This window comes from Paraflavitalea sp. CAU 1676, assembly GCF_029223285.1.
Lineage (GTDB): Bacteria > Bacteroidota > Bacteroidia > Chitinophagales > Chitinophagaceae > Paraflavitalea.
Genome location: NZ_JARHUJ010000010.1, coordinates 1 through 57,671, shown reverse-complemented (window position 1 = coordinate 57,671; position 57,671 = coordinate 1). Strand labels below are relative to the sequence as shown.

The 57,671-nt window shown below is 48.3% G+C and carries 37 protein-coding genes and 1 tRNA gene (1 of these 38 running past the window's edge); 15 read left to right on the top strand and 23 right to left on the bottom strand.

What is annotated here, in order from left to right:
- The 3 genes from P2H89_RS29380 to P2H89_RS29370 all read right to left on the bottom strand — a co-directional run.
- Positions 1-3,208 carry the 5' portion of a SusC/RagA family TonB-linked outer membrane protein gene (locus P2H89_RS29380; protein ID WP_275833930.1) on the bottom strand. The gene continues 161 nt to the left of window position 1, outside the view, so the window shows 3,208 of its 3,369 coding nt (coding positions 1-3,208); the start codon lies at positions 3,206-3,208; its stop codon lies off the left edge, out of view.
- A 647-nt stretch (positions 3,209-3,855) separates the two neighbouring features.
- Positions 3,856-5,103: a FecR family protein gene (locus P2H89_RS29375; RefSeq protein WP_275833928.1), complete on the bottom strand. Its 1,248-nt coding sequence runs from the start codon at positions 5,101-5,103 to the stop codon at positions 3,856-3,858.
- Between the two features lie 95 nt (positions 5,104-5,198).
- Entirely contained in the window at positions 5,199-5,828 is a 630-nt protein-coding gene (locus tag P2H89_RS29370) for an RNA polymerase sigma-70 factor (protein ID WP_275833926.1), read from the bottom strand.
- 276 nt (positions 5,829-6,104) lie between these two features.
- Between P2H89_RS29370 and P2H89_RS29365 the strand changes: the two genes are divergently transcribed.
- From P2H89_RS29365 to P2H89_RS29355, 3 genes are all read left to right on the top strand, one after another.
- The gene (locus P2H89_RS29365) at positions 6,105-6,596 is read left to right on the top strand and encodes a hypothetical protein (protein WP_275833924.1); all 492 of its coding nucleotides are present in this window, start codon (positions 6,105-6,107) and stop codon (positions 6,594-6,596) included.
- Positions 6,597-6,787: 191 nt separating this feature from the next.
- On the top strand, positions 6,788-9,154 hold the full coding sequence (locus tag P2H89_RS29360; protein WP_275833922.1) for a hypothetical protein: 2,367 nt from the start codon (positions 6,788-6,790) through the stop codon (positions 9,152-9,154).
- 215 nt (positions 9,155-9,369) lie between these two features.
- Positions 9,370-9,687 (top strand): hypothetical protein, encoded by a 318-nt coding sequence (locus P2H89_RS29355; RefSeq protein WP_275833920.1) that lies wholly within the window; start codon positions 9,370-9,372, stop codon positions 9,685-9,687.
- 129 nt (positions 9,688-9,816) lie between these two features.
- On the opposite strand, the gene P2H89_RS29350 is transcribed toward P2H89_RS29355, so the two are convergent.
- The 3 genes from P2H89_RS29350 to P2H89_RS29340 form a co-directional block, all read right to left on the bottom strand.
- Positions 9,817-13,161, bottom strand: coding sequence for a SusC/RagA family TonB-linked outer membrane protein (locus P2H89_RS29350; protein ID WP_275833919.1), 3,345 nt, complete (start codon positions 13,159-13,161; stop codon positions 9,817-9,819).
- Positions 13,162-13,346: 185 nt separating this feature from the next.
- Positions 13,347-14,564, bottom strand: coding sequence for a FecR domain-containing protein (locus P2H89_RS29345; RefSeq protein ID WP_275833917.1), 1,218 nt, complete (start codon positions 14,562-14,564; stop codon positions 13,347-13,349).
- Between the two features lie 82 nt (positions 14,565-14,646).
- A complete protein-coding gene (locus P2H89_RS29340) occupies positions 14,647-15,249 on the bottom strand; it encodes a sigma-70 family RNA polymerase sigma factor (RefSeq protein ID WP_275833915.1) in 603 nt (200 codons plus the stop codon).
- Positions 15,250-15,473: 224 nt separating this feature from the next.
- Between P2H89_RS29340 and P2H89_RS29335 the strand changes: the two genes are divergently transcribed.
- The 6 genes from P2H89_RS29335 (at position 15,474) to P2H89_RS29310 (ending at position 23,627) form a co-directional block, all read left to right on the top strand.
- Positions 15,474-16,331: a DUF5995 family protein gene (locus P2H89_RS29335; protein WP_275833913.1), complete on the top strand. Its 858-nt coding sequence runs from the start codon at positions 15,474-15,476 to the stop codon at positions 16,329-16,331.
- Positions 16,332-16,545: 214 nt separating this feature from the next.
- Complete coding sequence (locus tag P2H89_RS29330; protein WP_275833911.1) at positions 16,546-18,960, top strand: outer membrane beta-barrel protein; 2,415 nt, start codon at positions 16,546-16,548, stop codon at positions 18,958-18,960.
- Between the two features lie 191 nt (positions 18,961-19,151).
- On the top strand, positions 19,152-19,337 hold the full coding sequence (locus tag P2H89_RS29325; protein ID WP_275833909.1) for a hypothetical protein: 186 nt from the start codon (positions 19,152-19,154) through the stop codon (positions 19,335-19,337).
- A 67-nt stretch (positions 19,338-19,404) separates the two neighbouring features.
- Positions 19,405-20,607: a radical SAM protein gene (locus P2H89_RS29320; RefSeq protein WP_275833907.1), complete on the top strand. Its 1,203-nt coding sequence runs from the start codon at positions 19,405-19,407 to the stop codon at positions 20,605-20,607.
- On the top strand, positions 20,604-21,428 hold the full coding sequence (locus P2H89_RS29315) for a hypothetical protein (protein WP_275833905.1): 825 nt from the start codon (positions 20,604-20,606) through the stop codon (positions 21,426-21,428). The genes P2H89_RS29320 and P2H89_RS29315 overlap by 4 nt, the downstream gene beginning before the upstream one ends.
- Positions 21,429-21,437: 9 nt before the next feature.
- Complete coding sequence (locus tag P2H89_RS29310) at positions 21,438-23,627, top strand: peptidase domain-containing ABC transporter (RefSeq protein ID WP_275833903.1); 2,190 nt, start codon at positions 21,438-21,440, stop codon at positions 23,625-23,627.
- Positions 23,628-23,694: 67 nt separating this feature from the next.
- Here the strand turns inward: P2H89_RS29310 and P2H89_RS29305 are convergent, their stop codons facing one another.
- The 12 genes from P2H89_RS29305 to P2H89_RS29250 all read right to left on the bottom strand — a co-directional run bounded on the left by P2H89_RS29305 (position 23,695) and on the right by P2H89_RS29250 (position 45,543).
- Positions 23,695-24,351 carry a protein-L-isoaspartate(D-aspartate) O-methyltransferase gene (locus P2H89_RS29305; RefSeq protein WP_275833901.1) on the bottom strand — a complete coding sequence of 219 codons (657 nt, stop codon included), beginning with the start codon at positions 24,349-24,351 and terminating at the stop codon, positions 23,695-23,697.
- 192 nt (positions 24,352-24,543) lie between these two features.
- A complete protein-coding gene (locus P2H89_RS29300; protein WP_275833899.1) occupies positions 24,544-26,487 on the bottom strand; it encodes a glycoside hydrolase family 97 protein in 1,944 nt (647 codons plus the stop codon).
- A 36-nt stretch (positions 26,488-26,523) separates the two neighbouring features.
- A complete protein-coding gene (locus P2H89_RS29295) occupies positions 26,524-27,966 on the bottom strand; it encodes a glycoside hydrolase family 125 protein (RefSeq protein ID WP_275833897.1) in 1,443 nt (480 codons plus the stop codon).
- A 72-nt stretch (positions 27,967-28,038) separates the two neighbouring features.
- Positions 28,039-31,185: a glycoside hydrolase family 88 protein gene (locus P2H89_RS29290; RefSeq protein WP_275833895.1), complete on the bottom strand. Its 3,147-nt coding sequence runs from the start codon at positions 31,183-31,185 to the stop codon at positions 28,039-28,041.
- 35 nt (positions 31,186-31,220) lie between these two features.
- A complete protein-coding gene (locus P2H89_RS29285; protein WP_275833893.1) occupies positions 31,221-32,366 on the bottom strand; it encodes a glycoside hydrolase family 76 protein in 1,146 nt (381 codons plus the stop codon).
- Between the two features lie 156 nt (positions 32,367-32,522).
- Complete coding sequence (locus P2H89_RS29280; protein WP_275833892.1) at positions 32,523-33,662, bottom strand: SusE domain-containing protein; 1,140 nt, start codon at positions 33,660-33,662, stop codon at positions 32,523-32,525.
- 17 nt (positions 33,663-33,679) lie between these two features.
- The gene (locus P2H89_RS29275; protein ID WP_275833890.1) at positions 33,680-35,482 is read right to left on the bottom strand and encodes a RagB/SusD family nutrient uptake outer membrane protein; all 1,803 of its coding nucleotides are present in this window, start codon (positions 35,480-35,482) and stop codon (positions 33,680-33,682) included.
- 18 nt (positions 35,483-35,500) lie between these two features.
- Positions 35,501-38,854, bottom strand: a complete 3,354-nt coding sequence (locus P2H89_RS29270; protein WP_275833888.1) for a TonB-dependent receptor — start codon at positions 38,852-38,854, stop codon at positions 35,501-35,503.
- 344 nt (positions 38,855-39,198) lie between these two features.
- Positions 39,199-40,212 carry a FecR domain-containing protein gene (locus P2H89_RS29265; protein ID WP_275833886.1) on the bottom strand — a complete coding sequence of 338 codons (1,014 nt, stop codon included), beginning with the start codon at positions 40,210-40,212 and terminating at the stop codon, positions 39,199-39,201.
- Positions 40,213-40,306: 94 nt separating this feature from the next.
- Positions 40,307-40,897, bottom strand: a complete 591-nt coding sequence (locus P2H89_RS29260; protein WP_275833884.1) for an RNA polymerase sigma-70 factor — start codon at positions 40,895-40,897, stop codon at positions 40,307-40,309.
- A 155-nt stretch (positions 40,898-41,052) separates the two neighbouring features.
- Positions 41,053-42,363 carry a RagB/SusD family nutrient uptake outer membrane protein gene (locus tag P2H89_RS29255; RefSeq protein WP_275833882.1) on the bottom strand — a complete coding sequence of 437 codons (1,311 nt, stop codon included), beginning with the start codon at positions 42,361-42,363 and terminating at the stop codon, positions 41,053-41,055.
- Between the two features lie 18 nt (positions 42,364-42,381).
- Positions 42,382-45,543, bottom strand: coding sequence for a SusC/RagA family TonB-linked outer membrane protein (locus P2H89_RS29250; RefSeq protein WP_275833880.1), 3,162 nt, complete (start codon positions 45,541-45,543; stop codon positions 42,382-42,384).
- A 498-nt stretch (positions 45,544-46,041) separates the two neighbouring features.
- On the opposite strand from P2H89_RS29250, the gene P2H89_RS29245 reads away from it, so the two are divergent.
- Positions 46,042-46,115: transfer RNA gene (locus tag P2H89_RS29245), tRNA-Arg, on the top strand.
- Positions 46,116-46,298: 183 nt separating this feature from the next.
- On the opposite strand, the gene P2H89_RS29240 is transcribed toward P2H89_RS29245, so the two are convergent.
- Together P2H89_RS29240 and P2H89_RS29235 are read right to left on the bottom strand one after the other, a co-directional pair.
- Positions 46,299-46,688 (bottom strand): DUF6508 domain-containing protein, encoded by a 390-nt coding sequence (locus tag P2H89_RS29240; protein ID WP_275833878.1) that lies wholly within the window; start codon positions 46,686-46,688, stop codon positions 46,299-46,301.
- An 11-nt stretch (positions 46,689-46,699) separates the two neighbouring features.
- Positions 46,700-47,911, bottom strand: coding sequence for an ADP-ribosyltransferase domain-containing protein (locus P2H89_RS29235; RefSeq protein ID WP_275833876.1), 1,212 nt, complete (start codon positions 47,909-47,911; stop codon positions 46,700-46,702).
- Between the two features lie 610 nt (positions 47,912-48,521).
- On the opposite strand from P2H89_RS29235, the gene P2H89_RS29230 reads away from it, so the two are divergent.
- From P2H89_RS29230 to P2H89_RS29220, 3 genes are all read left to right on the top strand, one after another.
- Positions 48,522-48,950: a hypothetical protein gene (locus tag P2H89_RS29230; protein WP_275833874.1), complete on the top strand. Its 429-nt coding sequence runs from the start codon at positions 48,522-48,524 to the stop codon at positions 48,948-48,950.
- Entirely contained in the window at positions 48,892-49,518 is a 627-nt protein-coding gene (locus tag P2H89_RS29225) for a hypothetical protein (protein ID WP_275833872.1), read from the top strand. The genes P2H89_RS29230 and P2H89_RS29225 overlap by 59 nt, the downstream gene beginning before the upstream one ends.
- 273 nt (positions 49,519-49,791) lie before the next feature.
- The gene (locus P2H89_RS29220) at positions 49,792-50,055 is read left to right on the top strand and encodes a hypothetical protein (protein ID WP_275833870.1); all 264 of its coding nucleotides are present in this window, start codon (positions 49,792-49,794) and stop codon (positions 50,053-50,055) included.
- A gap of 164 nt (positions 50,056-50,219) precedes the next feature.
- On the opposite strand, the gene P2H89_RS29215 is transcribed toward P2H89_RS29220, so the two are convergent.
- The 3 genes from P2H89_RS29215 to P2H89_RS29205 all read right to left on the bottom strand — a co-directional run bounded on the left by P2H89_RS29215 (position 50,220) and on the right by P2H89_RS29205 (position 54,255).
- Positions 50,220-51,041 (bottom strand): hypothetical protein, encoded by an 822-nt coding sequence (locus tag P2H89_RS29215; protein WP_275833868.1) that lies wholly within the window; start codon positions 51,039-51,041, stop codon positions 50,220-50,222.
- A 145-nt stretch (positions 51,042-51,186) separates the two neighbouring features.
- Positions 51,187-53,391: a DEAD/DEAH box helicase gene (locus tag P2H89_RS29210; protein WP_275833866.1), complete on the bottom strand. Its 2,205-nt coding sequence runs from the start codon at positions 53,389-53,391 to the stop codon at positions 51,187-51,189.
- Positions 53,392-53,415: 24 nt separating this feature from the next.
- Positions 53,416-54,255, bottom strand: a complete 840-nt coding sequence (locus P2H89_RS29205) for a DUF1837 domain-containing protein (RefSeq protein WP_275833864.1) — start codon at positions 54,253-54,255, stop codon at positions 53,416-53,418.
- Positions 54,256-55,390: 1,135 nt separating this feature from the next.
- Between P2H89_RS29205 and P2H89_RS29200 the strand changes: the two genes are divergently transcribed.
- Positions 55,391-55,687 carry a hypothetical protein gene (locus P2H89_RS29200; protein ID WP_275833862.1) on the top strand — a complete coding sequence of 99 codons (297 nt, stop codon included), beginning with the start codon at positions 55,391-55,393 and terminating at the stop codon, positions 55,685-55,687.
- Positions 55,688-55,743: 56 nt separating this feature from the next.
- Positions 55,744-56,025 carry a hypothetical protein gene (locus P2H89_RS29195; protein WP_275833860.1) on the top strand — a complete coding sequence of 94 codons (282 nt, stop codon included), beginning with the start codon at positions 55,744-55,746 and terminating at the stop codon, positions 56,023-56,025.
- The last annotated feature ends 1,646 nt before the right edge of the window (positions 56,026-57,671 follow it).

Genomic DNA, 57,671 nt, shown 5'->3' with positions numbered 1-57,671 from the left:
ATTCATGTATTTGATACGAAAGTGAAATATTCTTCAACCTTATAAAGGAGGCATCACACCAAAAGGCGTCCCCGGTACCACCACCGGCGCTTGTAGTAGAAAAACGGGCAACATCAGCAAAATCACCTGCTTTTTGCCACCGTCTCATTACTCTTATAGGCTGATTTCCATTACCACTAACAAATGCTCCTGGAACCGACCTAAAAAGATAGTCTGTACCTAATTGCTTTATAAATTGAATTGTAAGATCAATTTGAATCCCTTTAAATTCAAATGAATTACTTAGGCCTCCATAAAACTTTGGAAACATTGTAAGCCAGACATTCATATCTTCAGGCGAAGGAGCAGAAACGGGATCCCCCATTTTATTAGCAACTCTATAGTTACCAGTCAAAGGATCTACACCTAAGAAGTGAGCAGTTTTAATTAAACTGATGGGCTGCCCGACAATCAAACTATTAGCATAAGTGGATGATTCAATCCCGGGAAATGCAATTAATTTATTTCTAGGAATAGTTAAATTGGCATTAGTGCGCCACTTAAAATCCCTGGACCTATAGTTAATTGAATTTACTGCTAATTCAAATCCGGTATTTTGAACGGTTGCAGGGAAATTACTCGTTATATCACTTGTCCCAGTTGTTGCAGGAAGGATGTATTCTAGCAACTGATTAGACGAACGATTCCTTACGTAGTTGAATGTAAATAATATACGATCCTTTACAAACCCTAAATCCAAACCTACCTGAAGTTTCCTAGTCTCCTCCCATTCCAAATAAGGATTACTCAGCCCAGCCGTGTATATACCTACAATACCTTGATATGGTAAGATTCCAGAAGGAAGCGTATTATAGATACTCAAATACCTAAAATCACCTATCTGATCGTTTCCTGTCGTCCCATAGCTCGCCCTAATCTTTCCAAAGCTAAAAAGCGAACTACTGCCTTTAAGAAATCGCTCCTCGCTGAATATCCATCCAATTCCTAGTGATGCGAAATTGTGAAATCTGTTCTCTGGACCAAAACGGCTGCTCCCATCCCGTCTAGCAGTTAGATTCAAAAGATATTTTTCCTTCAGTTGATAGCTAATACGCCCAAACGCCGCATTATATTTATATGTGGATTTTACAGAATTAAATGCTTGAATTGAACTTGCAGCCCTTATATTCTTCATAACAGCGTCACTTATAAATCCTAATCCCCTTAAAACATCACCTTCATTGTCTATCTGTTGAATACTCGCTCCCAATACCGCATCTAATCTTCCAAAATTCCTCCAATCCTTTTTAAAATTAATTAATGGTTCAATGGTAAAAGAGCTTATCCTGCTATCTGTAAACCTAGCGTCTCGTTGAAAATTGGCTCGATCCTGTGGTCTTTGAGACTGAAATAGATTTCCCATAAATTCCTCAGACTGAATAACATTGAATCCAAAACTGCTTCTAATATCCAAACCGGGAATAATTTGATAACTAACTAGGGCGCTACTTATTAAATTTCTTGTAGTGTTTTCATAAAGCCTAAACATGTTTCCTAAAGGATTGTCCCAAGTGGAGTTACCAGAACTATTTGGTTGCCAATTCAAGGTTTTATCACCATTATATAAAGTTGGTGCAACTGGAGAAAGCCGCATCGCAATATCTGTCAAATCCAAACCCGGCAGCTTATTATTGTCGATCAAATAGCTACCTGAAAGTTGCATTTTCAATTTTTGGTTCGCAGAAGAAGCGTTTATAGAAAAATGCACGCTACCTCTTTTGTCTGAAAAATCTCCAGGAAAAACCGCAGTAGATCGATTGTAATTTACTCCTACCAAGTACTGTACACTATTTGTGCCTCCCGAAAGCCCTAAACTTGTTAAAAAATATCTGGAGGTCTCACCTATCAGTTCGTTCTGCCAATCAGTGGAACGAGTTGTATCCCAATGACCATTTAAATCATAATCGGTCGAACTGACGCTAACATTTGAATTCCGTAATGCCTCTCTCCGCATTTCAAGATAATCCCTACTTCCTAACAAATCTATTTTTTTAGCTACATTGCCCCAGCCATGTTGCAAGTTTAAATTCACCTTCATTTCGCCCATCCTCCCCTTTTTTGTCGTAATAAGAATGGCTCCATTTGCTGCTCTAGAACCATATATTGCGGTAGCATCTGCATCCTTTAAAATATCTATACTTTCTATATCATTTGGATTTAGGTAATTAAGCGGACTACCAGCACCGCTTCCCGAAGGGCCGCCAGAACCTCCTAACATTGCAGTTACGCCACCCGTTGTAGTAGAAATCATCTGAGATATATAGGGAATTCCGTCGATAACAATCAGTGGATCATTGCCAACTATCGAATTAATTGAATTCTGTCCTTGTATTCGAATAGTTACACCCCCACCATTCATACCATTGTTTTGTGTAACAACAAGTCCTGGCACTCGCCCTTGCAAAGCAAGTAATGGATTAGTAATTACTTGCTTCTCTATATCCTCCGATTTAACAGAAGAAACGTTTCCGACAGTAAAGCGTTGTGTTGTTTTTCCATAGGCAATTACCTGCACTTCGTCCAATTTCCCAGACTTCCCCCTCACCTTTACATCTAAAGATCGTCTACCATTTAAATAAGTCTCAACCATCTCTATGTTTACAGCCGTAAACACAAGCGTAGCGGCGGGATCGATTTTCCGTAACTCAAACTCACCGTCTCCATTAGTTGATGTCCCAATTTTCGATTCTCCTTTCACCTGTACGCTTACTCCAGAGACCGGCTCATCTTGCTCATTCATCACCCGCCCCTTTACATCAATAAGCAAAAATGATTGATGGGAGGTCAGCCCCTTATCTGTCTTCTTTTCCCCCCTTTCTTTTACAATGATAATTCGCTCGACGACTGTGTAAGTCAATGATTGACCTTGGAAGATTTGCACCAATGCATCTGCAATTCGTGCATTATAAACATTAACGTTAACCGGCTTAGCTTTGGCACTTAAGACGTCAGTAATGACAAAAGAATATCCTGTCTGTTTCTTTATCTCATTCAATACATTTTGCAGCGGAGCATTCTTGAAGTTTAGAGTCACAACTTGAAATCCCCCTGGAATAAATCCTTGTAAAAACAAAACCAGAAGAGTTAGAATTAGCGCTTTTAAAGCTCGTTTAAAACATGTTGCCAAATTTATCAGGCGGCGACATGAAAATTTACTGTTGGAAGACATAAGCAGATTCCTTAATGTTGTTTAGCAATTAGCAACGAGCGATTCTAACATGCTGTACAAAATTTATGGCTATTAGAATGCCTCGCTACATGATTTTGAAACATTAACGCTCGCGCAACGAGGGGTAAATGTTTCATAAAATTAGGAGCAACATAACAATAAGGAAAGATCAAATGGATTGGATGACTAGTATCGATAAGACAAAATACGCACACTATTATTTAATTCTTTAGACAAAATCAGTTTAAATTGGCACTACCACTTGTTTCAAAATATTCTTAAAATTTACGGATATGCCTTTTTATTAATTCATGACCTTTTGGGCATAAAGTAATAGAATGTCCCAAGTTTAGAATAATAGCCTTTTCTCTTTTCTAAATAGCAGCATAATTTGGCACTTTGAACAGATTCTGTTTTTAGACTACTTGAATAAAACGAATTTGCCATCTACTTCAACTATCCTTTTAGCACAAAAAACAGAGACAAATTAAGAGTATCGTCTTTCCCAATATCCAAAAGGAAGGTTAGGATTATAATTTTCAGCTTACTTTCGAATGTCATTCTATGAAATACTCGAAAGAAACGCGTTTTTATTTCCACGATAAGATTCTATACAATATGTGCTTACTCAATTCAAACCGAGCAGATTATCTACTAATGATTATCTTATTATCTTCTATTTCAAAATGAACTCTTTCTGTCTCCTCCAACACCAGCAATAAGGTCCTTAAATTTACATTTCGGGGAATGGTCGCAGTGAATTTATCGTTTACAGGTTCCTCAAAAACTATCTCTTTAATACCCACATACCACCTCCTGATCTCCTTCATCACCTCTGATAACGTAGCCGCCCTGAATTCGAAATAGCCATTCTTCCAGGCCATCACCGCCTCTACATCCACCGCCGCCACTCTGGCACCCCTACCCGATGCAGCATCCATGGAGGCTTGTTCGCCAGGCGTCAACACGACTGGATCTTTATCGCTTGCCCCCACCTGCACCTTTCCCTCAATCAAGGTTGTCTTCACTGCAGACTCATCGCTATAGTTCCGGACATTAAAATGCGTACCCAATACCTCTACATCCAACTCGCCAGTCTTGACCACAAAAGGCTTTGACAAATCCTTAGCCACTTCAAAATAGGCCTCCCCCAGCACCTCTACCCTACGCTCACGCCCACTGAACACCGTGGGATACTTAATCCGGGAATCAGCATTGAGCCATACCTTGCTCTTATCGGGCAGGGAAACATAATAAGTGCCGCCAATCGGCGTGGTAAGCACGTGATAAAGCAGGGGTCCTTTCTCCTTTGGGGCATTTCCTTTTCCCGCATCATACACCAGCGCATCGCCCTCTTTATTAACAGCGGCGCCCTCCTCTTTATTCAACACCCCATCACGGGCATCGTTTAGAGTAATGGTGCGCCCATCGCCCAAGGTCAAGGTGGCTTTATTACCCCCCGGTTGCACATCCTCTGTCTTATTCACCAGCACGGCTGGCTCCTTAGCCGGTTTGTTATTACGGGGCCAAAACATAAATGCGCCTACAGCAATAGCACCAGCCAAAACAGCCGCCACCAGCCAGCGCCAGGGCTTTCTACGCATGGTGACCACGGGAGCCGCTGCCAAGTCATTCTTTTCCAAAAAACGTTGCCAGGCACTGTCCTCATCAATGTTATCTAACTGATTAAGTGCTTCGGCAGCCAATTCCTTATTGCCGCAACGAATCATGAAGCGTTTGTTCGCTTCGGAGGCAGTGGCCCAACTATCGAGTTCCTGCTGATCCTCAACAGTGATGGTCCCTTTTTGCTGCGATGCCAGCAACGCTACAATTCTATTGACCGCGGTTTCTTGCATGATATTGTTATTGATTCGGTAATGGTTAATAATGTACATAGGGTATACCCTACCTTACTAAAACGTATAGGCAGGCAGGATTAACCATCACCCATCATCTGAAATAATATTACCATATCATTAAGCGTTCCTCTTCATTCATCTCCTGCTAGTAAAATAGCGAATACATGGAGTACAAAAGAAACCGGCAACAGGTCTTTCTTCAACAAAGCGGCTTTCAATATGCCCACCGCCTTTGTTTTCTGATTACGCACCGTTTGCTCTGATATATTGAGCGCCAGCGCGATCTCGCGTGTAGTAAGCTGCTGAAAGAAGAACAACTTGAATACCTCCCCACAACGCTCCGGCAACTCCTTTACCTGCACATACAATTGCTGAATGTATTCTGCATACATCATATCATAATCATCCCGGTTCACTTCTGCCACATAATCGGTCGTGTACAGTATTTCTTTGTGAATTCTGTTATGGATATCCTCGCTACGCAGGTGGTCGTAGCAGGCATTGCGCACGGATACGTAGAGGAAGGCCCGTATACTGGGCGTATTGTCGAAGTTCTTGCGCAGGGCCCACAATTTGGTGAACACCTCCGAAACGATATCCTCCGACAGGAGGTCGTTCTTTATTAACTGGTTGGCATAGAACACCAACGCCTTGTAGTTATTTTTCCAAAGTGCATTCAGTGCGGGGAGAGCAGTCTTTTCGTTGTCGTCGCGGAAAGCAGCTGCCAGCTGCACGTCGTTATTGATCTCACCAGAAATCATAGGTAAACTCAGCTATTAAACAAAACCATTAAAAAATTCGTAAACAATTCTGATAGGAAAGGCCTTACAAAGGGATTTGACAATCAACACAATGATCAGGAAGGAAAGAATTAGCCAGCTACAAGTTTGATTAGTTTGGGCGGGGAAATGGGCCCGTAGATTCTTACCAGCAATAATACTCGAAAAAAATGGATAAAAAATGGATTTGGGCCTTTTTTTATCAATGCGTGGTTACCGGCCTTTGACGAACCGTTACTTCTTAAATCTCGAAAATCTATGATCGTTCGCTTGCTCTTGTTATTACTTTGTAGTAGTGCTGCTGTAGCCCAGACCAACTTTTCCGGCACCTGGAATCTTCAAAACAAACAACACGTACTTGGCCCCGAATACGGGAATGCCCTGGCATCTGCCATCACCTTTCAGCAACAAACTGATTCCCTGATCATTGAATCGGTGAGTGTTGGCGCCGAAGGCCAGGAAGTAAAAAGCCGCTCCGCCGTATCGATGGACGGCAAATCGCTGACCGCCCTAAGCAAAAACAGCAACCGGAAATACATCAAGAGCCTGAAATGGAGTGCCGACAAAAAAAGCCTGGTGATCACGACGGTGTTCTATGTAGAAGACAATCCTAATGAAGTAGACCTGACACGTGTGGAGATACTCAGCCTCTCCCCCGACGGCAAACAACTGAACCTGGAAAAGAAATCAATAGAAACGCGTAGCGAAAACTGGGAGGTGAAAGGAACCTACGCCAAGAAAACGAACTAAGCGATAAAGAATAGCCATTCAAGACGCCTCCAGGCCATTCGGCAGTTAGCTGAATGGCCTATTTTATTTTACGCCCCATGGTTGCCCGCGCTGCTTCATTCGTTTAAAAATAACTATGAATAATTGATTGAATGAGATAAGCTCACGCCCCTCATTTCAGAATTACGTGGTGAAGCCAAAAGAATAACCTTATGAACACCAAACCAAAACTATTCGTTAGCTATGCCCATGAAGGAGGCACCTTCCCCATCCGGGATTACATCAGCAAAATGTTCAGCGAAGGCAGCCGCGGGAAATTTGACCTGCTGGTAGACAAAGGCCTGCTGACCGGTGAAGACCTCTCCAGCTTTATGTCATCACTCGACAGCTGCTTTGGCGTGATCATCCTGCTGACGCCTACCTACAAAAACCGTGTGTTGACCCGCCAGGGCGGCGTGTACGAAGAATTTACCCGCATTTTACAGAACAAAAGCATCCGCGAAGAGGATTTCTTTATATGGCCCATCCTCGTAAGCGGCACCTTCCAGGAAAGCGTGCCGGCAGAAATAGAGTCCAAACTCTGCCTCAACCTCACCAAACTGCATATCCTGAACGGACAGCCCATCGGCGACCATAAAAACACGACCGACGACCTCAAGAAGATCATCAAACATGCCCGCGACCTATCGCCCTTTACCAATAAAGATTACTATGCCGAGAAAGATCGCGTCCGCAAAAGACTCTTCGATGAACCCAAAGCCGATTTCAACAACCCGCAAAACCGTGCCCTCATCGAAGAGATCATCGTACAAAACAATGCCCTGCAAAAAGTAAGTATCCGCGACTCCGTCATCATCAAAGGACGTAAAGGCAGCGGCAAATCGACCCTCACCCAGGTGATCCCTTATATCTACAGCAACAAATTCCTGATCGATATACCCGTTAACGCCAATAAACTAGACCTCGACAATATATTCACCAATGTAGTAGGCAAACCCGAGATCGAAATTTCCAAAGCCATCAGCCTCAAACGTAAAGAGGTACTCAAGATGGGCTGGAAATTCTTCATCCACCTGATGTACATCGATGCCCTGCTGCTGTATAACCATAAATCGAAACATCCCTTGCTGGTGCCCGAAGACAAAACCCGGCTCTATACCTTCCTCACTGATTTTCACCATGAATACAACTGCACGGGCACGCTGGAAGGCCTTGAAAAAGAAGAGCGCTACGCTGAAATGTGCATGATCTTATTTCCCTACGCCGTATCGAAAGTGATCGACTACATCACCGTGGTGCGGCATAAGTTTGCCGAAGGCCATGAGATCTCCATCGCGGACTGGAATACCTATTTCACCGAAAAGCGGTTCTTCCAGTACTGCCTTACCGACCCCATCATCAATGTGCTGCGTAAATACACCGAACGCCTGGCTTTCCTGAACAAGAAGATCCTGTTTACGCTCGACAACTTCGACAACGCCTTTTACGACGAACGCAAGAACATTCTCCGGGCCACTGATTTTGGAGACTCTTTTATCCATGAGGAACTCACCAAACGGGCCTCAAAAGATACAGACCTGCTGTATGCCCTGTTCCAGATCGTGTACGACTCGAACCGGATCAGCCTGAGCTCCGACTTCATTTTCAGCGTGTTCAGTTTTTGCATCACCATCCCGGAAGACATCTATTTCGATATTGAACGCCTGCACCGGGACTCATACGTTTTTATCAACAAGGTGCAAACCCTCAACTGGACCGGTGTAGAACTGATGCTATTGCTTATCAAGCGGCTGGAAAAATACACGGGGAAGAAGGTAAACGGCAAAACAGCGAAGGCGGGCATCAAGTCGGCCGAAGAAATGCTGCAGCAGATCTTCAGCGAGCAGTTCCGCGACATACCCGCCTATATCGATATCGAATTCAACGACCTGCGGTATAGCGTTCCCTTGTTCATCTACATCCTGCGGCATACCTTCTGGCGGCCCCGGGAGATCATCCTGTACTATGCCGACATCATCTCGGCCCTGAACACCTTCAAGCAACGCAAAATACCTTTAACGCAAGACGATATCAAGATCATCGTACGAAAGATCGCCACCCATATCATTGAAACCGAATTCATCAATGAGTTCAATACGCACTGTGTCAATATAGAAGATATCATCAGCCGGTTTAAGCACCGTCCGCAGATCCTCTCCTACCAGGATATGACGGAAATACTGGACAAGGTGCAATTCCAGTTCACCTCCCCCAACAAAAACCCTTATATCCAGAACACGCTGGTAGAGAAGATCTGGTTCCTGTACCAGATCGGCTTTCTGGGTATTGTGCTGACCGATGAAAAGGCCGCCGAAGAAAAGCTGCACAAGTATTCCTTCATCTTCAATGCCGGCTCGCAGATCTTACTCAAGAACAGGCTGGATGAAGAGAAAGATTTTATGGGTCATACGTTTATCATTCACCCGGTTTTTTTTGAGTATTTGTCACTGACCAAAGAAAAGAACAAGGAGTTTGTATTGAACTTCGACCATGAATACCTGCGGTCGCAGGACAAATATTTCACCTTGCAATACGCATAGCACCTCCACCTCGGACTTCCGCTCAAAGGGGCTGTCTCATTTGTTATTGAGATGGCCTCTTTTTTTGTTGAGATGTTAAACACTGTCCCACCCGCCTTTGACATCCATCAAAACCCGGTTGCGCCCGATCGCAGGAGCCATATTTATCGTATATTGTAGTAACGCAATGATGAAAGGTTATACCAAATCAATTTTGTCACGTAAAACCTTTCAAAATGAAAAAGATGATGTATGTGGCGCTCACCACCCTCGTGATGTCTTTTACATCCGGTAATCACTTCACTGCTCACACTCCTCATGGCTCCAACCCTCCATCCACCCAAGAAAACGGTTTATTTAATTACACCTGGTATTGGGATATCGAGGGCGAATACCCTACCGGCACTACCGGTCCAATTGGCCAGGAGGTCGTGAGGCTTTCTATGCTTTACCCCAATTACAGCTGGTCCAGCAACCCCTTCGGAGGCGCCCACCAGTACGAGTACGGCTATTTTCTCTACTACTACGCGCAGATCTGGACCAACAAACCTTAACGATCACACACGATCAAAAGGTTCAGGGTAAGCTATGGGTAATGGAAGCAAATAATCTAAGCAACTCCCAAAGATGCAGGCCTTCGTGCCTGCCTCTTTTTTGTTATTATCCGCCAGCCGGCGCACCGCTTAAAGCTGTACTTGCAGCCCGGCAGCGATCATCCGTAAGGAAGGAAGTTTGAAGGGAGCGGCCAGCGTTGGGTCACCACCCTTGTATTCGCTCCACGTGCACAGGTTTTGCCCCTTGAGGTACAGATTGGCGCTCCTGAGCCCGCATCGCTTCATAAACGCGGCAGGCAGTCGCCAGTTGACGGCCATCGACCTGATGCGCAGGTAGGCAGCGCCGGTACTCCAATCGACCGATCCCCTATTATACAACAAGGCTTCGTTGGTTGCGGCATCATTGGCGATCGTGAATCGCTGCAACGGGGCCCGGTCGCCCGGTTGTTGCCAACGTGTCCATACCTCCGGCGAATGATTGGTGAGCTGCGTGCGGCCACTCCACCGGCCGGGCGGCACCCGCGTATACTCGTACCAGGCCGCACTGATGGACGGCTGATCCCTGAACTCGAACAAAACAGAAAAACTAACAGCCTTCCACTGCACTTCATTGTACCAGCCCCCATAATATTGCGGATCGAGGTCGTTGCCCGTGACGATGGGCCAGCCGGCAGGCGCGGCCTGGCCATTGGTAGGCGCTACCACGTATAACCCTGTTTGGGGATCCACCCCCAGGTTGGGATAACCCCGCACCACCGTGAGCGACTGGCCTACCACCAGGTTATTGGCGAAGGCCGATTGCGCCAGCCCATCGAAGCGCTGTAATGTATTCTTCGATAGGGTGAGGTTGAAGCTGCTCGTCCAGCGAAAATTTTTGCACGTTTGCACCGTCGATTGAAATTGGAACTCCCAACCGCTGTTCAATACCGATACCGGCGCATTGCCGAGCAGCGGATTGGCCGATCCGGGCTCACTCACTACGATGACCTGGTCTTTCGCCGTTTGATGATAATAGTTCACGTTGAGCGAAAATCGATCCTTCCATTCCAGCTCCAACCCCCATTCGGCTTTCCGGTTTTTCTCCCAACCAAGGGTATTATTCATGGCCCTCGTTGGGTTGGGACCCGCCGACGTATTGTTACGCAGAAAGTATTCCAGGAAGGTGTAGTCGCCCAACTGATCGTTACCGGTAGCCCCATAGCTGAACCGCAATTTGCCTTGTGTGAGCAAGGGTAATTGTTCTTTCACCCATTGCTCCTGCGAAAATACCCAGGCCGTACCCAGGGCTCCCCAAAACCTGGCTGGGCGCCGGATGCCGAAACGGGAAGAGCCATCTACCCTGCCTGTGAGGTTGAGGAAATAGCGGTTGCGCCAACCGGCGAAAGCACGGGCATAGACACCCTTATACACGTATTGCGAATGGTCGCTGGTAAAGGAGTATTCCGGCGCCTTGTCTCCGCTGTGCATCAGGGAATCGCTGGCATAGCCGGCATTACGCGCTACATGCCAGTTGTTGTTTTCCTGTTGCAGGGTGGCGCCGATCAGGCCACCGATGCGGAGCTTATCCCAATCCTTTTTCCAGTTGAGCTGGGGTTCGATGATCCAGGCGGAGAACCGGTTACGGGCCATCGATTGTTCGGCCGTAGACGCCCGCTCAGGATCCTGTGCTGCCAACGGTAAAGTCAATACCTCATCCGTCGACAAGGACTGGTACCCGATATTCGTGCGTACCGTCAACGCTTCCGAAAACCGGTATTCGAACTGGCCGTTACCAATGAGGTAGGCCATATTGGACACGTTGGTATTGCGCAGCTGGCCCAGCGGATTGAAGAAGTGGAAGCTGTCCCTTTTCCATACCAAATTACCTGCCCCATCCTGCAGCTGCGGCAATAAGGGCACGAGGTCAATGCTGTACATGGGGTCGTCGGCCGGCGACCGTTGGTCCATCAGGCTATACATAACAGAAACATCGGACCGGAAACGTCGCTTGGGTGATTTGTATTGGTGATTGCCGTAAAAGGAGATCCGCTGACGGTAAAAAGATCCGGGCAGCACACTGCCCTCATGGTACAGGTTGCTGCTGAGGTGGTAGCGGCGGGTGGTATCGCCTCCACTCAACGAGGCGTGCACCGAGGTTAAATGCCCGGTGCCGCCCGCGAGCAGTTGGGGGATATTGGTATAATCGTTGGTATCGAGTTTAAAGAGATCGGGTGCATTGACGGCATTCGGCGTGGCGCCAAAGGCTTCGATGGCTTCCCGGCGCATAGCCACATAATCGAGGTTGTTGAAACGGTTGGGTATATAACTGCTTTGCACCATGCCCTGCTCGGCCTTCACATCCACCACCGTGGCTCCTACCTTACCCTGCCTTGTCGTAATGAGGATGACGCCATTGGCGCCCCTCGATCCATAAATGCTGGTAGCGTCGGCATCTTTCAAGATGCTGATAGATTCAATATCATCGGCACTGGTGGCGATCTGAATGCCTTTGCCGCCAGCCGCTGATCCCGCCTGGGGATCGCCTTCGGCCGATTGGGTGCGCGTTACCGGCTTACTGCCTACGATCATGGGCACATTGTTCCATACCTGCAACGGATCGTTGAGCAGGAGGTGATCGGGACCGGGTTTTACGGGTATACTTTGAATGCCGCGGATGCGTGGCACGATGGTGCTGCCGGGCGCCCCACTGCCTTCGATCACCTGCAGGCCGGGCACCCTGCCCTGCAGGTTTTGGATGGGATTGGCAGACAATACCATTAGTTCTTTCGCGGTCACCACGGCTACCGATCCTGTATTGTTGCGGCGTGTGTCTTTGTAATATCCTTTTACCACTACCTCTTCCAGCTTTTCGGGTTTTGCCTGCATCACCACCAGCAATTTCCCGGCAGGATCATCTACCCGCTTCAGCTGGGTTTGCCAGGAAGCACCCGAGAACCGGATGGTGGTACTGCCGGGCGGCCAGTCGAGCTCAAACGATCCCGTTTGCGACGTAATGCGCGGGGTAACGTCTTTCAGGTTGTGCTGTACAGTAATACCGCCCAGTGCCTCCCCTTTTTCATCGACCACTTTACCGCGGATCCAGAACGGTCCCGGTTCGCTCACCCCGTACTGCTCCAGGAGGCGGAGATCTTTGTGCACATTGATAAAGTCCTGGTTAAAACGATAGCCATGGCCTGTTTTCCCCAATACGCTGTTTAATATTTTGTACAAGGGTTCGTTGGTGACCCTGCAGCTCACCAGCGCCTTTTTATCGACATCGATAGACGCAAAGGAATACTTGAAACCGGTTGTTTTAGTAACCAGTTCCAGGAAATCTTCCAGGGTGGTATCGCTCACCTGGAATGAATACGCTTTAGCGGTATCGGGTACCACTACCGGCTTGGCAGGTCGTTGTGCTACGGCGAAATTCGAAACGGCCACCAATAACAGAGCAATCAGCAGGCGTCCCTGCAAACAGAAGAAACATTTGAACATGTTTATGCGTTTGTGGGTTTACTGGGATATTGGCGTTTCTTCGAACAGGCTAAGGTTATAACGTTTGCGAGGATAAGATAGACAATGGTGCCGGCATTTGCCGGCCTGATTAGATAGGAGGAGGTTTAGTGGTGGCCACCGATCCATGCATAAACGACACGATCGGTTGCTATATAAAGCGTTAATTACTTGCTGATGTACACGGTACGGCCCCGCACGTTACAACGAATGCGTTTGGTAGCGCTCAGGTTGTCGAGCAACAGCTGCAGGGAATATTCCCTCGGAAATTCGTTGATCACAAACCGCTCGTCGGCCACATCGTTCAGGTACACGATGTTCACATCGTACCAACGCTGCACCTGTTCCATGATCTCCGACAGCCTGGCATCGTGGAAGACGAAGCGGCCGTTCTTCCAACCGGTCAGGTTCTTCATGTTCTCCACTTTCGACACCAACAGTTTGCCATTATACCGCAGCGCCTGTTGTCCAGGCTTCAGCGACAGCCCGTTTTGTGTGGAAGCATCTTCCGCCCCTACTTTCACTTTACCCTCTACGAGGGCCACGAGGTTCGAATCTTTCTTATAGGCCTGTATATTGAACTGGGTGCCATACACGGTGGCCACCTGGTCGTAATAATGCACGACAAAGCGCCGTTTCGCATCCGGCGCTACCTCAAAATAAGCTTCGCCTTCCAGTTGCACTTCCCGGCTGGTATTATTGAAAGCTACCGGATAATGCAATCGGGAGTCCGCATTCAACCACACTTTCGTACCATCGGCCAAGGTTAGCCGGTAAGTACCGCCACGGGGTGTTTTCAAATCATTCATGAGTACGCCGTTAACCGGTGAAGGGTTGGTTGGCTGGTAGCGGATCATGCCTGGTTCGGGCATCGATACCGCTGTGGCCCCTTGTTGCGGCAAGGCCCCTTGAACCAGTGTATCGACGGTTAGTTGTTTGCCATCGGCCAGGGTGAGTATCGCCCGGTCGTAACCGGGTGTAATAGGTGCCGGTTCACTGGTTTGTACCACCGGTGGTGTTTCGTTTCGGCTGCTGAGCTGTTTAAATAACCAGCCTGCTCCGAAGCATAGCAATAGAGAAGCGGCTACCGTAAACGCAATTTGCCAGGTCGGGACACTACGTTGCTTTACAGTAGCCGTGTTCTTCTCTTTAGGAAAGGTAATGGATAATGGTGCACTGTATTTTTTCTGATAAGCCTTATACGGCAACATTTGTTGCCGGTTTCGGGCAAGGTTATTCAGTCTGTCTTCTTCAAACAACGCTTCACGCAAGGCCGGCTTCTCCTTTCTATAGGCTTCCCAGGCACGTTGCTCTTCCTCAGATAATGGGACTCCGTCTTTCTGCTTATAATAGATAAGCACTAAGTCTGGATGTTGGCTTTTCATGACAATAAGGTTTGAGTAACAGAGCCCTTTATTATTAATACTGAAAATGGAATGATCATTAACGTCATAATTGATATTTTTTTTAGACCACGGTACTTACCCATAGTAGAAAGAATAGTACTTCGCCTGGCAACCCGGCTCCATCTTCGCCTAACAGCAACTGCCGCAGTCTTTTAAGCGCTTTCGATTTGAGTACCCGGATATCATTGTTCGTTTTACCCAGTCGTTGTTTCACTTCCTCCATCGATAATCCTTCCACAAAAAACAACAGCATCACTTGCCTCCAGGCTTCCGGCAATTGGTCTATGTACTTTGGCAGGCGCCGTTGCAGATCGGCCGCCTCGAACATTTCGATGGCTGAACTGACATCAGCAATCTGTTCATCGTCAGCTTCTTCAAATGCCTGGTGACCGGGGTGATCCTTTATAAAATCGATACTGGCATTGCGGATAATATTGGCGAGGTAGGCTTTGGCGTGGGTAATGGACGCGAAGTAGTCCGGACTGTCATTTATCTTCTTTTCAAGTTTATCAAAAGATCGTTCCACAATATGCTCTGCTTCGAGCTCATTGCGGATGAACTTGTACGCCAGTCCTTTCAGGCCCGGGTACTCATCGAGGTAGATACGCTCAATCCATTGGTCGGTGGCCGGCCCAACCGGATCAAGGTTATGCTGTTTTATCATTTTACCCTGGTTAACGATCACGCCTGCCAGGTATGCTACTAACGGCAAGCGCAATCTCCATAGAAACGTTTGGAGCGACCGTTTCTCCCACTCCCCGACCCCATTTTAATCCGTATTACCCAAATGGTTGATTCGTTAGCGCACCTAACGAACCTGCTGCCACAGCCGCCCCCATTCCGTCAAAATCCCATACCTTAGTCTGTCTTAATTGTTTATACCACTTTATGTCTTTAACACCCATGCCAACCACCCCGTTACCCACCACCATCGATGCCGTGATTGCGCAACTGGAAGCGCTCATCGCCGACTGTGAAGCCACGCGCGACCGCATCGGTTATTTTGCGGCCCTGTATCATAAAGTAACGGTACGGGTAAAACAGGGTATCTTGAACAATGAGTTTGAAGATGGCGCAAGGATGGAAAAACTGGATGTGGTCTTCGCCAACCGCTACCTCGCAGCGGTGCGTCAGTTGCGGAACAACCAAAAAATAGCGGGCTCCTGGGCTACGGCCTTCGACTCGAGCCGCCGGCGCCAGGTGCTGGTATTGCAGCATATGCTGCTGGGCATGAACGCCCATATCAACTTCGACCTGGGCATCGCCGCCGTGGAAACGGCCGGCACCAACGATATCCGCACCATCCGCAATGATTTCAACAGCATCAATACTATTATCGGCTCGCTGATCTTTGAAGTGATGAATGAACTGAACCGGGTATCTCCCCTGCTCTCGCTCTTTGGCTTCCACGCCACCAACGAATCGATCCTCATCCAGTTCAGCATCTCCAATGCGCGCGACGGCGCCTGGAGTTTCGCGGAAGACCTCCATGGCAAGTTAATGAAACCCACCGATTATACCCATTGCATTACTGCGCGCGACGCCAGCATCCAAAAACTGGGGCAATCGTTGGTAAAGCCGAAAGGACTAATCCGCATCACCATGTGGATCATTCACCTGTTTGAATGGAAAAATCCTGTTCGCATCATTAAGGCATTCTACAAGTACGAGAAGAAATACATTACCGTCAGCAGTTTAACGACAGAAAAGAGCAAAAAGATTAGCACTTCAATGCCAGGAAACTGATAGCGCGAGGCTGCTAAAATAGATCCTCCGTGCACAGTTACAGCCGAAAACTGCACACTTATCATTATTTTACGCACGGATACGGGTTTGTTCTTGGTTGTTTTAATTGTTTCCATAAATTAGCTATCGCTAACAGTATTCAACATATGCAATCATGAACTGTTAACAAACCATTAACCAGAAGAGCTTTATTCCTAATCAGGTGTGTCACTCTATGAGAATCGCTAAAAAGTTATTAGTACTTGTACTACTTATGAGGAGCTTTGGCCTATGTGCACAATTCACACTTTCGGGCCATGTTGTTGATAGCGCCCAACACCCCATCGAATTTGTGACGATCAGTTTGATCAAAGACACGACGGTTGTACAAACGGCGTTGAGCGATCATGGAGGGAAGTATCAGTTTACAATGATCCCCGCAGCTACTTACAAACTTGTCTTTTCTCACCTTAATTACTTTTCATCAGATACGGTGCTGCGTATTACGGAAAATTCGCAGGTCAACCAGGTACTGACTATTAATGCCAATCATCTTACGCAGGTGCAGGTAACCGGCCGAAAGCAATTGATAGAACGAAAAGCCGACCGCTTTATAGTAAATGTGGCCCAAAGGATTGCAGGCGCCTCGAATGCCTGGGAAGTACTGGGGAAATCGCCCCTTATCACGGTAAAAGAGCCAGGCCTCATCTTGTTGAGCGGAGGAGGCGGCACGCTTCAATTGAATGGCAGGAATTTAAGAATGCCGCCAGACGCCCTCGCTGCTTACCTGAAGGGCATCCCTGCCGGGTCGGTTGATAAGATCGAAATACTCACAACGCCCTCCAGCGAATTTGATGCAGACACCAAAGGAGGTATCATCAATATCATCCTGAAAAAACCAGTTACGGACGGCTGGCTCGGCGGGGTTCAATTCAGCACCACGCAGCTGACCTATAATAACCAATCATTGACAGCCAGTGCGGAGTACCAAAAAAAGAAGCTCACGGTTTATGGATTTACCAACGTAACAAACAGTCATTTTCTAAGCTGGCAAAAAATACACAGTGACTATTCCTTCAAGCAACCCAATCCCAACGTTAGTAATCAGCAGGTCAATGTTGATAGAGACAGCAAAGAGAAAGGAGTAACAGGCAATCTAGGCATGGACTACAAATTCAACCGCCATCACCAGTTAGGCTTTGTGGTAGATTATTCACTCAGGGATATGGACAGGGACAATATAGCGCCCACCCGGTTCCTGTCGCCGGCCATGAATACAACAGACTCCATACACGTTTCGCGTGGCGGCAATACGGAGCTGGCGAAGTATGTAAATGCCGACCTTCTTTATAAGATACGACTGGACAGTGCCGGCCAATCGTTGAAGTTGCAAACGTCGGGCTATTGGTTTAAAGAAGACAGGAATGGCGCCTTGAACACCACCTTTAAGCAACAGGAAGGCACAGCAGAAATATTCCGTAACCTGTTCAAAAACGGCTTGCCCCTTTCGATCTGGAATTATACGGCCAATGCCGATTATACCTATCCCTGGAACCGGGGAAAATTTCAACTGGATATGGGAACTAAGTATAGCCAAACCCAAAGCAGCGGTGATATCGCTTTCGATCATTGGAATGGGAGTGGCTTTATACATGACATCCACGAAAGCCAGTCGTTTCTGTACAAAGAGCAGATATATGCGGTTTACAGTTCGCTGACGCATAAAATTGGTCCCACATTGAATTACAAACTTGGCTTACGCCTTGAGCAAACCCGCACACTGAACGAAAGCGACGATACACGGACAAAAAACAGGTATACCAACCTTTTCCCAAACGCCTTTTTGTTCTATTCCCTGCATCCATCGCACCAGCTGAGCTATGCTTTTATTGGCCAGCTGCAGCGCCCATCGTTTTTTGATGTAAATCCGTTCAAATTGTATAGTACAGACCGGATATACCTGACAGGTGATCCATTTTTAAGGCCTTCCAGGCGCTACCGGCATGAATTGACCTATACCTTGCAGAACAAGCATATATTCCAACTGATCTACAGTCAAACGTATAACCGGATTTCCGCCCAGACCATTGTGGATAATGACGGTAAATTACACACCCAAAAAGGAAACTATTCAGATTTCAATGCAGTTACGGTTGTTTCGTCATTGAATCCGCAATTTTTTCCCTGGCTCTCCACTTCCTTTAACCTGTACGCAGGATTGATCCATTACAAAGGGAGTGTTGTGAATTTCCCCATTAACCAGCGAACTGCTTTCGCTACGGCCAGTATCAATAGCTCCGCGACCATCAAGTCCTTGTGGAACCTTATAGTTGGAGCAGACATTTCGGAAAACGCGCCCTTCTATAGCGACAACACCTATGTAAAGAACCAATTCGTTGTAAACGGATTTGTTTCAAAACGTCTTGGTCAGACCTGGAGATTTACCGGCTCGGTAAATGATATATTCCATACAGCTTTTGACCGTTACAGAACAGTGTACGAGCAGACACAGATCTCCGAAAGGAATTATTACGAAATGAATTCAGGCGTAAGGTTGACGATAGCCTACAACTTCCAGCATAAGGAAAGAAATAGCGGGATCAATAAGAGTGCAGGCAACAACGAGGAGAAGCGAAGGATAGGCAAATAAATAATCAAGATAGGGAGGAATGGCACATTTGCGAAGCGGGCATCGCTGGCGCAACGGGATCCCCTTGCAAAAAATCCATCCTCCCGAACGTTTTTTAGTACTAAAACAAGCACGGCAAGCTTGCGCAGAATTGCCCTGCCAATTCCCAGGCAGTAGGCTGGGTCATTGTTTATCATTAAAAATTATCCAAAATGAAATCAAACACAGTTGAAACAAAGCAACAGGATGTTGAAGTACTGCTCGGTTCCGAACAGGCTTTAAGGGAAAAGATCGATCTTTTAAGCGCCATCATTGGCGGTAAAGATATCGAGACCTGCAACGTAGGTACTTTTTCTGAGTCTACTTTCCATCAGATCAAGCCCCCTATTGAGCCCTAGTTTAGGTATAAAAGCTGTTCCCTGCACGGGAACAGCTTTTTCTTTCACCTTATCCAACTGTTGCCTTATGCCTATCAACACCTATGTTATTAAAATAGCCAGCAGGTGCAACATCAATTGCACGTATTGCTACATGTACAATTTGGAAGATTCATCCTATAAAAAACAGCCCAGGTTCATGAGCAATGATACCATGGAGGTTTTGTGCCGGAAGATCGCCACCTACTCCAGGCAGTCGGGCGTTAAGAATGTGATCATTGTTTTTCATGGCGGAGAGCCGCTTTTAGTGAACCCTTCTTTTTTTACGGCCACCAAAGCGCTCCTGGACGAACACCTGAAAGGGCAGGGTATCTATTACTCCATGACCCTTCAAACCAACGGCACCTTGCTGACCGAAGCATGGATCGATTTCCTCGACAAACATGAGATCGACATTGGCGTTACCATAGACGGTACAAAAGACATCCACGATCAATTCCGGATATACAAATCGGGAAAAGGAAGTTTTGATGAAATATACCGTAACCTGAAGATGCTCTCTATCAAAAAGCTCGGGCTTATTACGGTACTGAATCCAGAAGAGCAGGCCCCGGACCTGTATGCTTTATATAAGGACCTCAAAGTGGGCCTGGTCAATACCTTGTTACCACTCCACACCTTTGAAACTTATAAGCAGGAAGATGAGCAGAAGTTCATTGCCTTACTGGAAGGATTGTACCGGCTGTGGAAGGAAGACCATGACCAGGGGAAACCTTTGCTGTTGTTCTTTTATTCCATTCTTGGGCTAAAGGCCGGCATATATGAAGGCCATGAGCAAATGGGCATCACCAAATGCGGGTCGCTGATCGTTGAAACGAATGGTGACCTGGAAACCGTTGATACCTTAAAAAGCTGCAAGAGCGGTATTACCGCATCCAGCATCAACATCCATAAAAATGAGATCGCCGATATCTTTATGGAAGAAAACATCAGTCTGTATTACCATAGCCATCAGCATCTTTGCACCACCTGCCAGCAGTGCGACAAACGGCATATTTGCGGAGGTGGTTATTTGCCGCACCGGTACAGCAAAGTAAACGGTTTCAACAATCCTTCGGTTTACTGTAACCTCATAAAACACATGATCGGCCTGGTAGAAGAAGACATGAAAAACACCGCATCGGAAGAGCTGTGGAACCGGATCAACCAGGAAAATGAAGCCGCCCTGGAGAAAAGCGCTTATTTCAATGATTTCTATTTGCTCGAATCATTTAAAACCGAAGTCGCATGAACAAATCCATTCAATTATATATAGCAGATAGCATCCGGCAGGATACAGAGGTGGCCCTCAATAGCGGCGTTATGCCAGCCACCAACGATCAGGCACCGGCGGGTGCCTACTATCGGCCAGGATCGTATATTCCTGTCAACGACTGGGTAGCCACCGGATATGAATACAGGAGCCATTTCGATGCCGGGAGCAGCACTTTCTTTAATACAGTGGGATTGTATTCGCTACCAGACAATGTGATCGACCTGATACAACAATTGGGAATAGAGCAGATAGGAGTGAAAGACCGATTACTGGACCTCTTTAAGGAGAAAGCCGACCTCGTGAATCGGCTTTCCGAACAATTGTTTCCCGTGATCAACCGGCATGTTGTAGCAGAAACTGAGTTATATAAACTGGCCAGCATGTTACCAGGGTTGTACACCACCGGATCGAGGAAAGACGAGGAGGGCTATATTCAATTCCTGGGTCTGCACCTCGATTCATCCAAAGGTATCACACTGGATAAAGCAGAAAGTTCAAAAAACAGGTTGTGCATCAACATTACCCATGAGCCACGGTACCTTATTTTCCTTGACCTGTCGGTTAAAGATATCTTGCGGATGGTGCAGGAAAAAGACCCCCTTGAAAAGGGCGTAAGCCAGTTCACGCTGCCAGATGTTTTTTTCAGACACTATCCAACCTACCCATTGGTCAGGATCAAACAGCCTGCTTATTCCTATTACATTGCCCCTACGGATAATTGTGTTCATGACGGATCAACGATGAACAGGACTACAGTGGATGTTACCCTGACCTACCTTGGTTATTTTAATCCTTAATGCTGCCACGTGAGCCATTTCCCCCACTATTTCCAGGTAGAGCAAAGCGACTGCGGACCTACCTGCCTCAAAATAATCCTCCAATACTATGGTAAATCCTGTGACCTGAAATATCTCAGGAACCTGTGCGATCCAACACGTGCCGGGGTAAGCATGCTCGATCTTGTTGAGGCAGCCAGCCAGTTGTCACTGAAATCAACGGTACTGCGGGCCACAGAAGCAGGCTTACGAATGTCTGCTGTGCTGCCCTGTATCCTGCACTGGAAGCAGGATCACTTTGTGGTATTGTATCGTATCTCAAAAAGGCATTTCTATATTTCTGACCCTACGTACGGGAAGATCAGGATTGACAAAGAATCTTTCAACCAGTACTGGAAGCAGGACAATGATAAGGGCGTATTATTAACTTTTTCAACCACGGAGGATTTTAGAGAAAGACAATTTCCCAGAACGGCATTTGCGACGACACTCGGGAAGACCCTGGGATTTTACCGTCGCGCATTGCGGGATCAATATCGCTTTTTATGGGTACTGATCATTTCGCTGATGGCAGGTAGCGTGATCGCTTATGTGTTCCCCCAGTTGATGAAAAAGATGGTTGACAGCGGCGTACAAGGTAAAAATCTATCTGTATTGTGGACGATGCTGTGGTTCCAGGTCGTATTGATCATTAGCGGCAGCATTTTCAACTTTATCAGAGACTGGGTGCGGGTTGAATTGAGCATGAAGGTGTCGAGGCGAATGATTACCGATCTGTTGCTTAAAGTGGTGCGGTTACCGGTTTCTTTTTTTGACAACGGGGTTCCCTCCAGTTTATACCAGCGTATAGAAGACCAGCGCCGGATCGAAAAATTCTTATCGGAGGAGTGGGTACAAGCTGTCTTTTCGCTGGTATTGATCCTATTACTAAGCATCCAATTGTTCCTGTTCAATGTTTGGGTAGGTTTGGTATTTACGTTTTTCACCTTGTTGTCGCTGGGATGGTTCCTGTTGTTTTACCGTCACCGCAGCCAACTGGATTACAGTAGTTTTCATACCTCCGCCGAAAATCACCTGCTGGTCAATGAAATGATAGCGGGGATGCTGGAGATCAAAGTAAATGCCGCCCAGCAACAAAAGGTAAAGCAATGGGAAGCGTTACAAACGCGCATATATGGCATTAAGAAACGTGGTTTGTATTTGCATGCTTATGAGCAATCGGGTGTACAGGTTTTGACGCAACTCAAAAATGTGGGAATGAACTTTTTGTGTGCTTATTGGGTGATCCACCAAAGCATGACGATTGGTACGATGCTGTCTGTGGGTTACATCATCGCTTTGATATCGGGGTCCATCGACAGACTGATGATATTTCTACAGTCGTTGCAGCAGTCGCAGCTTTCCTTTCAGCGGTTGGATGAGATATGGCAACGGGAAGATGAAGTATCCATCAATAAGAGCATCCCAACCGGCACCCTTGCCCATGGTTTTCGTTTCGACAATGTGTCGTTTCGGTTTGCAGGCGCTCAACAACGTAACGTGCTGAAGAATATTTCCTTTGCTATTCCTGCGGGAAAAGTTACCGCCATCGTAGGCACCTCCGGCTCGGGCAAAACATCCTTGCTCAAGTTGTTGTTGGCTTTTTACCAGCCACAACAGGGAACAATCTTCCTGGGTCTGGAGCCGCTCCAGGAACTCGACAACAATGCCTGGAGAAAACGATGCGGAGTAGTGATGCAGGATGGATATATTTTCTCGGGTACGATCGCAGAGAACATATCGCTGGCGGAGGGATCACCGGATGACGCCAGGCTGATGAAGGCCTTGCATATAGCCTGTTTAGCACCATTCGTGGAATCTTTGCCGATGGGATACCATACGAAGATCGGCAAAACAGGGCTGGAACTAAGCGGCGGAGAGAAACAACGCATACTGATTGCCCGGGCGGTATTCAAAGATCCGCAATACCTGTTTTTCGATGAAGCTACCAGTAGCCTGGATGCCAGGACCGAAAGGCAAATAATGGAGAACTTACAGGCCTTTTACCGCGGCAAAACAGTGGTGGTGATCGCCCACCGGCTTAGTACCGTACGGAACGCCGACCAGATCATCGTACTTGAAAAGGGCCAGATTGCAGGCATTGGTGATCACGAAAGCCTCACGCGGGAGAAAGGCAGGTATTTTGAGCTGGTACGAAATCAGTTGGAGCTTGGTCAATAGACTTTTTTTATGACCACAGTAGTTTGCAGTCAAAAAGAGGCATACGTTCCTTATCCAACAATCACCATTAATTATTCTTCCCTTCCAGCATGGGCACAAATGAGAAGTTCTCGAACACTTCTTCCCGGGTGGTGCCATCGGCCAGCTTGGTGAGGCGTAACATGCGTTGCACATTGCCTTCGCCTACGGGGATGACCATCCTGGCCCCCACTTTCATTTGCTGGATCAGTTTGGGCGGAATGAACGGCGCAGCGGCGGTGATGATCACCTTATCGAACGGACCATACGTAGGCAGCCCCTCGAAACCGTCGCCATAGAAGTATTTAATATTGGGGTATTTACCGCGGAGCACAAATTTGCGGTGTTCGTCGAAGAGTTTCTTTTGCCGCTCGATGGTGTACACCATCGCCTGCAGCTCACCCAACACAATGGCCTGGTAGCCACTGCCGGTGCCAATTTCCAGCACTTTTTCGTAGGGTTTGATATCGAGCAGCTGCGATTGATAAGCTACCGTATAAGGCTGGGAAATGGTTTGATCGGCCGCGATGGGAAAAGCGCGGTCTTCATAAGCGATCTTATCGAACGCAGAATCCATGAAATAATGCCGGGGTATATTCGAAATGGCGGTAAGCACCCGCTCGTCGGTAATCCCTTTCTCCTTCAATAACTTAACGAGCTGCGCCCGCATCCCCTTGTGACGATATGAATCTTCAAAACTTCTCATAAACGCGTCAAAGATAGATCAAAAACCGCTGAAGATCAATGGTGTGGATATAAAAAGCCGGCTTCGGGCTGCTGTTCCCTCCACCGGCTGCTGCTATAGTCTAACTGAAAACTGCTTCTTTGTAATGGGCTCCTGCTCCGGCTATTCGCGGGCGTTGAAACCGCTACGAACCAGGCTCGCTTAGGCCCCTCTCTATTGTTTGCTGATCCGCGCCACAAAGCCCCCACCCTTCGCCAACTTCATCGTAAGGCGTTTGGAACGATCTACCGTAAACATCTCCATCACAAAATCCTTGGCATTGCGGTCTGCATTCACGCCATCCTTCCACACATACATGCGGTATTGCCCGTCGGGCAAAAAGCTCAGGTCGAGGCTCAACTCACGCGGTGTCCAGTCGGTCATAGCCCCTACAAACCATTCACCATTTAACGCCTGCCGCGCCACGGCGGCATAATCGCCTACCTTGGCGTGTAAGGGTATGGTTTGCGCCCACACCGCCGGCACACGACGTAAGAACTCCATCGCCTCCGGCTCGCGGTAATAATGCGTAGGCATATCGCACAACATCTGGAGCGGACTCTCATACAGCACATACATCGCCAGTTGATTGCAACGCGTGCCCAGCGTCATGGGCTCGCCCGGTACTGAGGCAAAAGCATTCTTCTGCACATTGATCATGCCACCCGGCGTAAAGTCCATCGGGCCCGCTGCCATACGGGTAAATGGCAACGTAGTGGTATGATCGGGATCGATAGAACCGGCAAACTTGCTGATCTCGTTGCCGAGCACCCCTTCGCTGGTCATTACATTGGGATAGGTACGCAGCCAGCCCGTCGGTTTATACGCTCCATGAAAATCCACCAACAGTTTATGCTTCGCCGCCTGTTGAGATACGCGCTCATAATAGTTCACCATATCCTGGTCGTCGCGCTGCATAAAATCTACCTTAATGCCCTTGATGCCCCAACGCTCGAACAGTGACAAAGCAGTATCCAGCTGACGATCCAGCACCAGCCAGCTCGTCCACAGTAAGAGGTCTACCTTCTTTGACCGCGCATAGTTGGCCAGTTCTTCCACATTGATACCCGGTGATTGCTTCAGCAGGTCGCGCGTATCGCACCAACCCTCATCGAGCAACACGTACTCGATGCCATATTTCGCGGCGAAGTCGATATAATACTTGTAAGTTTCATTATTGATGCCCGCACGGAAATCCACCCCATAGATATTGTTGTAATGCCACCAGTCCCACTGCACCTTACCCGGCTTCACCCAACTGTAGTCGCCCGTTGCCGGACGGCCCAGCTGATAAGGCAATTGATTGGTAAGCATATCCTTGTCTGTACGCGCGATCATCACGATACGCCAGGGAAAAGATTGCGCCCCATTGATGCGGGCAATGTATTCCTCGCGGCTGCGCACCTGCTCATCGCGGTCGCTCGTTACTTTCTTTTCTTTGGGATAGTTGGGAAACACCCCTTGCAGCTGACCATTGCCTTTGCCCCGCAGCCACATGCCTGCATAGTTGAACAAAGACGATTCGGTGATGAGCAACTTTGCACCGCGCACTTCGAACAAGGCGGGCAGGCTGGCCAGTTTATTCTCCCCGATACTATCGATGCGGTAGTTGCGGTATTGCCGTTCATTATGACTGAAGAAACCATCTTCCTGCGGATACCAGGCCCTGCCCAGCGCCTCGAAGCCAAATAGTGCCTGCTCGTTCAGCACGGTATACTCAGCCTTGTGATTGGTAATCCAATGCCAGGCAATGCCGTTATCGTATGCCCTCCACTCAAGACCCAAGCCATTGGCGAAGTCGAGGTGCAATTGATTGTAGTGGTCGCGTACTTCAGCGCTTTTCTGCTGCACCACCGGCTTCAGCACTTCATCTTTCGTACTCGTCAATGCTTTGCTCACCTTCCAGGTGCCGGGTTTATCGGCACTGGTTTGGAAATGCACGGTGGCCGGCTCCATCAGTAGTTTACCATCCAGCGTAGCGGCATAACGAATGCTGTCGCCAATGGTAATGCTGAGCTGGACCGACTTATCGGGAGAAGCCAGATCGTATTTCTTTTGGGCAAAAGCGTGGCTACAGCAGCCTGCGAGGAGGCTGCCAGCCAGTAAATGTTTTATCATAATTATTCGGTTGCGGAAAAAGGCGCCCGCTGTTGATTATCCCAGCAGGGCAGGTTGTGTTTTATACGTCTTCCATAAGAATTCGCCAAACAGGGTATTGGCCCAGGCAAACCACTTACGGGTAAATTTCGTTGGATCGTCTTTGTGAAAGGCTTCGTGCATAAAACCCGTATCGCCATGTGTTTTCTGCAGCAGGCTGATGCAGGCTTTGATCTCTGCAGGGTCCTTGCTCGTTAAACCACGCATGGTGATGGCCATGGGCCAGATCATATCCTGCCCTACGTGCGGACCACCAATGCCTTCACCGGCCTTTCCTTTGAAGAAGAAAGGATTCTCGCTGCTCAATACCAGGCGGCGCGTATTGCGGTAGATAGGATCGGTATCCTTGATCGCACCCAGGTAAGGCAGGCTCAAGAGGCTGGGCACATTGGCATCATCCATGAGGTTGAAGCTGCCAAAGCCATTTACTTCGTAAGCATAGACCTTACCAAAGGTCTTATGATCTACGATGGCATATTGTTGTAAGGCTTTCTCTACTTCATCGGCCAGGGCCTTTAACTCACCGGCAGTCTTTGCATCCTTTGCAATGGCTGTGATCATTTCTGCGGCCTGGCGCAGGCTCACTACGGCAAAGAAGTTGGCCGGGATGAGGAAGGAATACACGGTAGCATCATCGCTGGGGCGAAAGGCCGAGCAGATGAGGCCAACTGGCTTAACCGGGTAACCATATCCATTCATGGGCAATGTATCGGTAGCGAATGGGGTGGTGCGCTGGAATTTGTATTTACCATTGTCTTTCTTCCTTTGCTGATCGCGGAAGGTAGCCAGGATGGTTTTGATGGCTTCCTGCCATTGGGCATCGAAAGGTGACGTATCGCCGGTCGATTTCCAGTAATGGTAAGCCAGCCGGATGGTATAACACAGCGAATCGATCTCCCATTTGCGCTCATGCACGCCGGGTTTCATATCGGTGTGGTCTTTGGTCCACTCACCGCGTTTATTGGGATCGTTGTAGAAGGCGTTCGCAAACGGATCTTTCAATACGCAGGCCGTTTGGTGGTTGATGACACCCGCGATCAATTGCTTCAGGGGCTCATCTTCCTTCACGAATTGCATATAGGGCCACACCTGGGCACTGCTGTCGCGCAGCCACATGGCATCGATATCGCCGGTGATCACGTAAGTATCCGGACGACCATCTTTCGTGGTATGGTATACTGTAGTATCGAGTGTATTGGGAAAGCAATTCTCAAACAGCCAGCCCAGTTCGGGGTTCTTTACCTTGGCTTTGAACTCAGCAATGGCTTTTTCTACTGCTGCGCTGGAGAAATGGCGTTTATCGGCGGGGATACGCACAACGGGAAATGATTGCGGAGCCAGCGGCGCGCCACCCGTGGTGGAAGCCATCGACAAAACCGGACCCATAAATAAACCGGCGCCTGCAAGGCCCGTTTGCTGAAGGAACATTCTTCTTTTCATAACTGCAAGTGTTTGTGGTGAATACAGGCTGAACGCCTAAACTATACCGTTTTAGCTACGCAATATAACAAATTATAACAATGCTGCCACACACCACAAAACCGGGGCCTGCCCATGCATATCGCCCGTAATACGCCGCCGGTCGAGGTAAAATTGCCGGTCGTTCTTTTTATTGGTACCCTCACACACCTCCCGCACATCACCCTGCTCATCGATATAGGTCACCAGGGCCAGCCAGGCCTTGCGGGCCACCGGCTCGTAGGTCTTTTTATCGAGCCAGCCCTGCTTTACGCCCGTGATCAGGGCATAGGCAAACATACCGGTGCACGACGATTCGGCCCAGGACTGCGGATCATCCACCAACTGTCCCCACATGCCATCGGCCCGCTGGTGGTCTTTTAGCGTCGCCATCATGGTGCGGTAAGCCGCCAGGATGCGCGGCCGGTTGGCATTGTCTTTCGGCAGGGCCTTCAACAATTCCGTCATGCCTGCCGCCATCCAGCCATTGCCACGCCCCCAGAATACGGGCACATCGGCCGCGTGGTAAAACAACCCATTGGGCCGCTGGATGGAATCGAGGTACAAGATCATTTCATGCGCGGCCCGGTCGATGTAGCTACGCTGCTGCGTAACACGATAAGCCTGCGACTGAATGGCCGTGATCATGAACATGTCGTCGATCCAAAGACGTGTTTGCCAGCTGTAACCGTTATCGAGCAGGCGGGAATATTCTGGCAGGGCATTGGCCGGCAGTTTCCATTGCTCGTCGGCAAACCACAACCCCATATCGCGGTAGAGGGTATTGCCCGTTTGCCGGTACAGCTCCAGCGGCACGGTGCCGAATACGGTATGGTCCACATGGTCGGGCCTGGGCTGCAGCTTGTTCTTTGCATACAGGAGTGGCTTAAAACGCTCTTCCAGCAAACCCATCGATCGTTTGTCGCGCAGGGTGCCGGCTACGCGCAGGGCGCCCAGCCAGGTGCACACTTCTGAATAGGTGATAGATCCCGGCGGACCAGGCATGCCGAAATTGGTATGTGGCGTGGCAATGAAGCGGTCGATCAATCGCCTGCCCACCTCCTGTGGCGCAAAGCCTTTTGGCCAGTTGGTGAGGCCGCCCTGGGCTTCTACCCTGCCAGCTTTTAAAACGCCTTTTTTCTCGCTACCCTTACTGGCTTCGCGATTTTCCGCGGCACTACGGTCTTCTCCAACGCCAGCCTTTGCCCGGCCCTTCGCCCTATCGCGAACCGCCACACGCTCCTGCCGCTCACCACTGGCAAAGTCCAACACCAGCTCCTGACCATCCTTCTTAATACTAACCTGTGGCGCATCGAAAGCCACCATCGAATATTGGTTTTCAAAACGGGGATACTTACTGAGCGACTGCTCCACCCCATTCACCACGAATGGTGCCTCCCATCCCACACTTACTACACCTGCCCTGGGCGAATGATACTGTACACCAGCCGTATCGCTAACTACAATTGCAGCGCCGATCGCTTTCACAAAAGCGGCAAAGGTCTTCCACTCCTTTTGCGAACCCATTTCACAGATCCAGCTGTTATCGGGCGTCAACGCCCGCCACTCATTCAGCGCACCCGCTGTATCACGCATCCACTGCATTGGCTGCGCGGCATACAACGCCAGGTAGCCGCTGTCCTTACGGGCAAAGACCCAGCTCCCCTGCTCCACCACCTCCTCAAAAGCAGCCCGCGGAAAATAAGCATGCGAATAAGGCTGAGAAGCCTTAGCCGGAATGCGGTATATACTGATCAATACATTTTTGTGTTGCACCGTACGCGGCATCGATACATTGCCCGCCCAAAAATTGGGGCACACGCCCATGGGGTCTTTTGAACCCGGACTGTTCGTAAACACCACCGCATCCACGCCCAGCGTAGCCTGCCAGATATGCTGCTGGTAACCGACCGCGCCTTTGCGGTAATCCTGCACACTGCTCAGCATGTAATGCGGCGTGCGATAGGTTTCGATATTCGCTTCGGATAAAGCGAAGCGGTCGAGCCGGTTATTCACCACCCGTCCGTGCTGTTGCACCTGCTGATCGTATTGCTTGATGTAATGCTCGTAGTTCTTATAAGGCCAGGTATTGTATTGCTCCGATAACTGCTTCGACATACGCACCACCTGCGGGTGAATGAACTCCTGCATGCCCCAGAACAAATGGGTGGTGAGCTCCTCCTCATACTTCAATCCATATTGTGCTGCATCGGCCACCTCGATGCTTTGCCGCTGGCGGCTGCGCAGGGTGACTACATAATCGGTGGCTATATTTTCAATAAGCGATGGACAACGATAGTCACTCGTAGCGAGCGACACCGCGCCCAGGGAAACCGGCGTATGGAACACGCCTACGCCAAACAGTATCTTCATGGAAGGCGATGTAGACTCTACCCTACCACCACGAATATGTTGCGAATAGCCACGCCCATGCGTAGATCCAAACACCCCCCGGTAATTGTTGACGGCCATATCGTAGGTCAGCATATCGAGCAGCAAACCAGCCCGCTTGCGCAGGGCTTCGCTTGCCGCAAAGTCGTGCAGGTTGGTCAGTATCATCAGCTCCACATCATAATAGGCATTCGAGAGCCACTCACTGAACCCAAAGCGGCTGCGGTATTGCATCCACCGCTCCAGGCGCTCCAGGGCATGTTGCTGGTGTTGCAAACCGCTCTTACCATTGCGGAATACACTATCCGCCAGGAGTTGACCAGCCAGTAATTCATTGCTATGGTAAAGCCCCTGGTGGTTTTCGGTATGGTAACAGCGGTATTGAATATCGGCCAATGGCTCATCCCACCAGTATTTGAAATCGAGCAGGCATTTTTCTATGTCCTTTACCAGCGAAGCAGACAAGGCCTTGCGCTGCTTATTCAGATACAGCAACCGCACCATACCGCCAATGGTAAAATCATTGCAGTCTTTGCCCGTGTACACGAAGGCGATGCCCTCGCGCACCAAGTCTTCATTCACCGGCAGTCTCAATTCCAGTCGGGCGATCTGGCTAAAGACACCATCCCGGCCACCGGTTTGGTCATTGGCGGCACAGTATTGTAAGTACAAAGCCTTGCGGGCTGCATACGGCGCCTGCGGCGCCGTCCAGTAATCATCTTTAGGGGTACGCACACTCGTATCGGGCGGCGTACCCAAAGCCAGCAGGCCGCTTACGCAACCTGCCAGCATCAGGAACAACTGTTTCATAAGGAATAACGAGAGCTATGGTTCAAACACAAACATTATTTCAAAATACCCGCCCGCTTCAACTCATTGATGGCTTCCAGCAGCATGAGTCCGCTCAGTTGCACCGAGCAATCAAGTTTATTGGTGGTGGGCAGCGCATTCCAGTTGGGCTGAAAAACATTGTCGGGCTGCAGCGTTGCATACCGTACCAGGCTTTCGCCATTGCGTTGCAGGTATTGCAGGTACTGGCCCCTGGCATAGTCATCGAGCTTACCCAATTGAATAAGCTGCACAAAATAGCGGATAAAGATGCCCTTGAACAAACCACCATCACCGGTATTCTCCCCCTTGAGTATCCCCTTAGGCGAAAACTTCACAGGGTCGTTCATGATATAGTTGGCCGTGCGGATGGCATCCTTGCGCATCTGCTCGTCGTTGGTGATGGTATACAGTTCGAGCGCGCCGCCCAGCCAGGTGCCCTGATTGTAAGTAAGCACCATGCCTTCGTTGAAATTGCCAAACCCATCCCACACGATGCCACGCGCTGCTTCTACCAGGTTGGCTCGTTGCCAGGTATAGATCTTCTTTGCCCAGTCGAGGTCGTCCTGTTTGCCATTCAGTTTGTACAGGCGAACAGCGAGTATGATGGCCGGTCCGTTGCTGCAGGCATTTTTGGAAGCCGGTGAATTCTTCTCCCACATGATGCCGCCACCGTTCACCGTCGTCCAGCCACCTTTGATGGTCGTCCACAGCGATTCGGCCAACGTCTTGAACTTGGCGTCGTTCGTAGCCGCATAGGCCCGCAGGCAGGCCAGCGCCATCCACTCCATATCATCGTAGAAATTGTTGGTCCATTTATTGCCGTTCTTCTTGTACATGCCATCGTACAGCGCATTCATCTTCGTTACATAAGCCGCATCATTGGTGCGCACATACCCATCTACCAGCACATCGAGTGCATGGGCATTCCACCAATAATTAAAGCCGGTATGTCCGTCGTTGTTCTGGTTGTAATACTGTTCATTGACCGACCAGAATTGCGTATTCAAAGCCTGTTGTGCTTTATCGGCCGACTGCACGAAATCGTACACGAAGGGTTTCTCCTCCGGTTGTGTATTGGGCTTGTCGGGATAACGGTCTTTCTTTTCGCAGGCAGTCAGCAGTACAGCGCCTGCCAGCAGTAATGTATAGGTCGATTGCATATAATAAGTTTTAAAGTGACCAGGGAAGCCTTTGGGGGTTCAGCCGGCCGGCTAACCAACCGTTGCTGTTGACCGGATCATGGATCCAATCCGGTCGGCTGCTGCCCCACCGCTGGTTGTGCGACTCAACCAACGTCGACTTCCCTGGTACATGAATTATTTATAGACTATCTGGTGCGTGTAATTATCACCGGTGAATTTTACGAGGATATCGGCCTTCGGCGCTTCCTTCTCAAACTTGTAGGTATAATCCCACTGCGAAGCGTCGTTCGATTTGAAGTACCAATAACTCGCCACCGTGCTGCTCGTAGGTTTACCGTTGTCTTTGGTAGCGCTGGCCTGGAATACGTTCTTCACATTACCGCTCATATCTTTCTCTACCACGCGGAATTTGTACCGCTCATCCTTGCCCCAGGCCTCCTGCTTGAACACGATGGCTAGGTCGGCCGCTTTCCACACACCACCCGCATCGTAGGTTAGCAACTGCGTTACCTTGTTGTAGCCTGCAAACCACAACCCAACTTCCTGTATCTCGGTTAAGCTGGCAGTGGCTGTATTGAAGTCGATGTTGATGCGGTAAGCAGTTTTGCTGCTGGCCGGACTATTCCCCGCCGTGCCTTCTTTGATCAAGGCACCATCGAGCACAAAAGATACCGGTGTACCGCTCACCTTGTCGATAAACTGGTAAGTGCCGGCGTCCAAAGAAGTATACAATTCAAACACACCGTCCGACAATTTCTTCAGTCGTATCGCCTTGCTGGCATCGGTGCCCGCTTCTGTAGCAGCGCCGGTGATGAACACTTCGGCCGGGTTTTCGGCAAAGCCGCCGGGACGCTCCAGTTCCAGCACCCGCAGTTCTTTCGAAGTATCGGAAGCCACGCCATTGGAGGCCACTACCGTCCACTTCACCTTGCCTTTCGCAAGCGCCTTGATGCCGGCAGCATTGGCCACCTTATTGAGGTCGCGGTGCGAAAGCGTCAGCACATTTTTGGTACCCATCGCCGTAGGTATAAAGCTGGAAACGGGTTTGGCGAAGCTGCCGCCTTCTGTAGCAAACAGCACTTTATAATACACCGGGGTTTGATTGCCTGTTTTCGCGGCCGACCATTCGAAGTTCACCACCGCATTGCTGAGCGGATCGAGGGCCAGCGATACATTGTTGGCCGGCGCATTCACCGTTACGGGTGTAATGGTGGTTTCCACGTCAGTAGTCCAATAATCTTTATCGCAACCGGTCGCCAGCAACAGTGCGAGTCCGCAACCGGTGAGGGTTGTATAGAAGTTTCTTATTTGCATGATACAGGTTTTAATGGTTACCAGCCGGGATTGCCCACGAGGTTCTTGTCCTTGTTGAGCTCACTCTGCAGGATATTCCACAGGTACATTTTAGGTTGGAAAACACGGGTTTCAAAGACCGTACGTTTCTGGAAGTCGGTGGTATTGGAAGCATTCGCATCCATGCCGTAGAAAGCCCCGCCATCGGTTTGCTCGGCGATCTTCCAGCGGCGGGTATCGAAATACCGGAACTGCTCGAAGGCCAGCTCTACGCGGCGCTCTTTGCGAATGGCCGTGCGCCAGCCATCCTGTCCAGCAGGTTCAGGCACCTGGCCGGGATCGCCACCGTACGTAGGAATGCCGGCACGCTCGCGGATGAGGTTGATATACGTTTTGATATCCGCATGCCCGGGACTGAACTCATTCAACGCTTCTGCATAGTTGAGATAGATCTCAGCCAGGCGGAACATCACTACCGTGCGGGCAGCGATCTTGATCTGGTCGCCCGATAAACAATAGGTGTTGGGGTTGATGAGCTTGCGCACAATATACCCGGTGCGGCTCCAGTTGCGGCCGGTGTACTGGCCACTGTTGCCGCCCTTGTACATCTGTACGGTAATGGGCGCCGATCCTGTTCCGCCTGTATTGTTGATGTAATTGTTGATCCACTTGCTGAGGTTGAAGGTGATCGCGATATAGAAACGCGGTTCCCTGCCTACATACATGTTCGATGCACCAGCCGCATAATAACTGTTGGCCGTATTAGTAAACCCTGTTTCTACATAACCCGACAAAGGATCGTCGATCGACCTTCCATTGGCCATAAAATAAGCATCCACCGACTGCTGCGTAGGTCCGTGCGACGACCAGCCGCCGATGCTGTACGGTGTGCCGTACTTATCGATATTGTACAGCGCATCGTTATCCACCCTGGCCATGATCACCTCCGGGTTCCAGTCTTTCAGGAACACATTCTTCAACGACTCGAACGGTTTCACTTTGCCATTGCCATCGAGTTCTCGGTACAAGCTATAGTCGGGCATATCGATCACCGCTTTGGCGGCGTCTGCTGCTTTCTTCCATTTGTTGGCATCATAGGTTTGACTGATCAATTGTTTGCCATCGCTGTTCTTGAAATTGGCATAGCCGGTATTGCCGTTGTAGAGCGGGCTCGCCGCATACAACAGCATCCGCGATTTCATGGCCAGGGCAATGCCCTTCTTGATGCGGCCATATTCCTGGCTGCTACCTTGCGTGGCCGGCAGGTTGGGCACCGCGCCATCGAGCTCTTTTTCAATATAGGCCACACACTCGTCATACGAGCTGCGGAAGAAACTGAAATCCTTGATATCCGCATCGGGGGCAATCACCACATCGGGTAATATGACGAAGGGGCCATATTGCGCCAGGATGCGCGAATAGAAATAAGCACGCAGGGCTTTGGCTTCAGCCTTGTATTGTACTTTCAGTGCGTCTTCTATTTCGGGACACTCCTCCACCCGTTGCATGAAATAAGTAGCCGTGCGGATACCCCGGTAATAATGCGTCCAGAAGTTGAAGCTGCTGCGGTTGATGTCCCAGCTGCCCAGGTTCATGGCATAGGTAGCATCGTCGTTATAGGTAATATCCAGTTCGTCCGAGAGTCCCTTCCAGGGATCATTCTCCCAGCGGATATAGCCGTATACACCGGCCAGGTATTGTTCGGTAGAAGCTTTTTTCTTGAATACATCGTCGATGGTCTGCTTATCGTCGGGCACCTGGTCGAGGAACTTCTTGCAGGAGCTCACCGAACCAGCCACCACCAGCAGCAGGAAAGTATATATGAGTTTGTTGAAGTGCATGGTCATCGTTTTTAACGGTTAGAAGGTTACACTTACGCCTACAGAATAGGTTTTGATATTGGGATAGCGGGTGCCGGAGCCCCCATCGTTGGGGCCGCCGCCATATCCACCGCCCAGTTCGGGATCCCACATTTTAAAGGGACTGATGGTAAACAGGTTGTACCCGATAAAGTATACCCGCATGTTCTGTACTCCCAGTTTGCTCAGCGAACCCTTCTTCAGCGTATAGCCAAAGTCGAGGGTCTTGAGGCGCAGGAAGCGGCCATTCATCACCCAATGGTTACTGGAAGTATAGTTCTGGTTGATATCGCTGCCATAGGAAAGGCGGGGATAGAAGGCGTTCTGGTCGGGATTCTCCGGCGTCCAGCGACTGTGGATGTTGGAGAACAAACCACCACGGGTAGAGCCATACCGGAAAGGCATAAAATCGTTGGCCATGTAGAAATCCACCAACGCCGTACCCTGGAAGAAGGCGCCCAGGGAGAAATTCTTCCAACCGAGGGTGGTACCAAAACCATAGAGGACCTGGGGCACCTGGTCGTTGCCGATCTTCATCATATCATTACCATCAATAACGCCATCGCCATTGAGGTCTTTGTATTTGAGGTCGCCGGCCTGCACAACACCCACTGTGCGTGCCACCTTGGGATCATCGATCTCTGCCTGCGTATAATACCCTTCGGCGATATAGCCCATGCGGTAGTATACCGGCAGTCCCCTTGTTTCGAGCCAGGGGTATGGTTTGGACGGACTATCGTCTTCGATCGTCTTGTTCTCGTTGTACGTGAAAGTACCGCGCAGGTATACGTTGACCTGGCCAATCTGTTTGGTGTACTCTGTTGTAACGTCGATACCGCGGCTGTTCACGATACCCAGATTGCCTACGATATTGTTGCGGATGCCGAGGAAGTCGGGCACCACGCCACGCTGACGGAAGATGTTTTCCCTTCTGCGGTTGAACAGGTCCACCTGTATCGATAAAGCATTGTTAAGCGTCTTCAGTTCCAGACCGAGGTTAAGGTCTTTCTCGGTTTCCCAGGTCACATCAACCGGGTAGCGATCGATATCGATACCACTGATGCCATTACCCCTATCCTGCCCATACGAGTAACCCGTGGTACCTACTACGGTGCCTACATAACCAAAACGCTGGCTTGAGATATTGCCGTTGCCCACGAGGCCGTAGGAGGCGCGGAACTTGACCAGTTGGAATATTTCGGTGAGGTTGCCATAAAATGATTCGTTCGATAACACCCAGCCCGCGGCAAACGAAGGGAAGAACCCATACCGTTTCTCAGGCGTAAAGGCTTCCGAACCGTTGTAGCCAAAGGTAGCTTCGGCCAGGTAGCGGTCGTCGTACGAATAGGTAAAACGGCCAACAGAACCCATGCTGCGGAAAGGAATAGAACCGATGAGGTCGCCGGCGGTGGCACTTACCCGGTCGCTCTGGTTATAGAGCAACATACCGCCTACGCGGTGCGCACCAAACGAGTTCTGGTAATTGAGGGCGCCTTCGAAATAGAACTGGCGGCTGCCGCCATTGCTACGGGAGAAGGAAAGAAAATCCTGCCCCTGTCCCGAAACCGCATATACCAGGTTACCGTTCGCATCGCGGCCGGTAGCGTAATAGGTGCTCGGACTTTTCAACCGGCTCAACGTATTGGAATTGGTGGCATCGAATGCGTACAATGCCCGGGCCGATAATCCTTTGGTGATAAAGCCCAGATCCTGCTTCACCTGTATATCGCTCATGGTTTGGTTCTCGTAGGTAGTAGCATAACCACGGTTCACCAGCATACCATACGGCGTATTCAAACCGCCGCCGGTGGAGGTGAAAGGCTCTTTGCCATCGGGGTACATCGTGGGATACAGGATCGGATAGGTCTTGATCGCCATGTAAAAGATATCGTTGGTTCCGGAACCGGGATAGTTACCGTTGGAGATCCAGCCCTTGATGCCCAGGTCGAGCGTAGTGGTCTTGGTGGCTTTAATAGAAAGCGCCGAGCTGAAGTTGAAGCGGTTGAACTTGATGGTCGAGTTGTACTTCTGCAAAGCATCTACTTTAAACAGACCTGTTTCATCATAATAACCAGCGGATACATAGAAGTTCGACTTTTCGTTACCACCGCGCACGCTGAGGTTGGCTTTACGGTTCTTACCAAAGTCGTTGAAGATCTCTTTGAACCAGTTTACATTGGGATAGAGATAAGGATCTTCCTGCGTATAGGTTTTGCGAATGGCTTCTTCGGAATAGATGGGATTGCCGCCGCGCGTCATCGACGCTTCGTTGGCCATTTGCATATAGGTAACACCATCGGCTGTTTCGGGCAGGCGCGTGAAGCGCGTGAAGCCCTGGTAGAAATCTACCCCGATCTCCGTGCGCCCTGCCTTGCCTCTTTTGGTAGTGATGAGGATAACGCCATTGGCGCCCCGCACACCATACACCGAAGTAGAGGAAGCGTCTTTCAATATGGTGAAGGTTTCAATATCGTTGGGGTCGAGGTTGTTGAACTGGCGTTCTACTCCATCCACTAAGATGAGCGGTGCGCTGTTGCCGGAGGTGGCGATGCCACGAATCCATAGATCTGCCCCATCACGGCCGGGCTCACCACTACGCTGCACCCCTACCAGGCCCGAGATACGCCCGGCCAGTACGGTAGAGATATTGGCTACCGGTTGCTTGAGGTCCTTTACATCGAGGTTCGATTGGGCGCCCAGGGTTTCGATCTTGCGCTGGCGTTGGCCATAGGCTACCACCACCACATCGTTGAGGTCATTGGCCAATGATCCCAGCGAAACGGTTAGCTCCTGCCGGCGGGCCACGGGCATGTCCTTGCTTTGATAACCGATAAAGCTGAATTGAAGTATAGCGGTATCGCTCGCTACCAGCAACGTGAACTGACCGTTGCGATTGGTCATGGTACCATTGTTGGTGCCCTTTTCGGTTACCGATACACCATCGAGCGGTTCGCCTTTTTCGCTGGTAACGCGTCCACGTACCACGGCCGATAAGGGCGGCAGGTTGGCAGGTTTCTCTTCCGGCGCTTCATCGTCTTCGATGATCCTTTTAATGATGATGTTTACATCCTGCTGGTAAAACGCGAGTGATTGATTTACCAGGATGGTGCGCAGCACGTGAGCCACCGTTACCTGCCTGGCAGTATAGGTAACGTGCACTTTATCATCGAGGTCGGCATCGCGAAACGTAAAATGGAAAGCCGTTTTGCCTTCCAGTTGGCGGAGCGCCTGCCTGATGCTCACATTGTTGAATTGTACATCCACACGCACCTGGTCAACAAGCTGTCCGCTGCCTTTTTCGGCCAGCAGCATCAAGCTGATGAACAGGGGAATGGATAACAGGAAGATCCTCATAAGCAACCGTTTAATGACAAGTATATGGTTCGCTGTTGCGGGTACGGTAAAAAAGGAACCACCACCTGTGCATTTAGCTATTAAATGCATAGATTTACATCGTTTTATTTAATTCCACAATGAGTTTAATGAAACATCAACCGTCGGCGGCGGCATCTGCTGACGGTTTTTTTTATGTGTATACGGAACGGATCAACCACGGCGCAGGAAGGGGCACGTCTGACACCTGATCATCCTTCGCATTTATTACGGCGCATTACAGCAGTACATGGCAATCGTTTTGGCAGTATTCCGTCGGCATACGGTTTACTGTTGGTGATATAATAGGGTTTAAGCAGTTTCGATTATCGTTTCTCTTTCTTGCTGAGTAAATACGTGTTGTTTTCTTTCGATAGTGTAAGGTCAATGGCTTTGCAAATGATGGCCAACGCATCGTCCACGCCAATATCGCGGCGGAAGGAAGTGGTATAAACCTCTTTGCTGATGGAGCTGTCTTGCAGGATAATAGTTGCGTTATACGTACGTTCGAGATCGCTGACGATCTCGCCGATGGTTCTGCTTTCGTAAATCAACCTGCCATTGGTCCAGGCGGCCACATTGGTTTCGCTGGTGGCACTCACGGTGGCTTCTTCTGCCGCATTGATCACTTTCACTTCCTGCCCTTTGGTAAGGGTTGCCATCACCTGGTCGTCTTTGCTCACCTGTACTTTACCACGCTGTACCGATACTACTATATCGGCTTGTCCGGGATAGGCTTTGATGTTGAACGCCGTGCCGAGCACCCTGGTCACCACATGACCGGTGCGAATGAGGAAAGGTTGATCAGCCGCATGCATTACATCAAAATAGGCTTCGCCGGTAAGTTTTACTTCGCGGGTTTTGCCATTAAAGGAGGGAGGAAACTCGAGCGTACTGGCCACGTTGAGCCATACTTTGGTACCATCGGGCAACAGGAGGAATTTCATTTCGCCGCGCTTGGTGGTCTTGCTCATGGCCAGCTCCTGGTGCGCAGGCAGTTTGCCCGGACTGGTAGCTGCCTTTTTATTCAACCACCAGCCGCCGAAGGCGAGGATCAGCGCGGCCGCCGCGCTCCATACGAGGGCACGCACACGGCTCTTTTTACCAGGCAGTCTGGCGCCCCGCTCCTCTTCCGTAGCTACCTGTAGCTGACCTTGCTCGTCTACATAAGTAACCGATTTGAGGGAGCGTGCGGTGCCCTGGTACACCTGTTGCAGCATTTGGCGTACTTTTTCTTCGTGTTCGTTCGCTTTCAACAGGTTCATGAGTTCCTCGTACTCCTGTGCAGTACAGGAGCCATCGATAAACTTCTGAAATAATAGTTCAATTCTGGCTGGCATTGTATAGTTGACGGCTGCCGGGAAAAAAACTACTAGTGCCGGGAAAGATTTTTTCCTGCCGGCTGGGAAGGTTGCCCACTGCGGCCAATCACCCTTACAAGGAGAAGAAGGTCTGGATATTCTTTTTTACATAGTTGCGGATAGAACGGAAGGCTTCGGCGAGGTGGTTGCGCACGGTGTGCGGAGATATCTGCAGTTCTTCGGCGATCTGCTGTTGTTTGAGGCCCTCGTGTTTACTGAGCAGGTAGATCGTTTTGCGCTGGGGTGGCAATTGCTGAATGGCCTGGTGAATGAGGTGGTGGTATTCTTTGGCTTCGAGTGCCTGGGAAGCATCCTCACTGGCCGCTTTGATACGGTGCCACAACTCGAGGCGCAGTTTTTCGCGGGTGGCGGCGGCGCGGAGATGGTCGTAGACTTTGTTTTCGGTAAGCCTGTAGAGGAAGGCGTCCATGTTCTCAATCTCGTGCAGTTGTTCGCGGATGGTCCATAGTTTCAGGAACACTTCCTGCACAATGTCTTTAGCCTGGGCATCTGACCGAAGTACCTTCACCACGAAAGCATAGAGCTTGTGCTCATGCTCCCGGAACAACTCGTTGAAGAGTTGCTGGAACACATCGTCGTGCTGATCCTGGTATGGCGAAGCGGCGCTCACGTTGGCTACGGTTAAGCAGTTAAACGTGTGCAATATAATTTTATTTTGTTGTAACCACCAAAGCTAAATCGCGTTAGCAAGTCCATTAATTGGCTGTCGGCCGCTTTCAGCCGATAAAAAAAGGCCGCTTCACTATGGAAGCGGCCTTGCTATATATGTTGGTAGCTATGCTGCTACCCTACTTGCGGTTAATTAGCCGGGTTGGGCGGTGTATTGGAATTGTTGTCGCGCTCCACATTGGGATAAGGCATGTAGTTCCGCTTGCGCTCAGCCAGCGGACGGCCAAAGCGGCGCTGGTCCTCCAGGCGCAGGCCCGACATGTACAACTCGATCGCCTTGTTGCGGTAGATCTGCTCCAGCACAGCATCCTGGGTAATGGCACCCGCGTAGGCCGGCTGATCGGCCCCTACCCCATAAGGATCGTCGGCCGGTTTCTTGGTAAGGATCTTATTGAGTTCTACGATGGCATTGGGCAGATTATTCTGCCGGGCATATGCTTCTGCTTTGATCAACGTCATCTCACCGGGCAGGTAGAGGGGCCAGGCCGAATTCGAAAGAGCGCCAAATCCATTGATGCGGTAACGTTGTGCAGAAGTAGGCACAATCGAAATATAAAAGGGTACGCGTTTATCGGTCAGGCTTGGCTCCAGTGTTTTCGGCAAACCCATGGTAGAGTCGATCGGCTGGTACACGTTGTTGGTGGAAGTAGCCGTTTCCCAGATCGGGTTCAGGGTTACCGCATCAAAATTGAAGGTCGACTTTTTAGTGAGGTCAACCGCATTGGCCTCGGTGATCGCCAGGGCATTGTTGCCGGTGGCCAACGCATAACGCGCTTTCAGGGCATGCAGGGTGTTGACGATATCGATACCTGCCGGCATATTCGCCGTAAACTGTGCACTGATGGGATTGGCGGCAACGGCAGTGAGCGCATTGTCCAAAATGCCTATGGCCTTGGTAAAAGCCTGCGCACTGGTAATGAAATTAACGTTGGCGCCGATGGCGCTGATGGTATCGGGTACGTGATCCCAGTACATCGCCATATTGCCGATCGCCAATGCTTTGAAGATACTGGCATAGGCGATCAATCCGCTCACATACGCCTTATCCGTTAAGGCCGGTGCATTGCGCAGTACATTATCGGCATCGAAGATGAGTTTGTTACTACCGGTCCACAAGCCAGCTAAAATGGTATTGGTGCCATCAACGGCTGTACCACCCAGGAACAATTGATATTCGGCGGTATTACCCTGGTTGATGATGTTGAGCTGCCGGGTAGTAAATCCATCTACAGTGACTGTATTGTACAGCGAGCTGGCGCGCCCCACCGAGTAAACCCGGTGCAGCCCCACCACGACACCCGTGAGGCCCCTCGCCGTCGTCAACGCATTACCGGGCGGCACCCTCGAAGGATCGGTATAGTTCTTTTTGCAACCCACGCTCTGTATCAGCACCAGGGCCAGTAAAAAAGCGGTTGATAGTCTTATATTGAACAATTTCATACAATCAATTTTTTAGGATTAGAATTTAGCTGTCACAGAAAGGTTGAAAGTGCGTGGAATGGGTACGGCACCAAAGTCGATACCCCGCAATACAGTACTTTGCCCCCCTGCTGTCACCTCAGGATCATATCCTTTGTAATCATCCCAGGAGATCAGGTTGCGGCCGCTGGCGCTCACGGTCAGGTCACGGAATACTTTCACCTTGCCGAAACGGTAGCTCAGCGATATTTCGCGCAGCTTGATGAAAGAGCCATCATCCACGCGCCATTCTTCAATCTGATATACGCTGTTGATATAACCACGGGGCAATTCTCCGCGATGTTCCTGCTCGGCTACCTTACCATTGCCTACTCCCTGACGTGTACGGAAGTCCGCATTCCAGACCTCCACGCCCTGCACCGCATCCAGTTGGGCGCGGAAGCTGAAATTCTTATAACTCACTTCATTCACCAGTGAGGCGGTGTAATCGGGATTGGGATCGCCGATCACCTTCCGCAATGGCGTACCAGTGGGCAACCCATTTGCATCCCGTTGTGTGGTATAGCTCAATGGGCTGTTCTGCACACCCCTTTCTATTTGTGGAAATCCCGATCCGTTCTTGATCTGGTTGCCGCTTCCATCGAGGGCAAAGAAAGTGCCGTAGAAAACGCCGATCGGCTGTCCTTCGAGGATCGCAACCGGCGCACCGGAGTTGGTGCTTAACAGCCTTAAAGCCTGACCGATCTTCACAGCCTTGTTACGATTGTGGTTGTAGATGCCGGTAATATCCCATCGCCAGTCTTTGTTCTTGACGGGTGTTCCGGTCAACACTACCTCAAAACCTTTGTTCTCGAGCGACCCCAGGTTATCCTGGAAGCTCGCATAACCATTGGTGGGTGCAATTACCCGTGATACCAGCAACTCATCTACTTTCTTGGTGTAATAGTTGAAATTTACACCGAGTCTGCTGTCGAAGAACGACAGATCGGCGCCCAGTTCCAGTTCCTGTTGTCTTTCGGGACTGACATCCGGATCCGTATACTCGCTACTGCTGAAGATAGCACTGCGGCCCAGGAAAGCAACGGCATTGTATCCATTGAAACGAGCATAGGGCGTAATACCGGTCAGGTTGCCCGATTGACCATAGGCAACGCGCAGTTTGGCCAGGTTCCACCATTTACCAATGGACAGCTTGCTCCAGAAATCAGTTTCTGACAACACATAACTGCCGCTTGCTTTCACATACACCTGGTTGCGCTGGTCTTCGCCGAATACGGACGAGCCATCCACCCTGATAGCACCGGTCAGGAACAAATGATTGCGGTATTTAAGGCTTTCTTGCAGGTAAACACCCGACACGGAGAACTCGGTGCGTTCATCCGCTCCCGGCAAGATGGTAGCTGCAGCGTTGACCGTTTCAACGAACGGGGCCAGGCCACGACCGTGCGACAGGGTATAGCCATTCTTTTCGTATTGCACCGAGTAGCCGGCCTGTGTGGTACTGGCGAGGTTATCGTTGATGTCGAACTGATAAGTACCGCTGAGGTCATGGTTGATCTGGAAGAAATTGTTGACGGCGGCACTGGCATAACCATTCAGCGAAGCCGACAGGTCGGGACCACCCCCGAAGAAGGCGGTGCTCACATTGTAGGTGAACGGAGGCATCAGGGTGGTACCGCGTTGGGCGTAGTTATCGATACCCAGGGTATAATCGAAGCTGAGGCCTTTCATGGGGCGCAGCTTCACACCGACGCTGGCAATTAAGCGGTTGGTTTCCTGCTTCTGCTTGAAGTCTTCAATAACCGACACTGGATTTACACGGCCCCGCTCTCCTACTGCCTGCAGGTTGCCGAGCGCGTCGCGTTTCCATATATCGTGGAAGTTGCCAATGATGGTGACGGAGTTCATGGGCGAATAGAAGGAGTTGCCATCGGGCTTTTCATTCGCATCGCTGTTGATATAGTTCAGTCCAACGCTCATGCTGGCCCATTTCACGATCTCCTGGTCGAGGTTGACGCGGAAGCTGAAGCGGCGGAAATCGGTATTCTTGATAATGCCCTGGTTGTAGAAATAGGAAGCGGAAGTGTAATACTTCGTTTTGTCTCTGCCACCGGTTACGGAAACGTTGTTATCGGTACCGAGGCCGGTGCGGAAGATATAATCCTGGTAGTCGTACCGGGTAACGTTGGTGGTATTGGTGGGCAGCGCGGCAGGGTTACCGACGGCGGTGATAATATCCTGAGTAAGGGCGCCGGGGCCATCTGTGGGGCCACCAAACTTGGTGGGCGCCTGGTTCACATCGAGCTTTTTGCGCAGCTCACTCACCAGCAAGCCGGTAGAGAAGCTCACCACAGGGGCTCCCGAGCTACCGCGTTTGGTAAAGATCTGCACAACACCGGCATTGGCGCGGGAGCCATAGATGGCGGCAGCGGCGGCGCCGTTTAGTACTTCTACCCGCTCGATATCGGCGGGGTTGATATCGGCCATCCTGCTTTGGCCAACCGTACCTACAAAAAGGTTACCGCCGGTATTGTTGGTGCCGCCGGAGGCATCATAAGTATTTTGCGTATTAGTAACCCGGTTTGTGGCGTTGTTGACGATTACGCCATCAACAATGTATAAGGGCTCCGAAGAACTGTTGAGGGAACTGATACCGCGCAGGCGTACAGAGACGCCCCCGGCGGGGTCGCCGGAGTTCTGGATGATCTGGGCGCCGGCGGTTTTGCCTTGCAGGGCTGCCAGCACATTGCTGGTAGCGCCTTTGTTAAGGTCGTCGGCCTTGAGGGTGCTGATGTAGTTGCCCAGTTGCTTGCGGGTGGTGCCCTGGGTGGTGCCGGTAACGATCACTTCATCGAGGCCAAGGGCATCTTCCACCATCGGTACATCGACGGTGTAGGTGGCCGCATTGCCTACCTGGAGGGTGCGGTCGACGGCCTTGAAGCCGACACCGGAAAAGGAGATGGTGTAACTGCCGGGCTTGAGGGGGGCTGTGAGGCTGAAATTACCGTTCGCATCGGTGGCAGTGCCATAGGTAGTGCTTTTAACCGATACAGAGATGGCGGTGAGGGGCTGACTGCTGGGGCCTGTCACTTTACCACTGATGGTAACCTGCGCCATGGTGATCACGGCGACCAGGTGGCCGATGAGGAGTAAACCAAAACGGCGTAGAGAGTGGCAATTCACGGAAAGAGTTGTCATCATAAACCTGTTTTTCTGGTTAATTAATCGTAGCAAGAATAATGAGATGGAAAGCCTAAGCGGGTACTCTTAAGCAATGTTTTTCCCTAAAGGGTATGGGGTACGGGGGTTGGGTTGTTGGCAAAGTTGGAATAGCGGTCCGGAAGGCAAGGTTTAAGCAGTAGTGCAAGGATCGTTTTTGGCGCCTCGTATTCAATACGACTGAAGCGCCGGAACGGTCAACTGGCACTCCTTTTAATGCACTTTAAATTTCGTGAATCTATTTGATATTCAGCACAAAAACGTCAAATTCCGCTGCCTCCCGCAACATTGCTGCGGCATTCTGCCGGAAAGGGAACCTGCGCGCATTATTTGCTTGGCGGGGGCGGCAATTGCAGGCGGGGAAAGGGATTATTGAAGAAGGGCGTCGGCGCAAATTATCAAGAACACCCTGCCCGAACGCATAGACAATTAATCCTGTGGAGGTTAAAAATAAATACCTATATTTGCCGCTCGAAAAAAGGACCGGTAGCTCAGCTGGATAGAGCAGCTGCCTTCTAAGCAGCAGGCCATTGGTTCGAATCCAATCCGGTTCACGAAACTCGAATTAGAGGCGTCAAGATTTGACGCCTTTTTTCATGGAATTTCCCGTCCAACCTGCATTCCAGAAGAATTTTCGCTTCAAAGCAAATCAAGTCCCAAAACTTCAAATGCAATATTTGGAATATAGCTCTTTGCTTCTTTTGGTTATGCAACTGCCTGGGGATTAATTTGGCATCTTATGACTGCGAATAGGTCTCGCTATACAGCTCCTGTAAGCGAGCAAGAAACCTGATGATATAACCGTTGATCAATAGATTATCCCAATGGCCTTGAACAAATTTATCTGTACGTATATGCGTAGTAATTAGTTTACGTAATGTTTCAAAGTCTGCAGCCAATAGTGTTTCTGGAGAAATTATCTTATCCCAACCTTGTATTTCAGCCCAGGCATTGTAGTCGAATCGCTCCATGAAACCGGTCAGATCCAACAGCGTAATAAGGTGAAGGTGAGCTGGTATATGATCGGAAGTAACAAACTTCGCATCCTCCGGCTTCATATGCTCGATCAGGTGGTATTGTGACAGAATGATCTGCAGCTGTTCTTTAGGAAAATCTTTGAGGGTCATGATAAATGAATTTAAAAGATTTCAGTTTGTGCAGTAATTGCGGCGTTGTTAGAGCTGGAGGAACAATAATTGATCGGTGTTTCTGTCACACCAAAGGTACACTGGCTTTTTGTCGGATTGCAGGACTGACTGGTTACATTAACGAGCATACTTCGGTGATAAATATATTCATTCTCTGCTGGGTATTCGGAAAGAAATGCCACCTGACGAGCAGTAACGCCATTGATATTGAATTTGTAATTAGCAGCGTTATAGATTGCCCCGGCCGGCCTTTGCGAACTGGTATAGGCTTGATGCCTGATGTTCAGGCCCGGCGAATATTGGGAGATTCTTTCCGCGGACATATGGTGCTCGCCCCGGTAGGTCATTCCCGGAGAACGGGGAATATTGGACAACCCCGAATCTATAGTACTGAACAAAGGCATCATAGCAGCATAGTTTGGATCGTTAGGATTGCGCAGAACATGATTGATTACCCTGTGGTATTCCGAGGTATATACTCGAAGGGCAAATGCCTGACGTCTGGAAAGGGTTGCAGGTAGGTTTATTCCCTGTATGTCAATCCATGCCGCAGGAGCATAGCGCAGGTAGTCCCCTGGCAGATTCGGAAGGCCGATTAGGCCCAGATAAGCGCTCTTAAGTGCGGCAAAAATAGGTTGTACCTGAGCCAGTTGGCTACTATTGTAAGCCACGAGTTTGATGACCGACAGTGGATACGACGGCAGTGAACCAGCATAAACAGCAGCATAAAACAACATCTGCATGATGAATGGTAAAGAAGCCCCACCTCCGCTGCCAGCGCTAACCATCGGTATGGCAACACTCGTACTGGTACTGGCTTGGAAACAGTTCAAAGCCTGAAAAATCTGCCATGCCGGAGTAAAGCCCATTTCCACCCAAAGAGGCCGTTCATATACAAGTATCCTGGAAAATTGTATGCCTGGATTGGAGGAGCTGATAGTTTGGGATATCCAGCACAGCAGATTGGGAGCATAGCTCGCCGCTTTGTTTTGCGCTAAAGTCTGTACTGATATGCCCGCCTGGTTAAGAGATCCGATAAGGGAAGTGGAACAAGGCGTATAATTGCCAAATACGGAAGATACAACAAGGAAGTCTACTTGATCGGCCGGTGACAGGTTGGTAAGATCACCCATACACAATTGCAGTTGAGGTGTACTCACTGCATTATCAATAGTCAATGAATCAATAATTTGCAATGCCATAATTAAAGCATAGTGATGTATGAATAGTTAACCCTTCTTTTTGTGGTATAAAGAAGCGCCCGGTCACTACTTCAACAAGTGATTGACCCCATGCAGGGCAGACAGTTTGCCCAGGCACCAGAAAAGGTAGGCAGCATTCAAACTTACCGGAGTTGCAATCGGCAATGGCATAGTGCCTTCAGCACTATCGTATGGAAGATATGGAGCAAATGCGTGGAATGTCCGGGTGTAAACACCTGATTTGCGGCTGACATTGAAAAACATAAAAACTACCCTTCATCGCATAGCCTATTTAAATAACATTTATATAACACATTTACACCTCTCACCATCAATAATATATTTCAGGTTAGCCTCCTACGACAATAAATCAAATAGGCCGCAAGAACATACAGCCCAGACCAATCACTCAAGTAGTTAATGCCCCGAAAAGCTTCAAATCGGAAATGAAATGGTTCGAAAAAACTCCAATTCGGATCACAAGAAGAGCCGTCGTTTAATCCACGACGGCTCTTTATTTTTTGCAATAACTTTACCTGCTCCTTTTTTACTACTTTTTACCTAGCATAACATAGATATCTTTTTAAAATCTAAATCTTAAGCAATTAACATGAATATTTGGATAATTGTATTAACTGTAATACTTACCGTTGTACCCTTAATCAAGATAGCAAAAGAGAAAAGTTTTGGTGTTTATAATTCGTTTGTCATTTTAATAGGTGCAACTGTTATGATTATTAGTGTTGTAAAGCTCAGAAAAGATGAAGTAACCGAAAAAAATAACGAAAAGGCAACCACAGATAACGTAACCAAAATCAACAAATTAGTCAATGAAACTCAACTTGTTCGCAACAACTTATTTAATGTCAGGAAATCGCTTGATTCATTTGGATTAACGCTAAATGAAGCAAACGGAGCAATCGTAATTAAAGATAGAGAAAAGCTGAAAAATATTATCTTGTCTGGCAACAATGCCACTAATGTTACATCGATTAATCAGAAAGGGGGGCAAACCGCTAGGGATATTATTAATAATTAGTACCCTTTGCAATACTTCCTTTTGTCAAAAACAATCAGCCCATATCGACAGTGTTTCTTTAAAAAAAGAAATTGACTCAGTACTTGCTAGGTATGGTCTAAAAAGTAAAGGTTTTGTGATTAATGTCATTTCACTTAATCAAAAAGGTGGTCAAACAGCATACTCTATCACCAATAATTTTTATGGTGACACTGTAAGATCTGAAAAAAACTACGGGTTCGATACGCTAACTGAAGCTGGTGTTAAATACCTCTACGTTTATCTCAGGCGAGGAACATGGCAGAGTCCTTTTGTCGGATATGACTCATTGTTGAATGACATTTCTTTTGATCCCGGCATAGGAGTATCTGCAACAAGCCACTCAAGTATTCTATTCAATAACCCTAATTACGGAACATTACACAAAACAATGTGGACATTCAGCAGCCACGTTTGTTCAAGGACTTTGCCTCTTAAAATTGGGCCTCTAAAACCTGGCGCTTTTGTAATATTTGGGGACTACGCTGACCCAGAGAAAATCTATTTTTACCAAAATGGGAAAGTCACACATACTCCAACCCCAGAGTAAGTCAATCATTCTATTATATTAAAATCCAGCGCAACGGCAGTGCGAACTTGATCGCCGTCCTTAGTCAACTATCTAAAAATGCATAAAATCATTTCACAAACACACATTAGTATGTATAATTCTATAGAATTACTCCAACAAGAGTTTCATACTCGATCTGCGTATTTCGTCTAAGAAATCAAATTAAGTGATTAAAAGCTTGTCCAAACGAGCAAGTAAATAATACCGAAAACATCAGAAAAGCTTTACTAATTAAATTAAAAAATAGGAAATATGAAAAAAGACGCAGCTCAAAAACTTATGCTAGAAGGAAAAAAATATCTAGGTCAAACCATAGATGTCAAGATATTTAATAGCAATATGGAGCTTACAAAAACTGTTCCCTGCAAGTTTATTAGAATTAATTCAGTTTCGATCTCAGAAAATAATGAAGAGCCCAATATTGACCTATACGCAATCCTCACAGATTTAGAAGGCGAAACTATGATCTACCCTATCTCCCTCCAAAATATAGTTAATCAACTTAAGGAGGAATAATCTTTACTAAAAAAAAACTATTAATCCAGGATGGCATCGACTACTTTCATCGAACAGGCGACTTTGACCAATAGAGATTTTAAAGTTCTTACTCGGATGCAGAACTTGCAAGCAAACCTTCTCAAAATTGTGGGTGTTCCATGTAATGGAAAGTTGATTTCAAATCAATTGGTGAAATAGTATGTTAATTCATTAGGAATCTCATTTAAAATTTGCTCTATTTCAATACGTATTTTATTTGGCGCTTCCTCATAAACGTAGTGGTTTAATACATTCCATTTTAGGTCATACAACGTTGTACCAACGTAAATACTTTGTCCTACTCTATGAAATACTATTTTCTCAATAAAGGTTGCATTACGAGTATGGATTTTGACATAAAAAATTGACTCAACAGGATCGATTGGAGGTTGGCAGGTAATAATTGATTTGGGTGAAAGTGAGTTGTATTCCATCCGAGCAAAAACAGATCCCATGTAATTCTCAATGGATATAAATTGTTTGTCGTCTCCCACATTTTTAAATACGTACTGTTTCAATTTGTTGTAATCAAAAACCTCAATTTTAATATCGTAGATTGGATACTCTGATTTGTTTTCAATGTAAAAGCAAAATTTGTCGCTCTTTCGACCATTGCCCAATATTCTATTTAAAATGATATTGGGATGCGCCTTTTTGCTCGTCAGGTAATTTTCTATGTACTCTGATTTATCTACCAGTTTCCTGTTCAACACAATAATCTCTTCGTTTTGGCTACCAATTTTTTGATCTCTTTCTTTAATTGAGTTTGTCAACTTATGATTCTCATTTTGCAGTTCAATAATTTTTGATTGCAACTGATCACTTGTGGTCGTCGTATGATCCATAATTTCATTTTTATCCTTTGATGTACCTCTCGATTGACCAATCGCTCCGATTATACCACCTAAAAAGACGAGTATCAAACTAGTAATTGCCCATGTATCCATCCTAACTTTTTTTTTCATAATAATGAATGATTTCTACAAGTAAGGGAGCCATATTTAACAATAGCTTCCAGATGTGCATCTTTGAAAGCCATAAGGCTGAATAACCATTGAATAACAACTATTTATCTAACAATATTTCTGACACCTTATTAGTGTTTGACACTTAAAAGGCCGCTTGTAGCTTTCTGATTTCATAGGGCAGCAAGCCCCGGCGAACCAGTTCGACTTCTCGTAATTGTCGCAGGTTTAGAATATTTTGTTCAGTTGTGCGGTAATCAGCCAGGTAGCTTTGTAACTTTCGAATGGCGGTAATAGGTATATCATATTCCCTGAGAGCAGCCAAATTCGGGTCCAAGAAACCATTTTCTAGCTGAGAGGCGAAGTACGTGTAATTGCCGGGGCGAAGTCCATACTTGTTAAATACATACGCCTGCAAGCCTTCTATGACTGTCAGCCATTTGGGCAATTTGTAGTCAAAGAAGTTCCGGCTGATCTGCAGGACACTAAAGGCTACATGGTTTACCCTTGTTTGGTAATCTGGTGCTTTTTTACGCCAAAAATCTGAGTTAACTTGATCATTAATCATAGCTGCCACCGATTTGAAGCGATTATAACCATACGCGAAACTGGTCAGCCAGCGGGCCGACAAGCTACCAATAGGTTCCACTCTTTTTTTGTCTTCTGCTACGGCCAAATGGTCCCATGCCAGCTCAATAACGGCAGCGAGCTCATCAAATAAAAAGAAATTACTCTGCCAGCGCAGAAGTGTATGATAATATTCCGGGGCCCTTTCCAACTTTTGAATGATGGCTAGTTGACCATCAATACTTACAGTTGAATGCTTTTTGAGTACTTCTTGTAACTGCGAATCGAGTGACTGGAAGTGCTCTAAACGATTCTGTAGTGCAGGCTGGATTTCTTGCTGGTCGATGGCGAGTAAAATTTCTAATGGTGCATTCTCTTGTGAAATAATAGGAATATCCACTTCAAACTCCAGCTGCGGAGGTTCATTTTCGAAGCGGATCACATCTCCTACATAGTGCTTTTTCATCCTGCCGGACCGGCCAGAAATATTTTTGTAGTCAAAGAAGTCAATATCATCCCTACCTTTTTTCTTGTCGAAGAGTATGACGTGCTTGGCGGAGGTATTAACCCCTTCGATGAGCGTAGCAGTACAGAAGAGCACTTTTATCGAACGATTGTTAAAGGCATCTACAATCGAACTTCCCAAATGACGAGGCAGAGCCCCATGATGAAAGCCTATACCATCATTTAAAGCCTCAATCATGGACCAATGTTGACTTACATTCTGCGCAATCCAATCATTCATTTCCCGAATTTCCATCGGCACCGCGGGGCGTTCCTTTCGAATGGTTGCAATGTATTTACTATAATCAATGGCAAGCTCGGTACAAGTCGCAGGCGAAGCAGTATATACCAGGGCTGGCTCCTGCAAGGATTGCAATAACTCAAACAGACGCTGTTTGCGAAGTGCCTTTTTTATTTTCTTACCTGTTTCCGATAGCATTCTTTCATCGACCGCTACAGTTGCAAAATCGGTTCTTGTCCATGTGGCACCCAACTTTTCTTTAACGGTATCCGGGATACCCTTAATGTAAGGTCCCAACATATAAAATTGCCGGGTCTGCTTGAGCAACTTATACAGAGCCTGGTTGAGAATGATTGCTCGATCATCTCCTCGCTCCATGCTGAGTTTGTAAAACTCATCAATAACAAAAAAATCAATCTTGGGAAACCGGTCATACTCAACAACTCTTTCACCAGTGAACAGGAAGATATTACCCTTCTCTCCGTCGGGTTCTTGGCTTGTAGACACTAGCAGACGGTATTGCTCCCGGTACTTGGTGAGCTTCTTCCGTGTCTCGTCCAACAAGGCCAACGTGGGCTGGATAATGACGATGTTTTTATAGCGTCGACTGGCCACAACGTTTTCTATAAGAAGGCTTTTGCCATAGGAAGTAGGGCCGGAAAGTATCACCGGCCTCCCCTGCTGCAGGAGCATTGAAACATCCAACTGTTCCTCGTGGAAAAACACGTCATCCAAGTGATCAGACTTATGATACTGATACCTAAGCAAACCAGTAGGACTCAATAATTCAGGGTCTACGTAGGGATATAAACCTGCTGCAACCAAAAGTTCATTCCAAATTTCTGAAGTACGCTCATCCATTCGTCGGCTCACCAAGGCGTCCTTTGCGCGGATGACTAGGTCACGTCCAAGACGTTGTTTTTCGGGATCCCTTAACATTCGACCGGCCAATTTAGCAAGGTCAAAACTATCTGAATAATCTATTTGTGGAGTTCTGATAATAAAATCCTTTGCAATATCATAGTTGGCAAATCGCATGTGCGTATTTTTGAAGTGGGGCGTTTAAATACTTTGCATGTGCTTCAACCGCTTGTTCAGTTCGGTATTGAGGCTGTCTTTACAGGGGACAGGCAGTAACAACAAGATAAACTCCACATTGGCAATGGTACATCCATTTTGAAACTGAGTAAACAGGTGCTGGCACTCACTTTCAAAATCCTCAAAATATTCGGATGTGTTATCAGTATGGTTGACAAAGAGCTCGCTATTGTATGTACAGACCATAGGGATCACGAGGCTTTTGAAAATATCTTCCAGCTTGGTATGCTGGTCCAGCAAGTCTCGCCAGTAAAGTATCTCAGTATTACTAGCCGGAATCTTGCGCGAAATCAGCATAAATTGTTTGCGCAAATAGTCGTTATTTATGTGGTTTTTCATGTCCGCTAATAGCTCTTTCACGCCTTCTTTACCCGATTTGTATAACTTAGATTCCCCCAACCACAATTTCTTGTCTTCCCCAGTCACACTAACCTGCACCCCGTCAAAGCCGTGCGCCGGAACATTGATAGAATCTTTGAAATACATGGTGGAAACCAACGGAACAGTACCGTGAAAGCCCCTCAACAGCAAATGAAGGATCAATTCTCCAAACTCTCCTCTTTTCTGGTATTTATCGGTGTCATACACGGTTTGAGCAGCTTCCTTGATCCGATCTACCAATTCCTCCAAGGGGACGCTATAACCTTCATGGTGACCAAAAGCAAATTCAGGAATCACCTTTCGGATGACATCGGCCAGAGGTTGAAACCGAAAAACTTGCTGGTCAAACCCTACGTGGTAGGCCCGCAGGCCAATTTGGTTGATCCTTTCTTCTATCACCCGATCCACATTAAATGGACGCATAGTAATTTTTTAATGTATTAATATATATCAACTATTTATGAAGGTGAAGAACTAAGCTAGAATCCGTACGGCCTGCACCGGTAGACTCGTTTAACCGTCCCAGGTTTCATTAGCTAAAATCCCCCAATATATTAGGTAAGTGAGCTATCGCACTTGGTTATGCCATTTTAAAGAACAGAATAGCTCTTTAAACAAGCATTCTAGTGCTAGCGTCCACCATACAAATATCTGGCGAACTTGATTAGTGGAGTTTGAAGATGGATTACATAGGAGCTGAACAGGGAAAGGTTTCGCTAATAATTCTCTAATGTCAAATTAATAAATACAAACCATACCCACAACAGAAATCCATTTAGTTAACAACTTGACTTGTACATTAGTGTGTACATAAGCATTTTTATTACACAAGTTTGGGTACTTTTTTTTGCCGCCCCTCCTGCAATCCACCCTTTACGACTGCCCAAAATGATCGGCTGGCGTAGACATATGGTACAGGTTGGATTTACCTAATTCAGTTGAGTTCTCCACCTGTGTTACGAACTTTCGCCCCGTTCTTACAATATTTAGATGCCCGTTTGCGCTGTTTTTCTGTACGCAGCACATACCCACAATTTCCACAACATTCTCCATCGACAAAATCTTCAATCGACAACCCGCCTCGCCAAATAACCAAGAGTTTTTCAAAAACACCGGCACCAACAAACACCATATAATTATTCTACATATATTGCACCAAATAACGGTTATGCCATAAAGTAATATAGTATAACTTGCGATATCTTCAAACAAATTATTGAAGCTATTCGCTTGGATTCTCGGATTGAAACGTTGGAAATTTCAAAGTGCGAGATGAAGAGTGAAGAGCCCGCTCACCCACAGTGCGGGTTCTCTCTTATCTGCACAGGGCTTCCAACGGCCTCAATCCGGATAAGCAGAGGCCCGCACTGTGGTTTTTCGCCCGCGCAAACGAACATCCACCTTCCGCCCGCCTCCAGGCATCTTCTCGTATAATTTGCTTTCCTTCCCAGCCGGTGGAATACCCGGCACACTCACACTCAACCATCGATCACCATTTTACTTTCATGCCCGCATGAAAGCAGGCCACTCTTTTCCTCACCTTAAAAAACAAAACGCCATGGATTCACCATTTCAAGGGCTCAGCATTACGGAAGGCAATACCCGCCCCAACAACGCCGTCGAGGCTATCCAATCTTTCTTCAGCAGCTTCTCCCTCGATGAAGTACACCTGCACCTATCCCGAATGGCGGCTTGCGCGCTCACAGAAAGCCAGGGGTTTTTCGAAGCCCAAACAGAGCGTAACAGCACTCTCTTCTTTTGTGAACAAGCCTGGTACGCCTTCCAGGGTATTCACCGACTGAAAGACGATCTGCAGCAACTTAATGCTGCCGCCGCAACAGCCACCTCGCAATAGTAACCTTCCCCACCCTGCCAATTTTCTATTCCTTAACAACACATCATCCTACAACTATGAGAGATATCAATGACATCCGTTTCCACAACCTGTCACGAAGTGACTACTTTCAATTCTCGGTTTCTCAAAATGGTTTGCACCTGTTCAGCACTATTCCGGTTACCAGGCGCTACGCCACCTGGTTCATGGAGGTGAACAGTCTCTTTGGCGAAAAGTTCCCCTCCAGCGAAGGCTACAAGGTCAAAATAAAGGTAAGGGCCGTAAACGTCGGCGAAGTATCCTACGAAGAACTGTTTCCCGATCCCGATTGGTGGCAAGCCGCTACCCCGGAAATGTAATGGCTGCACAGCCCCTACCCTCTTACCCACATTCTATTATTACCTCAACATGTAAACCATATGCAAAACAACAAAGTACAGATAACTGACCCCTAGTGGAAAATAAGGTAATCCGCGGATAGGCCTCTGCACAATCAAAAGCCCCGCGTTGAAACGCAGGGCGTACACTAATCAAATTCGTTAACCATTAAACCTTATCCTTTATTATAGAAACAACTAAACCGCATCGGTGTACTAAACGAAAGGCAACTATTTTTTCCACTCCTCAATACCTCTTCGATCAGTTCATCCGAGCCTTCGGGTTGGCATTTTTGTTTTCGGGGCCAAGAAGGCAGAGATGGCGTTGTGAGCCGGCGTGTATGGCCTGCCTATTCCTGATCGTTTTATTTGGATTTGGCTCCAGGATTTCGTATATTTTTATAGATGTTTTCTACTCCACCATCTGTTTCCTGCAAGGGCGCTTCTGCCCCTTTTCCACTACGGTTAAATCGGTTTTGAGGTACGGTCGGGCTACCCTCCTGGTACGGTTGTGATACGGTCATGATACGGTCGGGACCACAACTTACCCACGACTTTGCCAGGGCCAGATCAGGGCCAGCTATGGGGCTGATCAGAGAATGATCCGGACGGGATCAGGCGGGCTATACTGAAACGGCTTTACAAGTAACCAGTTCATGCGGGGGCAGCTTTACAGTCGGCACTGCCCAAAGCTGTCGCATGGGTGGCGCATGTATGTTCAACTGCCAGCATATAGCCTACATAGAGCCTGCAGCTTGTCAATGAAAAGACAGGCGTTTTAGGCAATGTGCAGGCAATGTGCAGGCAATATGGAAGGAGTGTGTGGGCGAGGAGCGCCTTTTGCCGGTACGGGAGACTTGCCGTGAAGGGGGACGAGCCGACGGGGCGCCTGCCGTTTGGGGCGCTGGTAGCTTTGGCGTCATGATCCGTGTATGGAAAACTGCCAGGTTGCAGAGACAGGATTGCTGTGTGCGCCCCAAAGAGCCTTTTTACGGCCTTGTAAGCCTTTTAGCGGGCGATCGGCTTGATTGGCAGGTTCTGCATCGTCCAGTGTTCCGGAATGGCTTATTGGGCCGCTAATGCGTTTGTAGTAATGGGATGGCCCGGACACTTAATGTCCCAAAAAGGGAACAGCAGGGGCGCTACCTGCTTTTTCGTGTATATGTACCTGGGGATGTTCAAGTGAAGGGAATTTAACTTTGAAACGAATGCCACGCCCTGGTCGACGCCTTCGTCGATAGTGCCAACATACCGCAAATACTCCAAAGGTATCTGTGCCTTTTTTCTAATTCGTCCCATGACTTGTAATTTTTAAAGTTTTAGCAAATTGTTTATTGAAAACAGTATCGGTTAACTGGCGTTGCTGCTGTTGTTCAATTCGAAGATACGGTTGCCCAAAGGCGGTTTCCAAATGCCCCGTGGCGAACCGTGGCATTCAGTTGCATTCCGTGGCATATAGTGGCTTTTTTAGTTTTCTTTAACAGCCAAACATAACGGCGCTGGCAGTGTCCTTTACCAAAATAGCTATACAGTTTCCATAAAACACGACATTTATGGAGCATATGGTCAAAAAGGTAACAGGATCCGAAAGCCGTGAGAGTTACCGGTTTTCAGAATCGCAGAAAAAA

What these genes read in the sequence shown, in the direction of transcription:
- P2H89_RS29335 (WP_275833913.1), top strand. Translation starts at nt 15,474, where the DNA reads ATGTCTTTAACACCCATGCCAACCACCCCGTTACCCACCACCATCGAT.
- P2H89_RS29305 (WP_275833901.1), bottom strand. Translation starts at nt 24,351, where the DNA reads ATGAGAAGTTTTGAAGATTCATATCGTCACAAGGGGATGCGGGCGCAG.
- P2H89_RS29200 (WP_275833862.1), top strand. Translation starts at nt 55,391, where the DNA reads ATGGATTCACCATTTCAAGGGCTCAGCATTACGGAAGGCAATACCCGC.
- P2H89_RS29355 (WP_275833920.1), top strand. Translation starts at nt 9,370, where the DNA reads ATGAAAAAGATGATGTATGTGGCGCTCACCACCCTCGTGATGTCTTTT.
- P2H89_RS29345 (WP_275833917.1), bottom strand. Translation starts at nt 14,564, where the DNA reads ATGAAAAGCCAACATCCAGACTTAGTGCTTATCTATTATAAGCAGAAA.
- P2H89_RS29275 (WP_275833890.1), bottom strand. Translation starts at nt 35,482, where the DNA reads ATGCACTTCAACAAACTCATATATACTTTCCTGCTGCTGGTGGTGGCT.
- P2H89_RS29215 (WP_275833868.1), bottom strand. Translation starts at nt 51,041, where the DNA reads ATGAAAAAAAAAGTTAGGATGGATACATGGGCAATTACTAGTTTGATA.
- P2H89_RS29280 (WP_275833892.1), bottom strand. Translation starts at nt 33,662, where the DNA reads ATGCAAATAAGAAACTTCTATACAACCCTCACCGGTTGCGGACTCGCA.
- P2H89_RS29265 (WP_275833886.1), bottom strand. Translation starts at nt 40,212, where the DNA reads ATGCCAGCCAGAATTGAACTATTATTTCAGAAGTTTATCGATGGCTCC.
- P2H89_RS29220 (WP_275833870.1), top strand. Translation starts at nt 49,792, where the DNA reads ATGAAAAAAGACGCAGCTCAAAAACTTATGCTAGAAGGAAAAAAATAT.
- P2H89_RS29365 (WP_275833924.1), top strand. Translation starts at nt 6,105, where the DNA reads ATGATCGTTCGCTTGCTCTTGTTATTACTTTGTAGTAGTGCTGCTGTA.
- P2H89_RS29270 (WP_275833888.1), bottom strand. Translation starts at nt 38,854, where the DNA reads ATGAGGATCTTCCTGTTATCCATTCCCCTGTTCATCAGCTTGATGCTG.
- P2H89_RS29340 (WP_275833915.1), bottom strand. Translation starts at nt 15,249, where the DNA reads ATGATAAAACAGCATAACCTTGATCCGGTTGGGCCGGCCACCGACCAA.
- P2H89_RS29330 (WP_275833911.1), top strand. Translation starts at nt 16,546, where the DNA reads ATGAGAATCGCTAAAAAGTTATTAGTACTTGTACTACTTATGAGGAGC.
- P2H89_RS29315 (WP_275833905.1), top strand. Translation starts at nt 20,604, where the DNA reads ATGAACAAATCCATTCAATTATATATAGCAGATAGCATCCGGCAGGAT.
- P2H89_RS29205 (WP_275833864.1), bottom strand. Translation starts at nt 54,255, where the DNA reads ATGCGTCCATTTAATGTGGATCGGGTGATAGAAGAAAGGATCAACCAA.
- P2H89_RS29235 (WP_275833876.1), bottom strand. Translation starts at nt 47,911, where the DNA reads ATGGCATTGCAAATTATTGATTCATTGACTATTGATAATGCAGTGAGT.
- P2H89_RS29320 (WP_275833907.1), top strand. Translation starts at nt 19,405, where the DNA reads ATGCCTATCAACACCTATGTTATTAAAATAGCCAGCAGGTGCAACATC.
- P2H89_RS29350 (WP_275833919.1), bottom strand. Translation starts at nt 13,161, where the DNA reads ATGTTCAAATGTTTCTTCTGTTTGCAGGGACGCCTGCTGATTGCTCTG.
- P2H89_RS29295 (WP_275833897.1), bottom strand. Translation starts at nt 27,966, where the DNA reads ATGAAAAGAAGAATGTTCCTTCAGCAAACGGGCCTTGCAGGCGCCGGT.
- P2H89_RS29300 (WP_275833899.1), bottom strand. Translation starts at nt 26,487, where the DNA reads ATGATAAAACATTTACTGGCTGGCAGCCTCCTCGCAGGCTGCTGTAGC.
- P2H89_RS29195 (WP_275833860.1), top strand. Translation starts at nt 55,744, where the DNA reads ATGAGAGATATCAATGACATCCGTTTCCACAACCTGTCACGAAGTGAC.
- P2H89_RS29375 (WP_275833928.1), bottom strand. Translation starts at nt 5,103, where the DNA reads ATGTACATTATTAACCATTACCGAATCAATAACAATATCATGCAAGAA.
- P2H89_RS29240 (WP_275833878.1), bottom strand. Translation starts at nt 46,688, where the DNA reads ATGACCCTCAAAGATTTTCCTAAAGAACAGCTGCAGATCATTCTGTCA.
- P2H89_RS29225 (WP_275833872.1), top strand. Translation starts at nt 48,892, where the DNA reads ATGTTACATCGATTAATCAGAAAGGGGGGCAAACCGCTAGGGATATTA.
- P2H89_RS29285 (WP_275833893.1), bottom strand. Translation starts at nt 32,366, where the DNA reads ATGCAATCGACCTATACATTACTGCTGGCAGGCGCTGTACTGCTGACT.
- P2H89_RS29210 (WP_275833866.1), bottom strand. Translation starts at nt 53,391, where the DNA reads ATGCGATTTGCCAACTATGATATTGCAAAGGATTTTATTATCAGAACT.
- P2H89_RS29360 (WP_275833922.1), top strand. Translation starts at nt 6,788, where the DNA reads ATGAACACCAAACCAAAACTATTCGTTAGCTATGCCCATGAAGGAGGC.
- P2H89_RS29325 (WP_275833909.1), top strand. Translation starts at nt 19,152, where the DNA reads ATGAAATCAAACACAGTTGAAACAAAGCAACAGGATGTTGAAGTACTG.
- P2H89_RS29290 (WP_275833895.1), bottom strand. Translation starts at nt 31,185, where the DNA reads ATGAAACAGTTGTTCCTGATGCTGGCAGGTTGCGTAAGCGGCCTGCTG.
- P2H89_RS29370 (WP_275833926.1), bottom strand. Translation starts at nt 5,828, where the DNA reads ATGATTTCTGGTGAGATCAATAACGACGTGCAGCTGGCAGCTGCTTTC.
- P2H89_RS29255 (WP_275833882.1), bottom strand. Translation starts at nt 42,363, where the DNA reads ATGAAATTGTTCAATATAAGACTATCAACCGCTTTTTTACTGGCCCTG.
- P2H89_RS29250 (WP_275833880.1), bottom strand. Translation starts at nt 45,543, where the DNA reads ATGATGACAACTCTTTCCGTGAATTGCCACTCTCTACGCCGTTTTGGT.
- P2H89_RS29230 (WP_275833874.1), top strand. Translation starts at nt 48,522, where the DNA reads ATGAATATTTGGATAATTGTATTAACTGTAATACTTACCGTTGTACCC.